This is a genomic window from Enterobacter sp. Taxon_8 (genome assembly GCF_058354585.1).
In genome coordinates, this window is sequence record NZ_CM177989.1 from 1,372,150 (window position 1) to 1,429,820 (window position 57,671).

Annotated in this window: 45 protein-coding genes and 1 tRNA gene (2 of these 46 only partly in view); 19 read left to right on the forward strand and 27 right to left on the reverse strand. The window is 55.8% G+C overall.

The genetic code is table 11. From position 1 onward, the window contains the following. The 3 genes in view from glpC to glpA are tightly spaced (each overlapping or abutting the next) and all read right to left on the reverse strand, a layout consistent with a single transcriptional unit that may run on beyond the window. On the reverse strand, positions 1-1,125 hold the 5' portion of the coding sequence (gene glpC / locus AC4IBF_RS06540) for an anaerobic glycerol-3-phosphate dehydrogenase subunit GlpC (RefSeq protein ID WP_288461834.1). The gene continues 66 nt to the left of window position 1, outside the view; 1,125 of the gene's 1,191 nt are visible here — the first part of the coding sequence; the start codon lies at positions 1,123-1,125; the stop codon falls past the left edge of the window. Then, entirely contained in the window at positions 1,122-2,339 is a 1,218-nt protein-coding gene (gene glpB, locus AC4IBF_RS06545) for a glycerol-3-phosphate dehydrogenase subunit GlpB (RefSeq protein WP_248174745.1), read from the reverse strand. The genes glpC and glpB overlap by 4 nt, the downstream gene beginning before the upstream one ends. After that, a complete protein-coding gene (gene glpA, locus AC4IBF_RS06550; protein WP_252093261.1) occupies positions 2,329-3,957 on the reverse strand; it encodes an anaerobic glycerol-3-phosphate dehydrogenase subunit A in 1,629 nt (542 codons plus the stop codon). Before glpA ends, glpB begins: the two co-directional genes overlap by 11 nt. A gap of 251 nt (positions 3,958-4,208) precedes the next feature. Here glpA and glpT point away from each other — a divergent pair, with 251 nt between their 5' ends. Next, complete coding sequence (gene glpT, locus AC4IBF_RS06555) at positions 4,209-5,561, forward strand: glycerol-3-phosphate transporter (protein WP_045354273.1); 1,353 nt, start codon at positions 4,209-4,211, stop codon at positions 5,559-5,561. Positions 5,562-5,572: 11 nt separating this feature from the next. Then, complete coding sequence (glpQ, locus tag AC4IBF_RS06560) at positions 5,573-6,625, forward strand: glycerophosphodiester phosphodiesterase (RefSeq protein ID WP_248174743.1); 1,053 nt, start codon at positions 5,573-5,575, stop codon at positions 6,623-6,625. A 24-nt stretch (positions 6,626-6,649) separates the two neighbouring features. Here glpQ and yfaE read toward each other — a convergent pair whose 3' ends face one another. The 4 genes from yfaE to ubiG all read right to left on the reverse strand — a co-directional run bounded on the left by yfaE (position 6,650) and on the right by ubiG (position 11,445). Further along, complete coding sequence (gene yfaE, locus AC4IBF_RS06565; protein ID WP_008500234.1) at positions 6,650-6,904, reverse strand: class I ribonucleotide reductase maintenance protein YfaE; 255 nt, start codon at positions 6,902-6,904, stop codon at positions 6,650-6,652. Further along, on the reverse strand, positions 6,904-8,034 hold the full coding sequence (gene nrdB / locus AC4IBF_RS06570) for a class Ia ribonucleoside-diphosphate reductase subunit beta (protein ID WP_047074992.1): 1,131 nt from the start codon (positions 8,032-8,034) through the stop codon (positions 6,904-6,906). Before nrdB ends, yfaE begins: the two co-directional genes overlap by 1 nt. Before the next feature lie 49 nt (positions 8,035-8,083). Continuing rightward, positions 8,084-10,369, reverse strand: a complete 2,286-nt coding sequence (gene nrdA / locus AC4IBF_RS06575) for a class 1a ribonucleoside-diphosphate reductase subunit alpha (RefSeq protein ID WP_045908710.1) — start codon at positions 10,367-10,369, stop codon at positions 8,084-8,086. 347 nt (positions 10,370-10,716) lie between these two features. Next, the gene (ubiG, locus tag AC4IBF_RS06580) at positions 10,717-11,445 is read right to left on the reverse strand and encodes a bifunctional 2-polyprenyl-6-hydroxyphenol methylase/3-demethylubiquinol 3-O-methyltransferase UbiG (protein ID WP_133294841.1); all 729 of its coding nucleotides are present in this window, start codon (positions 11,443-11,445) and stop codon (positions 10,717-10,719) included. A 146-nt stretch (positions 11,446-11,591) separates the two neighbouring features. Here ubiG and gyrA point away from each other — a divergent pair, with 146 nt between their 5' ends. Together gyrA and rcsC are read left to right on the forward strand one after the other, a co-directional pair. Continuing rightward, a complete protein-coding gene (gene gyrA, locus AC4IBF_RS06585) occupies positions 11,592-14,228 on the forward strand; it encodes a DNA topoisomerase (ATP-hydrolyzing) subunit A (RefSeq protein ID WP_111965289.1) in 2,637 nt (878 codons plus the stop codon). 135 nt (positions 14,229-14,363) lie between these two features. Beyond that, positions 14,364-17,210, forward strand: a complete 2,847-nt coding sequence (gene rcsC / locus AC4IBF_RS06590) for a two-component system sensor histidine kinase RcsC (RefSeq protein ID WP_127731758.1) — start codon at positions 14,364-14,366, stop codon at positions 17,208-17,210. Positions 17,211-17,299: 89 nt separating this feature from the next. On the opposite strand, the gene rcsB is transcribed toward rcsC, so the two are convergent. Both rcsB and rcsD read right to left on the reverse strand, forming a co-directional pair. Continuing rightward, positions 17,300-17,950, reverse strand: a complete 651-nt coding sequence (gene rcsB, locus AC4IBF_RS06595) for a response regulator transcription factor RcsB (protein WP_003859405.1) — start codon at positions 17,948-17,950, stop codon at positions 17,300-17,302. Positions 17,951-17,966: 16 nt separating this feature from the next. Then, entirely contained in the window at positions 17,967-20,639 is a 2,673-nt protein-coding gene (gene rcsD, locus AC4IBF_RS06600) for a phosphotransferase RcsD (RefSeq protein ID WP_111965291.1), read from the reverse strand. Positions 20,640-21,381: 742 nt separating this feature from the next. On the opposite strand from rcsD, the gene AC4IBF_RS06605 reads away from it, so the two are divergent. The 6 genes from AC4IBF_RS06605 (at position 21,382) to mgtE (ending at position 28,749) form a co-directional block, all read left to right on the forward strand. Next, positions 21,382-22,494 carry a porin OmpC gene (locus AC4IBF_RS06605; RefSeq protein ID WP_033146057.1) on the forward strand — a complete coding sequence of 371 codons (1,113 nt, stop codon included), beginning with the start codon at positions 21,382-21,384 and terminating at the stop codon, positions 22,492-22,494. A 114-nt stretch (positions 22,495-22,608) separates the two neighbouring features. Then, positions 22,609-23,664 carry an FAD:protein FMN transferase ApbE gene (gene apbE, locus AC4IBF_RS06610; protein WP_133294839.1) on the forward strand — a complete coding sequence of 352 codons (1,056 nt, stop codon included), beginning with the start codon at positions 22,609-22,611 and terminating at the stop codon, positions 23,662-23,664. 72 nt (positions 23,665-23,736) lie between these two features. Further along, positions 23,737-24,795: a bifunctional DNA-binding transcriptional regulator/O6-methylguanine-DNA methyltransferase Ada gene (ada, locus tag AC4IBF_RS06615; RefSeq protein WP_491463213.1), complete on the forward strand. Its 1,059-nt coding sequence runs from the start codon at positions 23,737-23,739 to the stop codon at positions 24,793-24,795. Then, positions 24,795-25,451, forward strand: coding sequence for a DNA oxidative demethylase AlkB (gene alkB / locus AC4IBF_RS06620; protein WP_133294837.1), 657 nt, complete (start codon positions 24,795-24,797; stop codon positions 25,449-25,451). Before ada ends, alkB begins: the two co-directional genes overlap by 1 nt. Before the next feature lie 69 nt (positions 25,452-25,520). Further along, positions 25,521-27,164: a multidrug ABC transporter permease/ATP-binding protein gene (locus tag AC4IBF_RS06625; RefSeq protein WP_248174735.1), complete on the forward strand. Its 1,644-nt coding sequence runs from the start codon at positions 25,521-25,523 to the stop codon at positions 27,162-27,164. A gap of 148 nt (positions 27,165-27,312) precedes the next feature. Next, the gene (gene mgtE, locus AC4IBF_RS06630) at positions 27,313-28,749 is read left to right on the forward strand and encodes a magnesium transporter (RefSeq protein WP_069303099.1); all 1,437 of its coding nucleotides are present in this window, start codon (positions 27,313-27,315) and stop codon (positions 28,747-28,749) included. Here mgtE and AC4IBF_RS06635 read toward each other — a convergent pair. Then, the gene (locus AC4IBF_RS06635) at positions 28,712-30,001 is read right to left on the reverse strand and encodes a SulP family inorganic anion transporter (protein ID WP_133294835.1); all 1,290 of its coding nucleotides are present in this window, start codon (positions 29,999-30,001) and stop codon (positions 28,712-28,714) included. The two genes, mgtE and AC4IBF_RS06635, sit on opposite strands and share 38 nt — an antisense overlap. Before the next feature lie 187 nt (positions 30,002-30,188). Here AC4IBF_RS06635 and mqo point away from each other — a divergent pair, with 187 nt between their 5' ends. Then, positions 30,189-31,838, forward strand: a complete 1,650-nt coding sequence (gene mqo, locus AC4IBF_RS06640) for a malate dehydrogenase (quinone) (RefSeq protein ID WP_047652540.1) — start codon at positions 30,189-30,191, stop codon at positions 31,836-31,838. A gap of 93 nt (positions 31,839-31,931) precedes the next feature. Here mqo and eco read toward each other — a convergent pair whose 3' ends face one another. Next, positions 31,932-32,435, reverse strand: a complete 504-nt coding sequence (gene eco / locus AC4IBF_RS06645; protein ID WP_045351839.1) for a serine protease inhibitor ecotin — start codon at positions 32,433-32,435, stop codon at positions 31,932-31,934. Positions 32,436-32,644: 209 nt separating this feature from the next. Between eco and AC4IBF_RS06650 the strand changes: the two genes are divergently transcribed. Further along, entirely contained in the window at positions 32,645-32,905 is a 261-nt protein-coding gene (locus AC4IBF_RS06650; protein WP_010433451.1) for a DUF2534 family protein, read from the forward strand. A 125-nt stretch (positions 32,906-33,030) separates the two neighbouring features. Then, positions 33,031-34,218, forward strand: a complete 1,188-nt coding sequence (locus tag AC4IBF_RS06655) for an MFS transporter (protein ID WP_223580011.1) — start codon at positions 33,031-33,033, stop codon at positions 34,216-34,218. 36 nt (positions 34,219-34,254) lie between these two features. Here AC4IBF_RS06655 and AC4IBF_RS06660 read toward each other — a convergent pair. From AC4IBF_RS06660 to AC4IBF_RS06670, 3 genes are all read right to left on the reverse strand, one after another. Next, positions 34,255-34,331: transfer RNA gene (locus AC4IBF_RS06660), tRNA-Pro, on the reverse strand. A 72-nt stretch (positions 34,332-34,403) separates the two neighbouring features. Next, positions 34,404-36,164: an LPS biosynthesis-modulating metalloenzyme YejM gene (yejM, locus tag AC4IBF_RS06665; RefSeq protein ID WP_115875868.1), complete on the reverse strand. Its 1,761-nt coding sequence runs from the start codon at positions 36,162-36,164 to the stop codon at positions 34,404-34,406. A gap of 19 nt (positions 36,165-36,183) precedes the next feature. Next, entirely contained in the window at positions 36,184-36,411 is a 228-nt protein-coding gene (locus tag AC4IBF_RS06670) for a YejL family protein (protein WP_008500958.1), read from the reverse strand. Between the two features lie 134 nt (positions 36,412-36,545). On the opposite strand from AC4IBF_RS06670, the gene yejK reads away from it, so the two are divergent. Further along, positions 36,546-37,553, forward strand: a complete 1,008-nt coding sequence (gene yejK / locus AC4IBF_RS06675; RefSeq protein WP_109845346.1) for a nucleoid-associated protein YejK — start codon at positions 36,546-36,548, stop codon at positions 37,551-37,553. 50 nt (positions 37,554-37,603) lie between these two features. Here yejK and rplY read toward each other — a convergent pair whose 3' ends face one another. Together rplY and radD are read right to left on the reverse strand one after the other, a co-directional pair. Next, positions 37,604-37,888 carry a 50S ribosomal protein L25 gene (gene rplY, locus AC4IBF_RS06680; RefSeq protein ID WP_008500956.1) on the reverse strand — a complete coding sequence of 95 codons (285 nt, stop codon included), beginning with the start codon at positions 37,886-37,888 and terminating at the stop codon, positions 37,604-37,606. A gap of 125 nt (positions 37,889-38,013) precedes the next feature. Next, positions 38,014-39,774, reverse strand: coding sequence for a DNA repair helicase RadD (gene radD, locus AC4IBF_RS06685; protein ID WP_136195444.1), 1,761 nt, complete (start codon positions 39,772-39,774; stop codon positions 38,014-38,016). 152 nt (positions 39,775-39,926) lie between these two features. Between radD and rsuA the strand changes: the two genes are divergently transcribed. The 3 genes from rsuA (at position 39,927) to AC4IBF_RS06700 (ending at position 42,470) form a co-directional block, all read left to right on the forward strand. After that, positions 39,927-40,634, forward strand: a complete 708-nt coding sequence (gene rsuA, locus AC4IBF_RS06690; protein WP_133294833.1) for a 16S rRNA pseudouridine(516) synthase RsuA — start codon at positions 39,927-39,929, stop codon at positions 40,632-40,634. A 15-nt stretch (positions 40,635-40,649) separates the two neighbouring features. Then, the gene (locus AC4IBF_RS06695) at positions 40,650-41,846 is read left to right on the forward strand and encodes a Bcr/CflA family multidrug efflux MFS transporter (protein ID WP_133294832.1); all 1,197 of its coding nucleotides are present in this window, start codon (positions 40,650-40,652) and stop codon (positions 41,844-41,846) included. Between the two features lie 279 nt (positions 41,847-42,125). Further along, on the forward strand, positions 42,126-42,470 hold the full coding sequence (locus tag AC4IBF_RS06700; RefSeq protein ID WP_008500952.1) for a YejG family protein: 345 nt from the start codon (positions 42,126-42,128) through the stop codon (positions 42,468-42,470). A 3-nt stretch (positions 42,471-42,473) separates the two neighbouring features. Here the strand turns inward: AC4IBF_RS06700 and yejF are convergent, their stop codons facing one another. The 9 genes from yejF to AC4IBF_RS06745 form a co-directional block, all read right to left on the reverse strand. Further along, positions 42,474-44,063 (reverse strand): microcin C ABC transporter ATP-binding protein YejF, encoded by a 1,590-nt coding sequence (gene yejF, locus AC4IBF_RS06705; protein ID WP_133294831.1) that lies wholly within the window; start codon positions 44,061-44,063, stop codon positions 42,474-42,476. Position 44,064: 1 nt separating this feature from the next. After that, a complete protein-coding gene (locus AC4IBF_RS06710; protein ID WP_491463214.1) occupies positions 44,065-45,090 on the reverse strand; it encodes an ABC transporter permease in 1,026 nt (341 codons plus the stop codon). Continuing rightward, complete coding sequence (locus AC4IBF_RS06715) at positions 45,090-46,184, reverse strand: microcin C ABC transporter permease YejB (RefSeq protein WP_288462949.1); 1,095 nt, start codon at positions 46,182-46,184, stop codon at positions 45,090-45,092. The genes AC4IBF_RS06710 and AC4IBF_RS06715 overlap by 1 nt, the downstream gene beginning before the upstream one ends. Before the next feature lie 9 nt (positions 46,185-46,193). Beyond that, on the reverse strand, positions 46,194-47,999 hold the full coding sequence (locus tag AC4IBF_RS06720; protein ID WP_136195441.1) for an extracellular solute-binding protein: 1,806 nt from the start codon (positions 47,997-47,999) through the stop codon (positions 46,194-46,196). A gap of 73 nt (positions 48,000-48,072) precedes the next feature. Continuing rightward, positions 48,073-49,629, reverse strand: coding sequence for a cyclic di-GMP phosphodiesterase (locus tag AC4IBF_RS06725; protein ID WP_111965304.1), 1,557 nt, complete (start codon positions 49,627-49,629; stop codon positions 48,073-48,075). A 127-nt stretch (positions 49,630-49,756) separates the two neighbouring features. Beyond that, positions 49,757-50,326 (reverse strand): bifunctional murein DD-endopeptidase/murein LD-carboxypeptidase, encoded by a 570-nt coding sequence (gene mepS / locus AC4IBF_RS06730; RefSeq protein WP_008500946.1) that lies wholly within the window; start codon positions 50,324-50,326, stop codon positions 49,757-49,759. Positions 50,327-50,741: 415 nt separating this feature from the next. Beyond that, positions 50,742-51,455: a phosphatase PAP2 family protein gene (locus AC4IBF_RS06735; RefSeq protein ID WP_172621918.1), complete on the reverse strand. Its 714-nt coding sequence runs from the start codon at positions 51,453-51,455 to the stop codon at positions 50,742-50,744. 33 nt (positions 51,456-51,488) lie between these two features. Continuing rightward, a complete protein-coding gene (locus AC4IBF_RS06740; protein ID WP_115875861.1) occupies positions 51,489-52,475 on the reverse strand; it encodes a CobW family GTP-binding protein in 987 nt (328 codons plus the stop codon). Positions 52,476-52,599: 124 nt separating this feature from the next. Then, on the reverse strand, positions 52,600-54,066 hold the full coding sequence (locus tag AC4IBF_RS06745) for a mannitol dehydrogenase family protein (RefSeq protein WP_252093256.1): 1,467 nt from the start codon (positions 54,064-54,066) through the stop codon (positions 52,600-52,602). Positions 54,067-54,271: 205 nt separating this feature from the next. On the opposite strand from AC4IBF_RS06745, the gene uxuA reads away from it, so the two are divergent. After that, the gene (gene uxuA / locus AC4IBF_RS06750; protein WP_252093255.1) at positions 54,272-55,462 is read left to right on the forward strand and encodes a mannonate dehydratase; all 1,191 of its coding nucleotides are present in this window, start codon (positions 54,272-54,274) and stop codon (positions 55,460-55,462) included. A 99-nt stretch (positions 55,463-55,561) separates the two neighbouring features. Here the strand turns inward: uxuA and yeiP are convergent, their stop codons facing one another. Further along, positions 55,562-56,134 carry an elongation factor P-like protein YeiP gene (yeiP, locus tag AC4IBF_RS06755; protein ID WP_008500940.1) on the reverse strand — a complete coding sequence of 191 codons (573 nt, stop codon included), beginning with the start codon at positions 56,132-56,134 and terminating at the stop codon, positions 55,562-55,564. Between the two features lie 164 nt (positions 56,135-56,298). Between yeiP and AC4IBF_RS06760 the strand changes: the two genes are divergently transcribed. After that, positions 56,299-56,553, forward strand: a complete 255-nt coding sequence (locus tag AC4IBF_RS06760; RefSeq protein ID WP_252093317.1) for a YkgJ family cysteine cluster protein — start codon at positions 56,299-56,301, stop codon at positions 56,551-56,553. On the opposite strand, the gene setB is transcribed toward AC4IBF_RS06760, so the two are convergent. Beyond that, positions 56,550-57,671 carry the 3' portion of a sugar efflux transporter SetB gene (gene setB, locus AC4IBF_RS06765; RefSeq protein ID WP_136195438.1) on the reverse strand. It continues 60 nt past the right edge of the window, so only the last 1,122 of its 1,182 coding nucleotides appear in the window; the start codon falls outside the window, past its right edge; it ends in the stop codon at positions 56,550-56,552. The genes AC4IBF_RS06760 and setB overlap by 4 nt on opposite strands.

A 57,671-nucleotide genomic window follows, 5' to 3' on the forward strand; every position in this document is an offset into this window, starting at 1 on the left:
CTGCCATTTGCAGGTTTCGCAGTCCGTCACCACAATATCCGCGCCGCTCTCCTCAATCTGACAAAACAGCGGGGCGCCAATCGCCTGCGACGTTTCGTAGTTTTCACGCTTAAAGCCGTAGGTTCCCGCAATCCCGCAGCAGCGCGAGTCCAGCACCGTCAGCTCCAGCCCCGGGATTAACCGCAGCAGCTCCAGCGTATAGAGCGACCAGCCCATCTTCTCCATATGACAAGGTGTGTGATACACCACCTTCAGGGGTAATTCCCTCAGCGGCAACGTCTGCCCGCTGTCCAGCTTGCGCCACAGGAAACGTGTCGCCAGCTCGATGTGCTCGCGTAGTCCGGTGTTGTCCACGTCCAGCAGATGCGGGTACTCATCGCGCAGGGTAAAGGTACAGGTGGAAGAGGTCGCCAGCACCGGAATACCTTTATCGACAATCGCTTCGCGCAGGGAGGTGACATTGCTCTGAGCCTGCCTGCGCGCTTTATCGGTGAACCCGTTGGCGATCAGCGGTACGCCGCAGCACTTCTCTTTATTCAGTAGCTGAACGCCCGTTCCCATGGCGTTCAGCACCTTCAGCAGGTCTTTACCCAGCTGCGGGTGGTTGTAATTCACGTAGCAGCCGTGGAAAAAGGCCACCTGCTCGGCGTACTGCGCCTGTTTCGCCGCGACGGATTTATACCAGCGGCGGAACGTACCGTGAGAATATTTCGGCAGGCTGCGGTGATGGTCTATCTTCAGCGTGGCATCCAGCAGCTGGCGCACCGGTTTGAGGGAGGTCGCGGCATTCACCAGCGGGGCAAACGGCGTAGAGACGCAGCCCATCAGATCGGTATGGCTCAGGATCGCGTCACGCAGCGACGGCTTTTGCGCGCTGTAGCGTGCCCGGGCGCGCTGGATAATGTCGCCAATTTTCACATCAGACGGGCAGGCGACTTCGCAGCGTTTGCAGTTGATGCAGTATTTTAGCGCCTCGTCGTACAGCTTGCCGTCCTTCAGCCGCAGACGCTCGCCGTCCGGTCCGGCCTGCTTTGGTCCGGGATAGCGTGGGTTCACGCCGCTGACCGGGCAGACGGTGGTACACACCGTGCATTTGATGCAGCTTTCAAAACGGGTATCGTTCATTGTTCAGCCTCCGTGCGCTGGCTAATCTGCTCTGCCACATACAGCGCCGTGACGGCGCAGACTCCGCCACCGCACCCCTGAGCAATAGGATCGTACCCGCCCAGCAGCGAGCCGATGGCAAAGAGATTACTGACGGGTCTACCGGCAAGCTGCGGGTGTAACCGGTTATCGACAATCACGCCGAACTGCTGCCAGGGCTGCGGCGAGAAGAAATCACTTTGATACCAGTCCGCGCGGGAGGCATGCTGGCGAACATCCAGTCCCATAATAGCTTCCCGGATACCCTCCCGGCTGCTCAGCAGCCCGTTGCTGAAGAAGCTGCCGCTTGCCAGCACCGTATAGCGCGCACGAAGCGGAATATCGTCGTGGTTGCGCGTCCAGATTTCGCTCACCGCGCCGTCGGTCAGGGTGATTTTTTTCACCTCATCACCCGCCATCCACACGCCGCCCTGTGCGACAAACTGGCGCTGGAGCTGGGTATGCAGACGAATGCCGGGTACGGACGGAGGCAGCGTTGGCAGCAGGCCGAGCGAGCAGGGCAGACGATCCGATAGCCAGCGCCAGAGCCGGTTGTCGCGTAAGCCAAAGCATGCGGGCATCAGCAGGGCGTCACAGCTGTCGCTGAGGGGCCTGAGCGCGTCATACAGCAGCGGCCATTTGTCCTCGTTATCCAGAAATCGGGCGATATTCACCGCGCGAAACTCGCTCGGGTTATCGCGCAGGACATCAAGCTCAGGTAGTTCTATCTCTGCCGTTTCGGCATTGATCCCCTGGCGGCAAAGCGACGCCGCCGCGAGATGGGGCTGAAAATCCAAAAAACCGCTAATACCCACGACCCGGACGCGCGCGGCATTGAAGGGCGCAACGGGCACCTCCTCCGGGCTGAGCCAGGCAGAGCGTAAGGTACCGAGCGGCGTGACGCGCTGGTGATTGAGCCGGGCGCTCCCCTTCAGACGCGCGCCGCAGTCCGCCAGCAGCGCTTCGGTTTCCAGCGCAAAGCGGTCAACGTTGTGCGCGCCAATCAGGTGATAGGGGTGCTCCGGCGGCAGCTTATCGCGGTACGTTTCGTCCACCAGATCCAGCGAGCCCGACGAGAAGTGCAGGGCGCTCTGGCCCCGTGTGATAATGGCGCAGCGCAGCCCCTGCCTGGTGAGCCTGATGCCGCAGAGCAGGCCTGCCAGCCCGCCGCCGACGATTACGGTATCAAATTTCATCGCGTTGCTCCTTCTCAAGACCGCAAAGCCCCTGGTAGACCCAGCGGGTAAATTCGCTTTCGCGCAGGGCATCGCCCCAGGCGACAGGCTGGATGCCTTTCCAGCGCTCGTTTAAAAACGCGCTGAGCTGATCGAGCGACTGGGTAGCGGTGGTGGTATGAAAGCGCTGCAGCAGTCCGGCGGCACGACAGGCGCACAGCTCGCCCTGACAGGTACCCATTCCGACGCGGGTGCGGCGGCGAAGATCGAGCAGGCTGTTAACCGTCAGATTTTCCACCGCGTACTGCACCTCACCGGCGGTGACGGCTTCGCACTCGCACACCAGGCTGCGGCTCAGGCGCCCTTCACCGAGCCACTGCGGCGTTCTGTCGCCGTGGCGGTAAATAGCGGATCCGCGCAGCGGCGCGGGCAGGGAGATGATTTTTTGCAGCGTTTTTTCGGTGGACTGACGCGAGCCGGGCAGGGGTTGTTCTGCCGTCACGCACCGTTCGGTATTGCCCAGCTTGCGGCAGACGGCATCGGTCGCCCACTCGGCCATCAGGCGGTAGGTCATCAGCTTGCCGCCGGTGATGGTGATAAACCCGTCCAGGCCGTCACGCCCGGCGTGATCGAGCAGCACAATGCCCCGGCTGACGTTACGCCCGCTCGGATCGTTATCGCTGGCGACCAGCGGACGCACGCCTGCGTAGGCGCGCAGAATACGCGTCTGCGCCATCACCGGGGCCAGTTTTTCCCCTTCGCGCATCAGGATGTCGACCTCTTCGGCGGTTACGCGGTTGTAGTCAATCTCGCTATAGTCCACGTGGGTTGAGGTCGTACCGATTAATGAGATGGTGTCACCCGGCACCAGAATATCGGCATCTGACGGTTTGCGGCAGCGGTTAATTACGTGGTTATTGATGCGGTGGTCGAGGATCAGCAGCGAGCCTTTCGCCGGGAACATGCGCACCGACAGGTCCGCGTATTCCGCGATGCGCTGCCCCCAGATCCCCGCCGCGTTGACCACTACGGCGGCATACAGTTCGCTGTGTTCGTTATATTGCGTATCAACAATCCGTACGCCGCAGATGCGGTTTCCCTCGCGGATAAGCCCGGTCACTTCGTGTCCGGTCAGGATGTGAGCGCCATGTTCGCGGGCGTCCAGCATGTTGGCGGCAGTCAGGCGGAAGGGGTCAACGGTGCCGTCAGGCACTTTAACCGCGCCGATAAGCGCCGGGTTAACCGACGGTTCCAGCCGCCGCGCCAGAACCGGATCCATGGCCTCAGCCTGAATGCCCGCTGCACAGCAGGCGGTAATAAAGGTGTCCTGGAAGGTAAGGTCATCTTCGGGAAGAGTGATAAACAGGCCGTCAGTCGGCTCAATGCAGTGGCGGGCGATACGCTTGAGGATCTGGTTTTCAGCAATACATTCGCGCGCGGATTCAGCGTCGGTGACCGCATACCGGGCGCCGCTGTGCAGCAGGCCGTGGTTACGCCCGGTTGCGCCCGTGGCGATATCATGGCGTTCCAGAAGCGTGACGCTTAAGCCGCGAAGGGCGCAGTCGCGCGCGATCCCGGCGCCGGTTGCGCCACCACCAATGATTATCACATCACTATAACGAGGATCGTGACTGGTCATTGTTTACCCTCTATGTTCGTTTTTTATCATTTAGCCATATCAATTGTGTGGTTTGTTTGATTTCGAACATAAACGCGCGGAATTCGAAAGTGAAACGTGATTTCATGCGCTTTTTTGCGCATTCTGTCATATTTCTGTAACAATCTGTGCGTTGATTCACAGTAACAATCACCGTGATTTCTTAACATCCCCGCCTCTGGAATTCAGGTGCGAGCCACCTGCTCATTCATTTCAAGGCCACGGAGGCTGTTATGCTCAGTATCTTCAAACCTGCGCCGCACAGGGCGCGTCTGCCAGAGGCAGAAATAGATCCGCTCTATCGCCGTCTGCGTTGGCAAATCTTCCTGGGGATCTTCTTCGGGTACGCGGCGTACTACCTTGTACGTAAAAACTTCGCGCTCGCCATGCCGTATCTGGTGGAGCAGGGCTTTTCCCGTGGCGATCTGGGGTTCGCGCTGTCGGGGATCTCCATCGCCTACGGTTTTTCCAAATTCATCATGGGTTCCGTGTCGGATCGCTCGAATCCGCGCGTGTTCCTGCCCGCCGGTCTGATCCTGGCGGCCGCGGTCATGCTGTTCATGGGCTTTGTGCCGTGGGCTACCTCCAGCATTGCCATCATGTTCGTGCTGCTGTTCCTCTGCGGCTGGTTCCAGGGGATGGGGTGGCCGCCGTGCGGGCGTACCATGGTGCACTGGTGGTCGCAGAAAGAGCGCGGAGGCATCGTGTCGGTGTGGAACTGCGCCCATAACGTGGGCGGCGGTATTCCGCCTCTGCTGTTCCTGCTGGGGATGGCCTGGTTCAACGACTGGCATGCGGCGCTCTATATGCCTGCCTTTGGCGCCATTCTGGTGGCGATTATTGCCTTCGCCCTGATGCGCGACACGCCGCAGTCCTGCGGCCTGCCGCCGATTGAAGAGTACAAAAACGACTATCCGGATGATTACAGCAAGGAGCACGAAGAAGAACTGACCGCGAAACAGATCTTCATGAAGTACGTGCTGCCGAACAAGCTGCTGTGGTACATCGCGGTCGCGAACGTGTTCGTTTACCTGCTGCGCTACGGCATCCTCGACTGGTCGCCAACCTACCTGAAAGAGGTGAAGCACTTCGCGCTGGATAAATCCTCCTGGGCCTATTTCCTGTATGAATATGCCGGGATCCCGGGCACGCTGCTTTGCGGCTGGATGTCGGACAAGGTGTTTAAAGGCAACCGCGGCGCGACGGGCGTCTTCTTTATGACGCTGGTGACCATTGCTACCGTGGTGTACTGGCTCAACCCGCCGGGCAACCCATCAGTAGATATGGCCTGCATGATCGTCATCGGCTTCCTGATTTACGGTCCGGTGATGCTGATCGGTCTGCATGCCCTGGAGCTGGCGCCGAAAAAAGCGGCGGGCACGGCGGCGGGCTTTACCGGCCTGTTCGGCTACCTGGGCGGTTCGGTCGCGGCGAGCGCCATCGTGGGCTACACCGTTGACTTCTTCGGCTGGGACGGCGGCTTTATGGTGATGATCGGCGGCAGCGTGCTGGCGGTACTGCTGCTGATTGTTGTGATGATCGGTGAGAAACGTCACCACGCGGAAGTGCTGGCGCGTCGTCAATAAGGAGCTTAGCGATGAAATTTACCCAACTTGCAACCGGCCTGCTGCTGGCGGGCCTGATGACAGGCTCCGCGCTGGCGGCGGATAAAATTGTTATTGCCCACCGCGGCGCCAGCGGCTATCTGCCGGAGCATACGCTGCCGGCGAAGGCGATGGCCTATGCGCAGGGTGCGGATTACCTGGAGCAGGATCTGGTGATGACGAAGGACGACCAGCTGGTCGTCCTGCATGACCACTATCTTGACCGCGTGACGGACGTGGCGGATCGTTTCCCGGACCGCGCGCGCAAAGATGGCCGCTTCTATGCCATCGACTTCACGCTGGCGGAGATCCGTTCCCTGAAGTTTACCGAGGGCTTCGAGATCGAAAACGGCAAGAAGGTGCAGGTCTATCCGGGACGTTTCCCGATGGGCAAATCTGACTTCCGCATTCATACCTTCCAGGAAGAGATTGAGTTTGTTCAGGGGCTGAACCACTCAACCGGTAAAAACATCGGCATCTATCCGGAAATCAAAGCGCCGTGGTTCCACCATCAGGAAGGAAAAGATATTGCCGCGAAGACGCTCGAGGTGCTGAAGCAGTACGGCTACACCGGCAAGAAGGACAAAGTTTACCTGCAGTGTTTTGATGCCGCCGAGCTGAAGCGCATCAAAACCGAGCTGGAGCCGAAGATGGGGATGGATCTCAATCTGGTGCAGCTGATTGCCTATACCGACTGGAATGAAACCCAGGAGAAGCAGCCGGACGGAACGTGGGTGAACTACAATTACGACTGGATGTTTAAGCCGGGCGCGATGAAGCAGATTGCGCAGTACGCCGACGGCATCGGGCCGGATTACCACATGCTGGTGGCGGAAGGTTCAACGCCTGGTCACGTGAAGCTGACTGCGATGGTGAAAGAGGCGCACGCCAGCAGGATGCAGGTGCACCCGTATACCGTGCGTGCAGACCAGCTGCCGCCATATGCCACGGACGTGAATCAGCTTTATGAAGTGTTGTATAAGCAGGCGGGCGTGGACGGACTGTTTACGGATTTCCCGGATAAAGCGGTGACGTTCTTAAAATAGAAAAAAGGGCCGTAAGGCCCTTTTTTACATCTCGATCTCTATATCGCCTTTTGCCCGGCAGCAGCAGGGCAAAATTTCCCCTTCGTTGATAAAGGCCAGCGGCTCGGTCAGCCAGTCCACCTGGCCGGCGACCAGACGGCAACGGCAGGAGCCGCAGTAGCCGGAACGACACTGGTACTCTACTTCTACCTGATGCGCCTCAAGCGCCACCAGCAGAGAAGGGTGCTCCTCCCGACACAGTACCTCAGTGCCGGAAAGACTTAACGTGACGCGTGACATCAGAGCTGGAAGTTGCTCAGGTCGTCGGTGTTGACTTCAGAATCAATCTGACCGACCAGATAAGAGCTGACTTCCACTTCCTGCGGCGCAACCTGCACGTTATCGGACACCAGCCAGGTGTTGATCCACGGAATCGGGTTAGAGCGCGTCTGGAACGGAAGGTCGAGACCAACAGCCTGCATGCGGATGTTGGTGATGTACTCAACGTACTGGCACAGGATGTCTTTGTTCAGGCCAATCATGGAGCCGTCGCGGAACAGGTAGTCTGCCCACTCTTTCTCCTGCTGAGCGGCCAGCACGAACAGGTCGTAGCACTCCTGCTTGCACTCTTCAGCGATTTCCGCCATCTCCGGATCGTCCGTACCGCTGCGCAGCAGGTTCAGCATGTGCTGGGTGCCGGTCAGGTGCAGGGCTTCATCACGGGCAATCAGACGGATGATTTTGGCGTTGCCTTCCATCAGCTTGCGCTCGGCAAAGGCGAAGGAGCAGGCGAAGCTGACATAGAAGCGGATCGCTTCCAGCGCGTTGACGCTCATCAGGCACAGGTACAGCTGCTTTTTCAGTGCGCGCAGGTTCACGGTGATGGTTTTACCGTTCACGTGGTGGGTGCCTTCGCCCAGCAGGTGCCAGTAGCTGGTCATCTCGATCAGCTCGTCGTAGTAGTGAGCAATGCCTTCCGCGCGCTTCTGGATCTGCTCGTTGGTGACGATATCGTCAAACACAACCGCCGGATCGTTCACGATGTTGCGGATAATGTGCGTGTAAGAGCGGGAGTGAATGGTCTCGGAGAATGCCCAGGTTTCCACCCAGGTCTCCAGCTCAGGAATCGAGATCAGCGGCAGCAGCGCCACGTTAGGGCTACGTCCCTGAATGGAGTCCAGCAGCGTCTGGTACTTCAGGTTACTGATGAAGATATGTTTTTCGTGATCCGGCAGCGACTGGTAGTCAATACGGTCGCGGGATACGTCCACTTCTTCCGGACGCCAGAAGAAGGAGAGTTGCTTTTCAATCAGCTTTTCGAAGATGTCATATTTTTGCTGATCGTAGCGTGCCACGTTGACCGGCTGGCCGAAGAACATCGGCTCTTTGAGCTGGTCGTTTTTCGTCTGTGAAAAGGTGGTATATGCCATGAGTGTGTCCTGTCTTACGAAATAAAGGCGGGGATATCCCCGCCCTTCATTAGATCTTACATGCGCCGCTTTCGCAGCCATCGTCCTGAATTGACGGCACCAGGTCGTCCTGCGCGTCTTCCGCACCATCACGGGTGTTGTGATAGTACAGGGTTTTCACGCCAAATTTGTAGGCGGTGAGCAGGTCTTTCAGCAGCTGCTGCATCGGGACCTTGCCTGACGGGAAGCGCGTCGGGTCATAGTTTGTATTGGCAGAGATCGACTGGTCGATAAACTTCTGCATGATACCCACCAGCTGCAGGTAGCCGTCGTTGTTTGGCATTTCCCACAGCAGCTCGTAGTTGTCACCCAGCGTCTCGTAATCCGGTACCACCTGACGCAGCACGCCGTCTTTCGACGCTTTAATGCTGACGTGGCCGCGCGGTGGCTCAATACCGTTGGTGGCGTTAGAGATCTGCGAAGAGGTCTCAGACGGCATCAGGGCAGAGAGCGTGGAGTTACGCAGGCCGTGAGTCTTGATGGACTCGCGCAGGCCTTCCCAGTCGAGGTGCAGCGGCTCGCTGACAATCGCATCCAGGTCTTTCTTGTAGGTGTCGATTGGCAGAATGCCTTTCGCGTAGGTGGTTTCGTTGAACCACGGGCACGCGCCTTGCTCTTTCGCCAGCTCGTTGGACGCTTTCATCAGGTAGTACTGAATCGCTTCGAACGTCTGGTGCGTCAGGTTGTTGGCGCTGCCGTCAGAGTAACGCTTGCCGTTTTTCGCCAGCCAGTAGGCGAAGTTGATCACGCCGATACCCAGGGTACGGCGGCCCATCGCACCGCGTTTAGCGGCCGGGATTGGGTAATCCTGGTAGTCCAGAAGGGCGTCGAGCGCACGAACCGCCAGCACGGCCAGCTCTTCCAGCTCGTCCAGGCTCTTAATCGCGCCCAGGTTGAACGCGGACAGCGTACACAGCGCGATTTCGCCGTTTTCGTCGTTCACGTCTTCCAGCGGTTTGGTCGGCAGGGCGATCTCCAGGCACAGGTTAGACTGGCGCACTGGCGCAACCACCGGATCGAACGGGCTGTGGGTGTTGCAGTGGTCAACGTTCTGGATGTAGATACGGCCGGTAGAGGCACGTTCCTGCATCATCAGGGAGAACAGGTCTACCGCCTTCACGCGCTGCTTACGGATGCTGTCGTCTTTTTCGTATTTGGTGTACAGACGCTCGAACTCGTCCTGATCGGCAAAGAACGCGTCATACAGGCCCGGGACGTCGGACGGGCTGAACAGGGTGATGTCTTCGCCTTTCAGCAGACGGGTGTACATCAGCTTGTTGATCTGCACGCCGTAGTCCATGTGACGCACGCGGTTGCCTTCCACGCCACGGTTGTTTTTCAGAACCAGCAGGCTTTCCACTTCCAGGTGCCACATCGGATAGAACAGGGTCGCAGCACCGCCGCGCACGCCGCCCTGAGAGCAGGATTTTACGGCCGTCTGGAAGTGTTTATAGAACGGGATACAGCCGGTGTGGAACGCTTCACCGCCGCGAATCGGGCTGCCCAGCGCACGGATGCGACCGGCGTTGATGCCGATACCGGCACGCTGGGAGACGTATTTCACGATGGCGCTGGAGGTGGCGTTGATGGAATCCAGGCTGTCACCACACTCGATCAGTACGCAGGAGCTGAACTGACGGGTTGGGGTACGCACGCCAGACATGATCGGCGTCGGCAGAGAAATCTTGAACGTGGAGACCGCATCGTAGAAACGCTTCACGTAATCCAGACGGGTATCACGCGGGTAGTTAGAGAACAGACAGGCAGCCACCAGAATGTAGAGGAACTGGGCGCTTTCGTAGATCTCACCGGTTACACGGTTCTGAACCAGGTATTTGCCTTCGAGCTGCTTCACCGCCGCGTAGGAGAAGTTCATGTCGCGCCAGTGATCGATAAACCCGTTCATCTGCTCGAACTCTTCTTCCGTATAGTCTTCCAGCAGATGCGTGTCGTATTTGCCCAGCTCAACCATTTTCACCACGTGATCGTAAAGCTTCGGCGGCTCAAACTGACCGTAGGCTTTTTTACGAAGGTGGAAAATCGCCAGACGTGCAGCGAGGTACTGATAATCCGGTGCTTCGCGGGAGATGAGGTCTGCCGCTGCTTTAATGATCGTTTCGTGAATATCAGACGTTTTGATGCCGTCGTAGAACTGAATGTGGGAGCGCAGTTCAACCTGGGAGATAGATACGTTGTTCAGTCCTTCTGCTGCCCAGTCGAGAACTCGATGGATTTTGTCCAGATTGATACGCTCGGTAGTACCGTCGCGCTTTGTCACCAGCAGACTCTGATTCATGTGGGTTTTACCTGTCCGTGAAATAAAAAATATCCCCCGTTTATCCACAGATCCGTCTTGTGACTAACTCTGTGGATAAATACTACATGTAGGGGGTTTGCGATAAGAAAAACGCTATATGGTGAGTATTCTAGTATCGAATCTTTTCAGCACAAGGGTTGATTTTGGCGTTAAATTGAGGTTGTGAAAGGGTAAAAAAGGCTAAGTCCTCGTACCGTAAGGCCTGGAAGACATGTCAATAATTAAGAAAAAAAATTCAAAATTTGATCGAGTGCTGATTTCTTCAACGGGAGGTCAGAATTGCGCAACATGATGTCGCGCAATCTTTATAAGAATAACGAATGACGTTAGTCGTTTTTGGCGGTTGTGTGCAACATATAGTTAACATCAACGCCCGGTGCGAGTTTGAATTTATTGGTTAGCGGATTGTAGTGCAGGCCGGTGATGTGCTGCTCTTTGAGCCACGTCTGGTCAACCCAGCTTAACAGCTCCGCAGGCTTGATGAATTTCTTCACGTCGTGCGTCCCTTTCGGCACCATGCGCAGTACATACTCCGCGCCAACGACGGCCATCAGCCACGCTTTACCGTTACGGTTGATGGTTGAGAAGAAGACCTGGCCGCCCGGCTTCACCAGTTTTGCACAGGCATGTACCACCGACTGCGGATCAGGTACGTGCTCCAGCATCTCCATGCAGGTCACCACATCGTACTGATGGGCGTGTTTTGCCGCGTGTTCTTCCACGGTTTCCTGCACGTAGTCTACCTGTATGCCAGACTCCAGCGCATGAAGACGGGCAACCTGCAGAGGTTCAAAGCCCATATCCAGGCCCGTGACGTTCGCCCCTTCGCGCGCCATGCTTTCCGCGAGGATGCCGCCGCCGCAGCCGACGTCGAGCACTTTCTTACCGAACAGGCCGCCGGAACGCTCCGCGATATAGCCCAGACGCAGCGGATTAATGCGATGCAGCGGTTTGAACTCACCTTCGAGATCCCACCAGCGGGACGCCACCGCTTCAAATTTGGCAATCTCTTCGTGGTCAACGTTGTGAGCCATCGGGGATTTTTCGGCATTCATGGGCGCTTTTACTCCTTATTTAGCAAGACAAAGGAGTATATCAGGCAATCCCCGTGAATAAAGCGTATAGGTTTACCTCAATCACCTCGGCTGTGTTATAATTTGCGACCTTTGAATCCGGGATACAGTAGAGGGATAGCGGTTAGATGAGCGACCTTGCGAGAGAAATTACACCGGTTAACATCGAGGAAGAGCTGAAGAGCTCCTATCTGGACTATGCGATGTCGGTCATTGTTGGCCGTGCGCTGCCGGACGTCCGCGATGGCCTGAAGCCGGTACACCGTCGCGTACTATACGCCATGAACGTATTGGGCAATGACTGGAATAAAGCCTATAAAAAATCTGCCCGCGTCGTCGGTGACGTCATCGGTAAATATCACCCGCATGGTGATACCGCCGTTTATGACACCATCGTTCGTATGGCGCAGCCATTCTCCTTGCGCTACATGCTGGTAGATGGTCAGGGTAACTTTGGTTCAGTCGACGGCGACTCCGCTGCTGCGATGCGTTATACGGAAATCCGTATGTCGAAAATCGCTCATGAGCTGATGGCCGACCTGGAAAAAGAGACCGTTGATTTCGTCGATAACTACGACGGCACCGAGCGCATCCCAGATGTGATGCCAACCAAGATCCCGAACCTGTTGGTTAACGGTTCTTCCGGTATCGCGGTCGGTATGGCAACCAACATTCCGCCGCACAACATCACGGAAGTGATCAACGGCTGTCTGGCCTATATCGACGATGAAGACATCAGCATTGAAGGGCTGATGACACACATTCCGGGCCCGGACTTCCCGACGGCGGCGATCATCAACGGTCGTCGCGGCATTGAAGAAGCGTACCGTACCGGCCGCGGCAAGATTTACATCCGTGCCCGCGCCGAAGTGGAAGCGGATGCTAAAACCGGCCGTGAAACCATTATTGTTCACGAGATCCCGTATCAGGTGAACAAAGCGCGTTTGATTGAAAAAATCGCCGAGCTGGTAAAAGAAAAACGTGTTGAAGGCATCAGCGCGCTGCGTGACGAGTCTGACAAAGACGGTATGCGCATCGTGATTGAGATCAAACGCGACGCGGTGGGTGAGGTTGTCCTGAACAACCTGTACTCCCAGACTCAGCTTCAGGTCTCCTTCGGTATCAACATGGTTGCGCTGCACCATGGTCAGCCGAAGATCATGAACCTGAAAGAGATCCTGAGCGCGTTCGTCCGTCACCGCCGTGAAGTGGTGACCCGTCGTACCATCTTCGAACTGCGCAAAGCGCGCGATCGTGCGCACATCCTTGAAGCGCTGGCGGTTGCGCTGGCCAACATCGACCCGATCATCGAACTGATCCGTCGTGCGCCAACCCCGGCAGAAGCGAAAACTGCGCTGATTTCCCGTCCGTGGGATCTGGGCAACGTCGCCGCGATGCTGGAACGTGCGGGCGATGACGCAGCGCGTCCTGAGTGGCTGGAACCTGAATTCGGCGTACGTGACGGTCAGTACTACCTGACGGAACAGCAGGCCCAGGCGATTCTGGATCTGCGTCTGCAGAAACTGACCGGCCTTGAGCATGAAAAACTGCTCGACGAATACAAAGAGCTGCTGGAACAGATTGCTGAGCTGCTGCACATTCTGGGCAGCGCAGAGCGCCTGATGGAAGTGATCCGCGAAGAGCTGGAGCTGGTCCGCGATCAGTTCGGCGACGAGCGCCGCACCGAAATCACCGCCAACAGCGCGGACATCAACATCGAAGACCTGATCAACCAGGAAGACGTTGTTGTGACCCTGTCTCACCAGGGCTACGTGAAGTATCAGCCGTTAACGGACTACGAAGCACAGCGTCGTGGCGGTAAAGGTAAATCTGCAGCACGTATTAAAGAAGAAGACTTTATTGACCGCCTGCTGGTGGCGAACACCCACGACACGATCCTCTGCTTCTCCAGCCGCGGTCGTCTGTACTGGATGAAAGTCTATCAGCTGCCGGAAGCAAGCCGCGGCGCGCGTGGTCGTCCAATCGTTAACCTGCTGCCGCTGGAAGCGAACGAACGTATCACCGCTATTCTACCGGTACGCGAGTACGAAGAGGGCGTGAACGTCTTTATGGCGACCGCCAGCGGTACCGTGAAGAAAACCGCGCTGACCGAATTCAGCCGTCCGCGTTCTGCCGGTATTATCGCCGTGAACCTGAACGAAGGTGACGAGCTGATTGGCGTGGATCTGACCTCGGGATCTGATGAAGTCATGCTGTTCTCTGCGGCCGGTAAAGTGGTGCGCTTCAAAGAAGACGCCGTCCGTGCAATGGGCCGTACCGCGACGGGAGTTCGTGGTATCAAGCTGGCTGGCGAAGACAGCGTTGTTTCTCTGATTATTCCGCGCGGTGAAGGGGCTATCCTGACCGTGACGCAGAATGGTTACGGTAAACGTACGGCGGAAGGGGAATACCCAACCAAGTCTCGCGGTACGCAGGGCGTTATCTCCATCAAGGTGACCGAGCGCAACGGTTCCGTTGTCGGCGCGGTGCAGGTGGACGATGCGGATCAGATCATGATGATCACCGATGCCGGTACGCTGGTGCGTACCCGCGTGTCTGAGATCAGCGTGGTGGGTCGTAACACCCAGGGCGTGATCCTCATCCGTACAGCGGAAGATGAAAACGTAGTGGGTCTGCAGCGCGTTGCCGAGCCGGTGGATGACGAAGAGCTCGACTCCATCGACGGCAGCGTTGCGGAAGGCGATGATGATATCGCGCCGGAAGCCGACACCGACGATGACGTAGCGGATGACGCTGACGAGTAATGTCTCCTGATGCAAAAAAGGGCCGGATTCCGGCCCTTTTCTTTTGCATTAGCAGATAAGTCAACGTTGCGACCTGGCGCGTTTACCGCTACCTTAACCACATTCTTTTGACCCCGACGGCGGAGCCTCGCCCCCTTGAAATACCTCGTCTCCTTTCGTACTACGCTGAAAGTCTCTCGCTATCTGTTTCGGGCGCTGGCGCTCCTGCTTTGGCTGCTGGTGGCCCTGTTCTCGGTGTTTTACATCGTTAACGCCCTGCACCAGAAAGAAGCGGAGATCCGCCAGGAGTTTAACTTAAGCTCCGACCAGGCCCAGCGCTACATTCAGCGAACGTCTGACGTCATGAAGGAGCTGAAGTATATTGCCGAAAATCGTCTGACGGCGGAAAACGGCATCCTTGCGCTTCGCGGGCGTGATGACAAAACCGAGGTCCCGGACTTCCAGCCGCTGTTCCCGGATTCCGATTGCTCCACCATGAGCAATACCTGGCGCGGGTCGCTGGAATCCCTTGCCTGGTTTATGCGCTACTGGCGCGACAATTTCTCCGCCGCCTATGACCTGAACCGCGTCTTCCTGATTGGCAGCGAGAATCTTTGCATGGCTGACTTTGGCCTGCGCGATGTGCCCGTTGAGCGTGATGATGCGCTGAAAAGCCTGCATGAACGTATTGTGAAATACCGCAATGCGCCGCAGGACGAGCGCGGGAATAACATCTTCTGGGTGAGCCAGGGCCCGCGCCCGGGCGTGGGGTATTTTTACGCCCTGACGCCGGTCTATCTGGGCAATCGCCTGCAGGCGCTGATGGGGATTGAGCAGACCATTCGCATGGAGAACTTCTTCACCCCGGGCAGCCTGCCAATGGGGGTGACCATTCTGGATGAAAATGGTCATCAACTGATCTCGCTTGCCGGGCCCGATAACCGTCTAAACGTCGAACCACACTGGATGCAGGAGCGGTCGTGGTTTGGCTATACCTCGGGTTTCCGCGAGCTGGTCCTGAAGAAGAGCCTGCCGCCTTCGTCGCTGAGTATCGTCTATTCGCTGCCGGTGGATATGGTGCTTGAGCGGATACGCATTCTTATCATGAATGCGATTCTGCTGAACCTGCTGGCGGGGGGCGCGCTGTTCACGCTGGCGCGCATGTATGAGCGGAAAATCTTTATTCCCGCAGAAAGCGACGCCCAGCGGCTCGAGGAACACGAGCAGTTTAACCGCAAGATTGTCGCCTCGGCGCCGGTGGGGATCTGTATTCTGCGTACCCAGGACGGAACCAATATCCTGAGTAATGAACTGGCGCATAACTACCTGAACATGCTGACGCATGAAGACCGGCAGAGGCTGACGCAAATTATCTGCGGCCAGCAGGTTAACTTCGTCGACGTGTTGACCAGTACGCACACCAATCTGCAGATCAGCTTCGTGCACTCCCGCTATCGCAATGAAAACGTGGCGATTTGCGTGCTGGTGGATGTTTCCGCACGCGTGAAAATGGAAGAGTCGTTACAGGAGATGGCGCAGGCCGCAGAGCAGGCGAGTCAGTCGAAATCCATGTTCCTTGCGACCGTAAGCCACGAACTGCGTACGCCGCTGTACGGGATTATCGGTAACCTCGATCTGCTGCAGACGAAGGAATTGCCGAAAGGAGTCGACAGACTGGTGACGGCGATGAACAACTCCTCCAGCCTGCTGCTGAAAATCATTAGCGATATTCTCGACTTCTCTAAAATTGAGTCTGAGCAGCTGAAAATTGAGCCGCGGGAATTCTCACCGCGCGAGGTGATGAACCACATCAGCGCCAACTATCTGCCGCTGGTCGTGCGTAAACAGCTGGGGCTCTACTGCTTTATCGAACCGGACGTGCCGCTGACGCTGCACGGCGATCCGATGCGCCTGCAGCAGGTCATCTCTAACCTGCTCAGCAACGCCATCAAATTCACCGATACCGGCTGTATTGTGTTGCACGTCTGCCGGGCGGGGGATTACCTGAGCATTCGCGTGCGCGACACGGGGGTCGGCATCCCGGCGAAGGAGGTGGTTCGTCTGTTCGACCCGTTCTTCCAGGTCGGTACCGGTGTGCAGCGTAACTTCCAGGGAACCGGACTGGGGCTGGCGATTTGTGAGAAGCTCGTCAGCATGATGGACGGCGATATCTCCGTGGATACCGAGCCCGGCATGGGCAGCCAGTTCACCATTCGCATTCCGCTTTATTCGGCGCAATATCCGGCTAAAGCGACGGTAGACGGGCTGAGCGACAAGCGCTGCTGGCTGGCGGTGCATAACGCCTCGCTGAATGACTATCTGACGGCGCTGCTTACCCACAGCGGAGTGAGAGTGTGCCGCTATGAAGGTCAAACGCCGGACGTGGACGATGTGCTGATCGCCGACGAGATGCTGGAGCTGCCGTGGCAGGGGAGAGGGTCAGTGCTCTTCTGCCGTCGCCACATCGGTATCCCGGTTGAGCGTGCGCCAGGAGAATGGGTACACAGTGTCGCAACCCCGCACGAGCTGTTGAGCCTGCTGGCGCGCATCTACAAAGTGGAACTGGAAGAGAGCGACGGCGCGGGCGGATTGCCGTCACCGGAGTCTCTGGCGTCGGTGAATGACGATATGATGATTCTGGTGGTGGATGACCATCCAATTAACCGTCGCCTGCTGGCTGACCAGCTTGGATCGCTGGGCTATCAGTGCAAAACCGCCAATGACGGCGTGGATGCGCTGAACGTGCTGAGTAAGAATCATATTGATATCGTGCTGAGTGACGTCAACATGCCTAACATGGACGGCTACCGTCTGACGCAGCGCATCCGGCAGCTTGGCCTGACGTTGCCGGTGGTGGGCGTAACGGCGAACGCGCTGGCGGAAGAGAAGCAGCGCTGTCTGGAGTCAGGGATGGACAGCTGTCTGTCCAAACCGGTGACGCTGGACGTGCTGAAGCAGACCTTGTCGATTTACGCGGAGCGCGTGAGAAAAACCAGAATATAAAAAAGGCCCGCAAGGGCCTTTTATGTTTTTCCCCTTCTCCCGGTGGGAGAGGGATGGGGTGAGGGCATCAGGCCGCACACCCGTCGGGATCAATCCTTGTCCGTTGCGCTCAGCGTGACGGAGGAGAGATAGTTCAGCAGTGCAATATCGTTGTCCACGCCCAGCTTCATCATCGCTGATTTCTTCTGGCTGCTGATGGTTTTAATACTGCGGTTCAGCTTCTTGGCAATCTCGGTCACCAGGAAACCTTCTGCGAACAGGCGCAGAACTTCACTCTCTTTCGGAGACAGACGTTTGTCACCGTATCCACCCGCGCTGATTTTTTCCAGCAGACGAGAAACGCTTTCAGGCGTGAACTTCTTGCCTTTCTGCAGCGCTGCGAGCGCTTTTGGCAGATCGGTCGGAGCGCCCTGTTTCAGCACAATCCCTTCGATGTCCAGATCCAGTACCGCGCTCAGGATCGCCGGGTTGTTGTTCATGGTCAGAACAATGATCGAGATATCCGGGAAGTGGCGTTTAATATATTTGATGAGCGTGATCCCATCACCGTATTTGTCTCCAGGCATGGAGAGGTCGGTAATGAGCACGTGCGCATCAAGCTTTGGGAGGTTATTGATCAGTGCTGTAGAGTCTTCAAATTCACCGACTACATTCACCCACTCGATCTGTTCAAGTGATTTGCGAATACCGAACAGTACAATCGGATGGTCATCGGCAATAATTACGTTCATATTGTTCATGTATAAGGCTACCTTGCTACAGCAAGCTTTTGACGTAGGCGTCAATGTCGCTGATGTATTTTTCAATGCCAGAGGCATCTTTCTCACGAATTAGATGTTCCAGCGTTTCACATAACTGCTTGCCGGGAACCAGATTAAGCATGGCAAACACCCCTTTAAGCCGGTGTGCTGTCTGTGCCAGCGCTGCAAAATCATTCGCAGCGGACTCAGTATACAACCGCTTAACATCATCTGGTACTGTATCAACAAAGAGTGAATAGTATCCGCTGGCGTGAAGCTCGGCATTTTCATTACCGCCAAGCGGGGATTCCGCTATCTCTTCCTGCGCCAGCTGCTCTTCTATTAGTTGTAGTACAGCTTCCTGCATCGCATTGCTTATATTAAAGTTGACGCGCAGCTGGCCAGGGCCGATTTTCCGCACGCCTGACTCATCATCGCTTAAAAGCAAGCCGGAGGCAGTAAGATTAGACGGATTATCAGTTAAAAACAGATCAAATTCTTGACTTGCAAGTCTTTCATCCGGCGTGATGCAGGCCGCCCCCCAGTTTTCTAACTGGCGAACGACAATATTGCGGATCTCGTTCGACGTTACATCGACCATCACCACGACATCATCCAGCAGACGTTCTTCATCTTCTTCCTGCGGATTGGCGGCCATTTTCACGTGCAGAGAATAGCGGGTGCCGAGAGATTCGCGGGCCTTGATATTGAGATGGCCGCCGAGCTTACGCGCCAGCTGATCGCATAGCCAGAAGGTAAGGGCATTTGCCTTGCCGTAGCGATCGCTTTGCGTGTCATTCAGGAACGGGAAGTGCAGATTATCAATTTCACTCGTGGTGACGCCTTCCCCGGTGTCCAGGATGCGGAACGTCAGGCGGTCTTCTGCCGACTCTTCCGTACTGACTTCAAGGGTGATCTTGCCAATCTGCGTGGTGGTCACCGCGTACTGAATAATCATCAACAGTATGCGGCGCAGCGCTTCACGATCGCCGTGGCGTTCGTCATTTGCCGGGAGATTGTTATTGATCAGCAGCTGCAGCCCTTTGCGCTTAATCACGGGCAGGACTTCCGGAACCACTTCATCAATCAGAGCCTGAATAGAGAAAAGGCTTGGCGTTCCCTTCCAGAAATCATTCTCCAGCATGTTCGCCAGCTGGATCTCATCAACCATTCTGACCAGCGAGTCGGCCTGACAGGCAAGCTGGTGGCTTTCTGACGTATTTAACGCCGCCGCCTGGGTCGCCAGCGTTTTTAACGGCTGCTTGAAGGCATCGCCAATGTTCTGCATAAATGCGGCGCGCCCCTGCTGGTTTTTCTCATACAGCCTTTGAGCCTGCTTGAGCTTTTTATTCACCAGCACTTCGCGATCCTGATCGCGGATGATGAAGATTTGCGTGCGTGGAGCCACCTGGCTGCGGAACTGGCGGATCTCGTACAGTTCATTGTTGATGGTGGCCTGAATCACCCCCTGGTGCTGATCCGCCATGGTGGTGATATTCTGCAGGTTAAGATGCGGCAGCAAATGGTCGGCAATTTTGTTGCTCATCACCGTACGATTCGCTTCCTGGTCGTGAACTAAGACCCCAAGCGGCAGCACGGAAACAATCTCTTCATTCAGCGCGCGTAATACGCGCAGCTCATTGCTGGTGCCGGCAGGAACCGCAGAGGCGTCGCTTTGACGCCCCGACTGGAAACGGAAGGTGCTGTACCCAAACAGGGCCAGCGCCAGCAGACCGATATTCAGCAATAGAGGCAGCAGGATATTTTGCAGGGTATCCAGCAGCAGCGTGCCAAACGGCACCTGCCACACCAGACGCATACCGGTCGAGTTCAGGGATGAGGCAATTTCGATTTTCGAGCCGTTAAAGGAGATCGATACGCTCTCTGCGGCCTCTTTGTCAGATGCCGCACGCATGTTTTGAGTGCTGCTGTCGGGCTCCAGACGGAAACTATCGAGCGGCATGTCCGGTGGGATTAAATCATTTATCGGTAAATCGAAGGCGACCACCGTCGCCAGATGTCCTGGCTGGTTGAACGTGGTGCGCAGAGTAAAATAATGACCGTTTTGCCATGCCAGACGGCGCAGAGAAGAGAAGCTCTCACGTTCATCAAGCGCATTCGCCTGTTGCAGCATCTCTGCCCGGCGAGAATCGACGATGCTGCCCACGGTGGTCTCTTTAAAACCGGAAGAGAGATCTTTTAACGGCAGCGTAGAGATCAGGATCATGCTGTTGTCCTGACCATTCAGATAATACATCGACCATGGCACCGTTTCGGCACCCCAGAGGGTATCCAGATAGGTCGAAATACGCTGCGTCATCTCAAGCGTCGCGCTGTCATGAGAGCCAAAAATAAGCGCCTCGGTTTTACGCTGCGGTTTTTCGAGGTAATAGACATCCTGCTTAAGCCGCGTCTCCTGAAGTCCATCTCCGGACGAGGAGGCAGGTGCGGCCGCGATATTGTCGTAAATCTGCCATGTGGCGTAGCGCCAGGTATCTATGCGCTTATGGACGGCGTGGGTGATATCGACGACCTGATAGCTCTTATCCTTCAGCCATGCATTAACCGCGCTTTGTACCATCACCCCCATGGTCACTAACAGCACAACGATCAAAAGAAGAAAGAAACGGGTGATGCTCCCGGGAAGGAGGGAGAATTTGCTCGGGGCGGTGGTTTCAGTCTGACTCATTGATATCTTTAACCCGTTGTGGTCGTGCTCTGTGGCGATAGGGCAGTATAAAGGGTAATAACTGAATTTCCAGCGCCACTGTCCGGGAAGAGGCGACTTTTTCACTGGACAATATCGGCGGTGGATGGAGCAATAAACGTGTACAAACTCGCCGTGCGCGTACAAATAATAAGTGCGCTAAGCCAGCAAATAGCACGAATTAACAAGAAATTAAGCGCTATATCATTTGCGTGCCAGAGAAGGATAGCCGGTGAGAAATTAGTTAATAGTCGTTACAATTTCGGATCGGTAGCACAAAAAATGAGAAGTTACGTAAAGAAAGGTAAAAAAAACCGAATGCGAAGCATTCGGCTCAATTAGGGATAAACAGACATTCAAAATTGAATGACGGTAATAAATAAAGTTAATGATGATAGCGAGAGTTATTTTAGAGATTAGGTGCGATCTTGTTTTGTCATTCAGTGCTGTAACGGATTTTATTGTAAACTATTGATTTATATGCGTTGTATTTTTCGTTTGATTATAAGTGCTAATTTTCTAAGCTATTTGTGCTTTGTAAAAGTTCCTTGATATTTACATTTTGAAACATGTTGATAGATAAATGAAACATCTTCAAAGTTTTCGTATCATATTCGCAATGGATTATTCTGTAATTTTGCGGAGAATGAAATTGCCGACTGGTTAATGAGGGTTAACCAGTAAGCAGTGGCAATTATAAGGCATATAACAGAGGGTTAATAAAATGAAAGTTAAAGTACTGTCCCTCCTGGTACCAGCACTCCTGGTGGCAGGCGCAGCAAATGCGGCCGAAATTTATAACAAAGATGGCAACAAATTAGATCTGTACGGTAAAGTCGATGGTCTGCACTATTTCTCTGACGACAAGGGTGCCGACGGCGACCAGACCTACATGCGTCTCGGCTTCAAGGGCGAAACTCAGGTTAACGATCAGCTGACCGGCTACGGCCAGTGGGAATACCAGATCCAGGGCAACACCTCCGAAAGCGAAAATGATGCCTGGACGCGTGTGGCGTTCGCGGGTCTGAAATTCGGTGACGCGGGTTCTTTCGATTACGGTCGTAACTACGGCGTAATCTACGACGTAACCTCCTGGACTGACGTTCTGCCAGAATTTGGTGGCGATACCTACGGCGCAGACAACTTCCTGCAGTCCCGTGCAAACGGCGTTGCGACCTATCGTAACCAGGACTTCTTTGGTCTGGTGGATGGTCTGAACTTTGCTCTGCAGTATCAGGGTAAAAACGGCAGCGTAAGCGGTGAAAACGTGGGTGGACGCAGCCTGCTGAAACAGAACGGCGACGGCTACGGTGCTTCCGTGACCTATAACCTGGGCGAAGGCTTCAGCGTAGGTGGCGCAATGTCCTCCTCCAAACGTACTGCCGATCAGAACGGTGCAAGCGTTTACGGTCATGGCGATAACGCAGAAGTCTATTCTGGTGGCCTGAAATACGATGCCAACAACATCTATCTGGCAGCGCAGTACTCCCAGACCTACAACGCAACCCGTTTCGGTACCTCTAATGGCGACAGCCCGACTACCGCTTACGGTTTTGCTAACAAAGCGCAGAACTTCGAAGTGGTTGCTCAGTACCAGTTCGACTTCGGTCTGCGTCCATCCGTGGCCTACCTGCAGTCTAAAGGCAAAGACATCGAAGGTTACGGCGATCAGGATCTGCTGAAATATGTTGACGTTGGTGCGACTTACTACTTCAACAAAAACATGTCCACCTATGTGGATTACAAAATCAACCTGGTTGATGAAAATGAATTCACCCGTCAGGCGGGTATCGGTACTGACGATATCGTAGCGCTGGGCCTGGTTTACCAGTTCTAATCGCTTTATCGTGTGACGTAAGGGGCCTGATGGCCCCTTTTTTGTGCTTCCCCGATTCTCACTACTCACCCGTTTTGGTGTACTCTTGCCGCCCTGGCATGAGGATAATAATGAATGGACATGACTTTTTTACGCGCCAGCTTTCTGGCTATGCTTTTTTTCCTGACCGCGTGTGACGATCCCGCGCCCGTGGCGAAAACCGATGCACCCGCCGCGACGGTGCTCGAAGGCAAAACGATGGGAACCTTCTGGCGCGTAAGCGTGATGAACCTCGATAAAACTCGCACGGATGAGCTTCGCGGCAAAATTCAGGCGCAGCTGGACGCCGACGATCAGCTGCTCTCAACCTATAAAAATGACTCGGCGCTGATGCGCTTTAATCTCTCCACCAGTACCTCTCTGTGGCCGGTGAGCGAGGCGATGGCCGATATCGTGACTGAATCCATACGCGTGGGTTACAAAACTAACGGGGCGATGGATGTGACCGTCGGCCCTCTGGTGAACCTCTGGGGATTTGGCCCGAATAAACAGCCGGTGAAGACGCCTGAACAGGCGGCCATTGATGACGCCCGCGCCCGAACGGGGCTGCAGCATCTGACGGTGATCAACCAGTACGGGCAGCAGTACCTGCAAAAAGATATCCCCGATCTGTTTGTCGACCTGTCGACGGTCGGGGAAGGCTATGCCGCGGATCATCTTGCTGCACTGATGGCGCAGGAAGGGATTTCCCGTTATCTGGTCTCGGTTGGCGGCGCGTTGGTCAGTCGGGGCATGAACGCCAGCGATAAGCCGTGGCGCGTAGCGATTCAAAAACCAACCGATCGGCAAAATGCCGTGCAGGCGATAGTGGATATCAACGGACATGGCATCAGTACATCCGGAAGCTATCGTAACTATTACGAGCTTGACGGGAAGCGTATTTCACATGTTATCGATCCGCAGACCGGGCGCCCCATCACGCATAATCTGGTCTCAGTGACGGTCATTGCCCCCACCGCGCTGGAAGCGGATGCCTGGGATACCGGGTTAATGGTTCTCGGCCCGGAAAAAGCTAAAGAGGTGGTCCGTCAGGAAGGGCTGGCGGTTTATATGATTGTTAAAGAGGGCGACGGGTTTAAAACCTGGAGCTCGCCGCAGTTCAACAGTTTCCTGGTCAGCGACAAAAATTAAAAAGCAAGGTTGCGGGTTTTTTATCGGTGGCGCTCAGGCACGCTCTATGTATGCTTATACGAGGAGCCGATCATGAAAAACCCAACCTTAATTACCGATGAGGATCGCTGGCAGGCCGTACTGGCCCGCGATCCGCTCGCTGACGATCAGTTTGTCTTCGCCGTGCAGACAACGGGTATTTTCTGCCGTCCGTCATGTCGCGCCCGCCACGCGCTGCGTAAAAATGTCCGTTTTTATCCTGATGCCCATAATGCCGCTCAGGCAGGGTTTCGCCCGTGCAAGCGCTGCATGCCGGACAAACGCGATCCGCAGGCGCAGAAGCTGGCAAAAGTGGAACATGCCTGCCGGCTTCTGGAGCAGGATCCTGCGTTAACCCTGGAGAAGCTGGCGGAGCAGGTTGCCATGAGTCCTTTCCATTTCCACCGCCTGTTTAAGTCGGTGACGGGCATGACGCCAAAAGCCTGGCAGCTGGCGGTGCGGGGTCAGCGTTTGCGCACCGCGCTTGCGCAGGGAGACAAAATTACCGACGCCGTGCTGGCGGCGGGATTTCCCGACAGCAGCAGCTATTATCGTAAAGCCAACGATGCATTAGGCATGACGGCGAAGCAGTACCGTAAAGGAGAGGTGGCCGTGCGGTACGCCATCGATGACTGTTCGTTGGGACGCTGTCTGGTCGCCGAAAGCGAGCGGGGGATCTGCGCGATTCTGCTGGGTGACACCGATGCTGAAGTAACCGCAGAGCTTGCCACGCAATTTCCAAAAGCTACGCACGCGCCGCTGGATGACGCCTTTGTGCAGCGGATCCACCAGGTCATTGCCAGTATTGATAATCGCGATGTACCGCTTGCGCTGCCGCTGGATATTCGTGGAACCGCTTTCCAGCAGCGCGTCTGGCAGGCACTTCGCAACATTCCCTGCGGCGAAACGGCAAGTTACCAGCAGGTGGCGCAGGCGATTGGCCAGCCCAGGGCGGTACGCGCCGTTGCCGGAGCCTGTGCGGCAAACACGCTGGCAATTGTGATCCCCTGTCATCGCGTGGTTCGCAACGACGGCGTGCTGTCGGGCTACCGCTGGGGAACGGCGCGAAAAGCGCTATTACTGAAACGTGAGGCGAAACGTCAGGAGGGATAATGCTCGATCTTTTTGCGGATGCTGAACCCTGGCAGGAGCCGCTTGCGCCGGGGGCGGTTATCCTGCGTCGCTTTGCTCTCTCCCGTGCGGAGGCGTTGCTTGCCGGAATTGAAGAGGTCACAGCGGTTTCACCGTTTCGCCATATGGTGACGCCGGGCGGCTACACCATGTCGGTGGCCATGGCCAACTGCGGCGAACTGGGCTGGGCGACGAACGAGCGGGGCTATCTGTATGCCCCGAACGATCCTGCGACCGGCCAGCCCTGGCCTCCGATGCCTGCGGTTTTTCAGGCGCTTTGCCATGAGGCCGCCGGGGCAGCCGAGTATCCTGACTTTCGGCCCGATGCCTGCCTGATTAACCGCTATGCCGTTGGCGCAAAGCTCTCGCTGCATCAGGATAAGGATGAACCCGATCTGCGCGCGCCTATCGTCTCGGTATCGTTAGGTCTGCCCGCCGTCTTCCAGTTTGGGGGATTACGCCGCAACGATCCGCTCAAACGCATCATGCTGGAACATGGCGATGTGGTGGTGTGGGGCAGGGAATCGCGGCTTTATTATCACGGCATTCAGCCGTTGAAACCCGGCGTCCACCCCCTCACGGGTGAGTACCGCTTTAATCTGACCTTCCGTCAGGCGGGGATGAATAAACTAAAATAAGAATTATTCTTGATGTCCGCGCAGGGCAGTTTACACTGCTGGCTGATTTTTATTGTCCGGATTGCCTGCATGCAACTACTTCTCCTCGTCTGGCGTCAGTATCGCTGGCCCTTCATCGCCGTTATGGCGTTAAGCCTTGCCAGCGCCGCGCTGGGTATTGGCCTGATCGCATTTATTAACGTGCGGTTGATAGAAATGGTCGACACCTCGCTCTCCGTATTGCCGGAGTTTCTTGGCCTTTTGCTGCTGTTGATGGCGGTTACGCTCGGCTCACAGCTGGCGCTGACCGCGCTCGGCCACCATTTCGTTTTTCGTTTGCGCAGTGAGTTTATCAAGCGGATCCTGGACACCCAAATAGAGCGCGTTGAGCAGCTCGGCAGCGCCTCCCTGCTGGCGGGGCTGACCAGCGACGTGCGCGCCATTACCATCGCGTTCGTTCGTCTGCCGGAGCTGGTGCAGGGGATCATTCTGACCTTTGGCTCGGCGGCCTATCTCGCCTGGCTCTCCACCAAAATGCTGGCGGTGACTGCACTGTGGATCGCCATCACCATCTGGGGCGGTTTTATGCTGGTGTCGCGCGTCTATAAACATATGGCGGTGCTACGCGAAACCGAAGATAAGCTCTATAACGATTACCAGACGGTACTGGAAGGGCGTAAAGAACTCACCCTGAACCGCGAGCGCGCCGAGTATATCTTTAACAATCTCTATATTCCGGACGCGCGCGAATACCGGCATCACATTATTCGCGCCGATACCTTCCACCTGAGCGCGGTGAACTGGTCAAACATTATGATGCTGGGTGCCATTGGCCTGGTATTCTGGATGGCGAACAGCCTGGGCTGGTCGGACACTAACGTAGCGGCAACATACTCACTGACGCTGCTGTTTTTGCGCACGCCGCTGCTCTCGGCGGTCGGCGCGTTGCCCACCTTACTGAGTGCGCAGGTGGCCTTTAATAAGCTCAAAAAATTCGATCTCGCGCCGTTCCAGGCAGAATTTCCGCGCCCGCAGGCCTTCCCGAACTGGCAGACGCTCGAGCTACGTAACGTCACGTTCCGCTATCAGGACAGCGCCTTCTCCGTGGGGCCGATCAACCTGACGATCCGCCGCGGCGAGCTGTTGTTCCTGATTGGCGGCAACGGCAGCGGTAAATCGACGCTGGCTATGCTGCTCACCGGGCTTTATCAGCCGCAGTCGGGCGAGATTTTGCTTGACGGCAGGGCGCTGAGCGCGGAGAAACCCGAAGATTACCGCAAGCTTTTCTCGGCGGTATTCACCGACGTCTGGCTGTTCGATCGGCTGCTGGGGCCGGATGGGCAGCAGGCTAATCCGGCGCTGGTGGAAAAATGGCTGGCGCAGCTGCAGATGTCGCACAAGCTGGAGTTACAGGACGGGAAGATCCTCAACCTGAAGCTTTCCAAAGGGCAGAAAAAGCGCGTGGCGCTGCTGCTGGCGCTGGCGGAAGAGCGTGACATCATCCTGCTCGACGAGTGGGCAGCGGATCAGGACCCGCATTTCCGCCGCGAATTTTATCAGGTGCTGCTGCCGCTGATGCAGGAGATGGGCAAAACCATTTTCGCCATCAGCCACGACGATCACTACTTCATTCATGCTGACCGCCTGCTGGAGATGCGCGACGGCAGGCTGAGCGAGCTGACCGGTGAAGAGCGCGATGCGGCATCGCGTGACGCGGTGGCGCGTACGGCCTGATGCCCTCACCCAAACCCTCTCCCACAGGGAGAGGGGAGAGATCATGGCCGTAATGCCGCTTTTTTCTCCATCCCGGCCCGTTGTTTATTCTTATTTACATATCCCCGCGCTATGCTTAACCCCAACTCATTTAATGGATTTATGATTGATGTCGGTATTAAAGAAAAACAGCGCCAGACAGCGTGACCAGGAGCGCGCGCGACTCATCTGGCTCCTCACGACCGATAAAGCGGTCACTTCTACGCTATTAGGCAAACTCACCCTGGCTGAGCAATATGATGTCGGCACTCTGGCCGACGATATTGCTGAGGTAGGTGCGCTGGTTGCTCACTTACCCCCGCCGGATCTGGCGGACACCCTTGAAGCGCTTCCCTCGGAAGAACGTCACGCCCTCTGGCGTCTGGTACAGGATCACGAGCGCGGACAGGTGCTGCTTGAGGCCTCCGAAAACGTCTGGGACGACCTGATTGACGAGATGAGCGACCGGGATATTCTTGACGCTCTGCAAACGCTGGATATCGACGAGCAGATTTACCTCGTTCAGCACCTGCCGCGAAACCTGACCGGTCGCCTGCTGGCGTCACTGCCTGCGGAGGAGCGGGCGCGCGTGCGTCAGGTGATGCACTACGAGAAAAACAGCGTCGGCGCGATCATGGAGTTCGGCGTTATCACGGTGCGACCGGACGTGACGCTCGGTACCGTGCAGCGCTATCTGCGTCGCCTGGGCAAAATGCCGGACAACACCGATAAACTGTTTGTCACCTCCCGGGACAAAACCCTGCTCGGCGAGCTGGAGCTGAAAACCATCCTGCTCAACAGCACCCAGCGGAAGGTGAGCGAGGTGATGGAAAACGAGCCGATGGTCTTCTCCCCGGAAGACGATGCGGAGAAAGCGGCGCGAACCTTCGAACGTGACGACCTCGTGAGTGCTGCCGTCGTGGATTCCGTCGGCAAACTGATGGGGCGTCTGACCATCGACGAGATCGTTGACGTGGTCTACGAAGAAACCGATAACGATCTGCGTGCGCTCGGAGGGATCAGCGCGGAAGATGACGTCCATGCCTCCGTCGGCAAGGCGGTGAAAACGCGCTGGGCGTGGCTGGCCATTAACCTGTGTACCGCGTTTATCGCCTCCCGCGTGATTGACGGCTTTGAACACACTATTTCGCAGCTGGTGGCGCTGGCCTCGCTGATGCCGATTGTGGCCGGGATTGGCGGCAACACCGGAAACCAGACCATCACCATGATCGTCCGCGCGCTGGCGCTGGAAAATATTCAGCCCGGCAACTTCGCCTTTCTGATTTTCAGAGAGATGGGCGTGGCGCTGATCAACGGCCTGGTGTGGGGCGGCATTATGGGCGGCATCACCTGGTGGCTGTATGACGATATGGCGTTAGGCGGAGTGATGATGCTGGCGATGGTGCTGAATTTGCTGGTGGCATCGATGATGGGCGTCATTATCCCGTTGACCATGACCAAACTGGGGCGCGACCCCGCGGTGGGGTCGAGCGTGATGATCACCGCCATCACCGATACCGGCGGTTTCTTTATTTTCCTTGGACTGGCGACGATTTTTCTTCTTTAAGCCGACGCTTAATGCGGGCGGGGAGGAGTGCCATGACGATAATCCCGCCCAGTACGCCAATTGCCAGATTGCTGGTTGATACCGTGGCGGCAACGGTGACCAGCATGACGACCGTTTCCGCTATCGGGGCCGTTTTCAGCGCGGCGGGCTGAAGGCTGTGCCAGCTGAAGGTTTTGACGGCGACGATCGCCATAATGCCCGCCAGCACCGCCATCGGGATGTTGGCCATCACCTCGCTGAGCGCCGTCACCAGGATCAGCAGCACGATGCCCGCAGCGAAGGTTGAAATGCGGCTTCGGCCTTTCCCCATCTCCACGTTAACGATGGTTTGTCCTATCATCGCGCAGCCTGCAATACCACCGTAAAATCCGGCCAGAATATTGCCGACGCCTAATCCAATGCTTTCGCGGCGTTTACTTGACGGTGTCGCGGTCAGTTCATCCACCAGCTTTGCCGTGAGCAGGGACTCCAGCAGGCCGACAAAGGCGATGCTCAACGCGCACGGCCAGATAATGCTCAGCGTCTGTAAATTGAGGGGGACCAGAAGTTCACTAAGTCCCGGCAAACTGCCGCTCATTGAGCCTTCATCGCCCACGGTCGGCAGGCTTTGCCCGGTTGAAACGGTAAACAAGGTTAACAGCAAAATCGCAATCAGCGGGGAAGGGATGCTTTTGATATATCGCGGCACCCAGAGCACGATCAGCAGCGTCAGCACGAACAGGCCCACAATCAGCGGGCTTCGGCTCCAGAAATGCGGCACCTGAGCTAAGAAGATCAAAATGCCCAGGGCGTTAACAAACCCGGTCATGACCGACTGGGGAATAAAGCGCATCAGCCTTGCCATGCCCAGCACGCCAAACAGAATCTGAATCACGCCAGCCATGAGCACGGCGGGAAGAATGTACTGCACGCCGTGCTGATGCACCATCGGGCCAATGACCAGCGCCACGGAACCGGCCGCTGCCGTGACCATAGCCGGACGACCACCGAGTACGGACAGGGCGAGACACAGCACTACGGAAGCGATCAGGCTGACCTTCGGGTCAACGCCCGCGACCACCGAAAACGAGATGACTTCGGGGATCAGAGCCAGGGCGGTAATCACGCCTGCCAGCGTTTCGCGCGTCAGCTTCTTAGGGGAACGCAGCACGTTGGCTACGCGCTCTTCGGGGGATACAGCAGAATGGGGTAAGGACATAACAGTTCGCTGGTTAGGGCAGGCTTCCGTGCGCGCGATCACAAAACGCAACATACTAGCCAGTAAAACCGCGCTTTACCAGACGCATCGCTAATTCCTCACAAACAATCCATCATTAAATTTCACAATTACAATAATTTCGTAACCTTTAAACAATATTTAAAAGTTGTTACCGTGCCCCCGCAGCTTTTTTCACCTGCAATTTCCACGCATCAAGCACTTTTACACTAAGGCATAAATTATGAAAAAAATGACTGCCATGCTCTTTTCTCTGGCCGTGGGGCTTAACACCGTCTCCATGGCGGCGAAAGCTGACGCACCAAAAGAGCAGGAAACGGACGTCCTTTTAATCGGTGGCGGGATCATGAGCGCCACGCTGGGAACCTATCTGCAAGAACTGCAGCCGGACTGGTCTATGACCATGGTCGAGCGCCTTGATGGCGTGGCGCAGGAGAGTTCGAACGGCTGGAATAACGCCGGTACCGGCCATTCGGCACTCATGGAACTGAACTATACGCCGCAGAAAAAGGACGGTTCCATTAGTATCGAGAAGGCAGTAGAAATCAACGAAGCGTTCCAGGTTTCTCGCCAGTTCTGGTCTCATCAGGTCAACAGCGGCGTGCTGCACGACCCGCACTCCTTCATCAACACCGTGCCGCACATGAGCTTTGTGTGGGGCGAGCAGAACGTCAACTTCCTGCGCGCGCGCTACGCCGCTCTGCAGCAGAGCACGCTGTTCCGCGGGATGAAATACTCTGAAGACCACGCGCAGATTAAAGAGTGGGCTCCGCTGGTCATGGAAGGTCGTGACCCGAACCAGAAAGTGGCGGCGACCCGTACCGAAATTGGTACTGACGTTAACTACGGCGAAATTACCCGTCAGCTGGTGACGTCTCTGAAGAAAAAAGAGAACTTCAATCTGCAGCTCAGCACCGAAGTGCGCGGTTTCAAGCGCAACGCGGATAATAGCTGGAGCGTGACCGTTGCCGATCTGAAAAACAATGAAGCTGAACACGTCATCAAGGCGAAGTTTGTCTTCATCGGTGCGGGCGGTGCGGCGCTGAAGCTGCTGCAGGAGTCCGGTATTCCGGAAGCTGACGACTACGCGGGCTTCCCGGTCGGCGGTCAGTTCCTGGTGTCCGATAACCCGGAAGTGGTGAATCGTCATCTGGCAAAAGTGTACGGTCAGGCTTCCGTGGGCGCGCCGCCAATGTCCGTTCCACACATCGATACCCGTATGCTTGACGGCAAACGCGTGGTGCTGTTTGGACCGTTCGCGACCTTCTCCACTAAATTCCTGAAAAACGGCTCCCTGTGGGATCTGCTGAGCGCAACCACCACCTCTAACGTCAAGCCGATGATGGACGTGGGTCTGGATAACTTCGATCTGGTGAAATACCTGATTAGCCAGGTGATGCTCTCTGACGACGATCGTTTCGAAGCGCTGAAAGAGTACTATCCTCAGGCTAAGAAAGAAGACTGGCGTCTGTGGCAGGCGGGTCAGCGCGTGCAGATTATCAAGCGCGATCCGAAAGAGGGCGGCGTGCTGCGTCTGGGTACCGAAGTGGTGAGCGATAAGGATGGCACAATCGCCGCGCTGCTGGGCGCGTCACCGGGTGCGTCTACCGCTGCGCCAATCATGCTGCACCTGATGGAAAAAGTGTTTAAAGATAAAGTCGCCAGTCCGGAATGGCAGGCGAAGCTGAAAACCATTATTCCATCCTACGGCACGAAGCTGAACGGTAACGTGGACGCGACGGAGCAGGAGCTGGAATACACCAGCCGCGTACTGCAGCTGCAGTACATCAAACCGCAGGCTGCGGATGCTGCGCCGAAAGCGGAGCTGAAGCCTCAGCCGGAAAACAAACCGGTTGCGGATATCGCGCTGTAAGGTAAAAAAGCCGGGTGGCGCTGACGCCCACCCGGCCTATGTTCGGTGTTGTTTTGTAGGTCGGGTAAGGCGAAGCCGCCACCCGACTTAATTTCAACGTACGACAGCCTGCTCAATCTTCTCTTCAGCCTTCCACACGCGATACTTCACTTCCACGTTTTCAGGCGTATAAACCACGATCGGCAACTTGCTGTTGTAGCGCAGCAGGCTATTGTCGCCCAGATACGCTGTCACAAATTTCTTCTCTTTCTTGCCGTCCGGGCAGGCCATCATGGTGGAGACCGGAGAGGTCACTTTATCAAAGACGTAGTAGTCATAACCCCAGCCTTCCAGCGTTTTGCTTTCCAGCTGACCGCCCAGACGATGCTGGTTGCAATCCACTTCCAGCGTCTTGCCAATCAACAGCTCCACTTTGAAATTCGCTTCATCCTGCTGTGCCGGTAGCTGGATCACCTGACGCTTCATCCCTTTATCCGCTTTCGGGTACGGGGCGACTTTTTCCAGCGGCTGCTCTTTAGGTGTTTCGCTGGCGAAAGCACTGGTGCTGACACATGCGGCGGCGATGAGTGCGATGGCAAATTTAGGTGCGTTTTTCATTGTCATTCCTTTATGTCAAAACGATCCTGCACAGGTTAACATATCAATTATGAATGGTTGGTGTTATTTACTTACATTTTCAATATTAATAGCGCAATAAACCACATATTTGCCACTTAAGTAGAGATTTGTACTGGCGTGGAGTCCGGCAGGCGTTTGTGTTATTTTAGACCCTCTATAATGTTATTCATCTGTAAAAGGGAAGAGAGATGGTTCGTGCAAAACTGAAAACGCCTGAAGGCCGCAAGTTCCTCCTGGCGCTGCTGGTTGTGTTTATGATTGCTGCCGCGTGCGTGGGGCGGGCCACCATTGTTGGCGTCATCGAACAGTACAACATTCCTCTCTCTGCCTGGACAACCAGCATGTATGTCCTGCAATCGGCGATGATCTTTGTCTACAGCCTGGTGTTCACCGTTCTGCTGGCCATCCCGCTGGGCATTTTCTTCCTGGGCGGACGTGATAAACACTAGACGCCGATTTGCGATATCGAAGCCATCCTGCGGGGTGGCTTTTTTTATGTCTAATAATTTTTATTCGCATTTCCAGGATATTCTGTTTCGGACAAGACAGTGCAACATGAAGCAGGAGATGCGCAATGTTATCCCGGTTTGCAACGCTCAGCCGGATCCCGAAAGGAGTCTGGGTGGTGGGCGGCGTCAGTATGTTAATGGATATCTCCTCGGAGATTATCCACAGCCTGCTGCCGCTGTTTATGGTGACGACGCTGGGCGCCAGCGTTATTTTCATTGGTTTGATTGAAGGTCTGGCTGAAGCTACGGCGCTGTTTATCAAGGTGTTTTCCGGCGCCATCAGTGACTATCTGGGCAAGCGTAAAGGACTGGCGGTTCTGGGCTACGGTCTTGGCGCATTGAGTAAACCGTTGTTCGCTATCGCCTCTTCTTCCGGCATGATCCTTGGGGCGCGCTTAATCGACCGGGTCGGGAAGGGGATACGGGGAGCGCCGCGCGATGCGCTGGTTGCTGATGTTACGCCGCCGGAACTTCGCGGCGCGGCCTTTGGGCTGCGTCAGTCGATGGACACCGTCGGCGCATTTCTCGGGCCGCTGCTGGCCGTAGGATTAATGCTGCTGTGGAACGATGACTTCCGCACGATTTTCTGGATCGCGGTGATCCCCGGCGTGCTCGCCGTGGCGCTGCTTTTCTTCGGCCTGCATGAGCCGAAAACGCCCGTCGAACATAAACGCACGAACCCCATCAAAAAAGAGAACCTCAGGCGTCTCGGGAAAGGCTGCTGGTGGGTCATTGGCCTGGGAGCCATCTTCACGCTCGCACGTTTCAGTGAAGCATTTCTTGTGCTGCGCGCACAGCAGTCGGGGGTGCCGCTGGCGCTGATCCCGCTGGTGATGGTGGCCATGAATCTGCTCTATTTCCTCTCTGCCTATCCGTTTGGCAAGTTATCGGACGGGATGAGCCACACCCGATTACTGCAGTGGGGTCTGGTGATGCTGATTGGGGCAGATGTTGTGCTGGCGCTGAGCACCCACTGGGCTGGAATGCTTCTGGGCGTCGCGTTTTGGGGAGTACATATGGGTATGACCCAGGGATTACTGGCGGCAATGATCGCTAAAACCGCACCGCCCGATCTGCGCGGCACTGCTTTCGGTATTTTTAGTCTGGTCAGCGGCGTGGGATTATTAATCGCCAGCGTGGGAGCCGGCGCGATATGGGAAACGTTTGGCGCGGAATATACGTTTTATGCCGGAGCGGTGATTTGTCTGGCTACGCTGGTGTATCTGCGCAAAACCCCGGACGAGGCGAAATAAAAAAACCAGCCATCAGGCTGGTTTTCAGTATATTTTTGGTCGGCACGAGAGGATTTGAACCTCCGACCCCCGACACCCCATGACGGTGCGCTACCAGGCTGCGCTACGTGCCGACGCATAAAAAGAATACTACTCGATTCCGTTTTGAATGCAAGGGAATCTGTCGCTAACTGGTTTATTATTAATCAGTTAGCGATGAAGCGCTTCTCATCCGTCAGGACCTGCAGCAGCAGGCTCAGCTGCGGTTTCTGGTCTTTCAACCGTTCACCCTGCAGATTATACGTCTGATAATTCCCGTTACTGTTCAGCACCAGCGTCAGCTTCGGTGTGGTCACCACCAGCGTGTCATTCCCGGCAGCCGTGACCCAGTTATGGCGGCGCGCAGCGCTGAAGAGATCCTGTCCCTGCGAATACTCGTTCGCTGGCGTGCTGACATGCAGCAGGCGTTGCATCAGGGTAGTCATCACATCTTTATGCTCGGTAAGCATATTGATGCGCTGTGCCGGGGTGCCAGGCCAGTGGATCACCAGCGGAACCTGCAGGTTCGGGCGTGACCAGCTCATGCTCTTCGTCTCGTCACCTAACGGGACGCCATGGCCTGCGGTCACGATCACCACGGTGTTATCCAGCTTGCCGGACTCACGTAGCGCGTCAAGCACGCGGCCAATCTGCGCATCAACATCACCCGCCGCGCGGCCGTAGCGGCGCGCGAAATCACTCTTATTGCTGTTAGCAAGCGTTGTGCCGTTAAAGGCAACCCATGAGAACCAGCGGTTATCTTCCTGCGCGTAGCGCTGAAGCCAGTTTATCCATTGGCCGGCGGTCTGCGCATCGGACTGATTTTGTGCCGCTGGCAGTGAGAAATCGGACAGCAGCGCCTGGCGGTAGAGCGGGCTGTTAAAGCCATCGGATGAGAACAACCCTAACTGATAGCCCTGCTGATTCAGCCCGGTGATCAGCGCCGCAGGCGTGCGGGTAGAGAGTACGCCGTCCATGTATCCGGCTGAAATGCCATAGAAGAGGCCAAAGATGCCCGCGTCGGTTGTGTTACCGGAGCTCATATGCTGAGTAAACGAGACGTTTTGACTCGCGAAATCGGCCAGCACAGGCATCTGCTTCTCGTAACGGGAATAGTTCAGGCCATCAACGGTGATCAGCAGGACGTTTTGCCCGCGCCCCATATCGCGATAGCGTAGATCGCTCAGAGGATACTGCACGCTGACGGCTTCCGGATTACCCTGCTCGATAAGACGGCGCTGGTACTCCTGAGCGTCAAGCAGGCCGTGTTTCTCGAGGAAACGACGGGCCGTCATCGGGTACGAGAGCGGCAGGTTCGCACGCTGCATGGTAATAGGGCGATAGAAGTTCGCATCCGCCCAGATATACATGATGTGCGAACTGATAAAGGAGACGAAAAAGAGCGCGGCGACGGGCTTCGCGTAATGGCGTCGCCGGGTCAGGCTGCGGAGCTTTTGCCAGCTCCACGTCGCAAACAGCATCTCAATCAACAGGATCACCGGGACGCTGATAAACATCAGCTGCCAGTCACGGGCCGTTTCGTTCTGGTCGGGGTTAATCACCAGTTCCCAGACGATGGGGTTAAGATGCAGGTGGAAGCGGGTGAACACTTCACTGTCGATAAGCAGCAGCGTCATCCCCACCGTCGCGAGGATGGCGGATAAGAACCGCATCAGACGCTGCGACATGACGATAAACGTCAGGGGGAACAGGATCAGCAGATAGGTGGCGAAAACCAAAAAGCTAAAGTGACCGACAACGCTTATCCAGGAGTAGACACGCCCGGTTAGCGTTGTTGGCCAGTCTGCGACAAACAGATAACGACAGCCAATGACCGTCGCCAACAGAATGTTGAACAGGGCAAACCAGTGCCCCCAGCTGACCATCTGGGAGACTTTTTCACGGTAGCGCTGACGATTCGTCACCATAAAATGTTGTTCGTATCCCTTAATGGGCCGGGTCGTTGCTGACGGACGACTGTAAAGCCTGGGCGAAAGATTTTGCGATCGCCTGACGCTGAGCCGGAGCAACGCTGGTGTTAATCAGGTTGGTGACCATATTTCCCAAAACCATCAGGGAGAGATCGGTCGGCGTTTTATGTTTTTCCAGTACGTTGACCAGCTCACTGAGCAGTTGTTCAACGTGTTCATCACTGTAGCGGGAATGTTGTGGCATAAATCAAAATCAGTTTGTTGATGAAAGGGCAACATATTACCGTAGCAACAGCTTTTTTTCCCCTTTTTTATCTGTTGTTGCACACATGTCCTGGTGGTGGTTGAATACCGCCCGGTCTAAAAGGAGAGTTTATCATGAGTCTGGAAATCAACCAGATTGCCTTGCACCAGCTTATCAAGCGTGATGAGCAAACCCTTGAAGTGGTGCTGCGCGATTCGTTACTGGAACCCACGGCGACCGTGGTGGAGATGATGGCAGAGCTGCATCGCGTCTACAGCGCCAAAAATAAAGCCTATGGTCTTTTCAGCGAAGACAGCGAACTGGCCGATAGCCTGCGCCTGCAGCGCCAGGGTGAAGAGGATTTCCTGGCGTTTAGCCGTGCGGCAACCGGGCGTCTGCGCGACGAGCTGGCTAAATATCCGTTCGCCGACGGCGGGATTGTCTTGTTCTGCCACTACCGCTATCTGGCGGTCGAGTATCTGCTGGTTACCGTGCTGAATAACTTAAGCAGCATGCGCGTGAACGAGCAGCTGGATATCAGCTCGACGCATTATCTGGACATTAACCATGCGGATATCGTGGCGCGTATTGATTTGACCGAGTGGGAAACCAACCCGGAGTCGACCCGCTACCTGACTTTCCTGAAGGGACGCGTGGGCCGCAAAGTGGCGGATTTCTTTATGGACTTCCTCGGTGCCAGTGAAGGGCTTAACGCCAAAGCGCAGAACAAAGGGCTGCTCCAGGCGGTTGACGATTTCACAGCAGAAGCGCAGCTCGATAAATCTGAGCGCCAGACGGTGCGTCAGCAGGTTTACAGCTACTGCAACGAACAGCTGCAGGCAGGGGAAGAGATTGAGCTGGAGTCGCTGTCAAAAGAGCTGGCGGGCGTCAGCGAAGTCAGCTTCCAGGAATTTACCGCAGAAAAGGGCTATGAGCTTGAAGAGAGCTTCCCGGCGGATCGCAGCACGCTGCGTCAGTTAACCAAGTTTGCCGGCAGCGGCGGTGGGTTAACCATTAACTTTGATGCGATGCTGCTGGGTGAACGTATCTTCTGGGATCCGGCCACCGATACGCTGACCATTAAGGGCACGCCGCCGAATCTGCGCGATCAGCTTCAGCGCCGCACCTCGGGCGGTAAATAGCAGGCACAAAAAACCCCGCAGAAGCGGGGTTTTTTTCGACAGGTTTGCGATTACGCGCGAACGAAGTCGATGTGAGTCAGTTTTGGCTTGAACGCGTGACGCTGAACAGCCTGAACTTTCACTTTTTCTTCTTTACCGCCAACAACGATGGTCAGAACTTCGCTGTAGAATTCAGCTTTGGTCTGCAGGTTCCACAGTTTGTCGTGATCCAGTTCGATTGCAACTGGAGCAGCTTCGCCACCGTAAACGATAGCCGGGAACTTGTTAGCGGTACGCAGGCGGCGGCTCGCACCCTTACCCTGCACGTTACGTACTTCTGCTTCGATAGTAAACATTGATTTCTCTCTGTATTTAAAACCCTACTACAGGCGACCCAGCAGCAGGTGAGTGTTCTGCCTCACGGATGTGAAGCGGGCGGCATTTTATACTCAAATGCCCCCCACATCAATGAAAAGTCCCGCTAACCGCGCAATTCATTGGCACGACGGAAGCGACCTTCGTAGTCAAAGAGTTTCTCGCGCACCTGCCAGAACTGGCCTTTCTTGCGGGCGACCACAAAATCCGGATGGCGTAATAACACCTGCTGGTGCACGATATCCGCCACGGTGATCCAGCGCAGTGGCACCCCCGGGGTGCGGGTGTGCGGGCGAATAAACAGCTGTTCGAAGGCCGTTCGCTGGGCAGGCGTCTGGAGCCGGAAGCGCTCGCTGACGTCCGCCCCGTCTTCATCGTAATAGGTGATTTTCAACCATTCACCTTTTTCATCGGCGCCGGGCTGCAACGCCATGCCGGAACAGCGCAGTACCAGCGCATCTTTCAGCTTTAATGCTGCTTTGAGCATGTCGTCCGGGTCAACCAGCACCGTGTCGCATTCCCGACAGCGGCGAGCGGCAATGTCGTTTTCGGCGTTGCACTGCGGGCAGTTTTTAAACCGGAAGCGGAAATCGCACTGCTCGCGATGCCCTTCATCATCTTCAAACCAGCCCTGACAGCGGCGGCCAAAATGCTCGATCAGCGTGCCGTCGGCGGTGGTTTTGCCCCAGAATGTGTTGGCAAACCCGCAGGCAGGGCAAAAGACCTGCACGGGCACGTTGTCGCTTTTCCCTTTTGGCGCGCCGACCTCAGGCGTATAGAGATCGTGCGGGTTACCGGCATAATCCAGAATCAGGCAGTCGGTTTTCCCCGGCGCCAGACGCAGGCCGCGGCCAACAATTTGCTGATACAGACTGACCGATTCGGTCGGACGCAAAATAGCGATCAGGTCGACGTGCGGGGCGTCAAAGCCGGTGGTCAATACCGATACGTTAACCAGATAGCGGAACTGCTGGGCTTTAAAGGCCTCAATCAGGCGGTCGCGCTCGGGGCCGGGCGTCTCGCCGGTGATGAGCGCCGCGTCGCCGGGGGGCAGTAACCCGGTGATTTCTCGCGCGTGCTCAACGGTGGCGGCAAAGATCATCACCCCTTTGCGCGTCGCGGCGAACTCCTCTATCTGGCTGATGATATGCGGCGTAATGCGCTTTTGCTTTTTCAGCTCCTGGTTAAGATCCGCTTCGCTGAATAACCCGTTGCTCTGCGCCTGCAGGCGGCTGAAATCGTACTGCACCACCGGCATATCCAGCCGCTCAGGTGGCGTCAGGTAGCCATGTTTAATCATGTAGCGCAGCGGAAGCTCGTAGATGCAGTCGCTAAACAGGGCCTTGTCATCGCCGCGCACCATGCCGTGATAATGGTAGCGATAGATCCAGCCTTTCCCCAGACGAAACGGGGTCGCCGTCAGGCCCAACAGGCGCAGGTGAGGATTCACCTCTTTCAGGTGGGACAGGATTTGCTGATACTGGCTGTCGTCGTCATCGCTGATGCGGTGACATTCGTCGACAATCAGCAGCGAAAATTCGCTGCGAAACAGGTCCAGATTGCGGGCCACCGACTGCACGCTGCCAAATACCACTTTGCCGTGGCTCTCTTTACGCTTCAGCCCGGCAGCGAAAATATCGGCTTCCAGCCCAAGTGCACAATATTTGGCATGGTTTTGCGCGACGAGCTCTTTAACGTGCGCCAGCACCAGCACGCGGCCGCGGGCCAGACGCGCCAGTTCGGCAATGACCAGGCTTTTGCCTGCACCGGTCGGGAGCACAATCGCCGCCGGCTCGCGATGTTTACGGAACCAGGCGAGGGTGGCGTCAACGGCTTCCTGCTGATAGGGACGAAGTGTAAAAGTCATGGGGTCTCGGTTTCGTTATTCCGCACATAGTATGCCACGAAACTTTTTCCCTTGAGTGGCGCAACCAGACCATTATACTGAACCGTTCCAGACTGCTTCTTTTTTCGGACCTGTTGTCCGACTTCCTGCACCATTAAGGCTAAAAAGATTTCATGCGACTTGATAAGTTTATCGCTCAGCAACTCGGCGTAAGCCGCGCTATTGCCGGGCGCGAAATTCGCGCCAGCCGCGTTACCGTGGATGGCGACATTGTGAGAGACAGCGCGTTCAAACTGCAACCTGACCATCAGGTGGAGTATGACGGCAATCCGCTGGCCCAGCAGCACGGTCCGCGCTACTTCATGCTCAATAAGCCGGAAGGCTACGTCTGCTCAACGGACGATCCGGATCACCCGACGGTGCTCTATTTCCTCGACGAGCCGGTGGCGCACAAGCTGCACGCCGCAGGCCGACTTGATATCGACACCACCGGGCTGGTGCTGATGACCGACGACGGTCAGTGGTCGCACCGCATCACCTCTCCACGCCACCACTGCGAGAAAACCTATCTCGTGACGCTGGAGTCACCGGTGTCGGATGACACGGCAGAGCACTTCGCGAAAGGTGTTCAGCTGCATAATGAAAAAGATCTGACCAAACCGGCGGTGCTCGAAGTCATCACCCCGACGGAGGTCCGCCTGACCATCAGCGAAGGGCGCTACCATCAGGTGAAACGTATGTTTGCCGCGGTGGGGAACCACGTTGTTGGCCTGCATCGCGAACGGATTGGTGCGATTGAACTCGATCCCGACCTGGCGCCTGGCGAATATCGCCCGTTAACGGAAGAAGAGATCGCCAGCGTCGGTCTGCCTTCGCACTAATTTCAGGAGAACTCTGTGACCACCAGGCCACACTCGTCGTTCAAAATCGTCTTCATTCTTGGCCTGCTGGCCATGCTGATGCCGCTGTCTATCGATATGTACCTGCCCGCGCTGCCGGTCATTTCCGCGCAGTTTGGCGTTCCGGCGGGCAGCGCGCAGATGACGCTCAGCACCTATATTCTCGGCTTTGCCCTCGGCCAGCTGTTTTATGGCCCGATGGCCGACAGCCTTGGACGCAAGCCGGTCATTCTGGGCGGGACGCTGGTGTTTGCGGCCGCTGCGGTTGCCTGCGCGCTGGCGCAGACTATCGATCATCTGATTGTCATGCGTTTCTTCCATGGTCTGGCGGCGGCAGCGGCAAGCGTGGTGATTAACGCCCTGATGCGCGATATCTACCCCAAAGAAGAGTTCTCCCGCATGATGTCGTTTGTCATGCTGGTGACGACGATTGCGCCGCTGGTGGCCCCAATGGCCGGTGGTGCGGTGCTGGTGTGGTTCAGCTGGCATGTGATTTTCTGGATCCTGGCCCTGGCCGCGCTGCTGGCCTCCGCGATGATCTTCTTCTTTATTGATGAAACGCTTCCCGTCGAGCGCCGCCAGAAGTTTCACATCCGTACCACCATCGGCAACTTTGCCTCGCTGTTTCGCCACAAGCGCGTGCTCAGCTATATGCTGGCGAGCGGGTTCAGCTTCGCCGGAATGTTCTCCTTCCTGAGCGCCGGGCCGTTTGTCTATATCGAGCTGAACCACGTTTCGCCGCAGCACTTCGGCTATTACTTTGCGCTTAACATCGTCTTCCTGTTCATCATGACCATCATCAACAGCCGCTTTGTCCGGCGGGTGGGGGCGCTGAACATGTTCCGCGCCGGGCTGTGGATCCAGTTTGTGATGGCGATCTGGCTGGTGGTGAGCGCGTTTCTGGGCGTGGGCTTCTGGGCGCTGGTGGTCGGCGTGGCGGCCTTTGTTGGCTGCGTGTCGATGGTGTCGTCCAATGCGATGGCGGTGATCCTGGATGAGTTTCCGCACATGGCAGGAACCGCATCATCTCTGGCAGGGACGTTCCGCTTCGGCATCGGCGCTATCGTCGGAGCGATGCTTTCGATGGCCGCCTTTACGACGGCGTGGCCGATGCTGTGGGCGATGGCTTTTTGCGCAACCAGCTCGATACTCTTCTATCTTTACGCCAGTCGACCGCGAAAAGCGGCCCACTAAAACGCAGAGAAGGCCCGAAAGGGCCTTTTTTGTTGATGCATATCAACCAAACCCCCGTTCGTTTATTCCGTGTTTGTTTATTTTATGTAAAATCTATTTGTGTAAAAAGTCACATCATTGTATTCAAAAAGGTTGAGTTAGATCGCAGAAACGGGTACATATAGCGCCGACGCGAGCCTGAATACCGATAAAAAAGTGCTGAATAGTGCAGGCTGGCGATGATGTGTTACTATAAATGTAAATAAATTGTGAAGTAAATTTTGCTTCCGGGGAACGAACGTGAATACATTACAACTTTCTATTGTCCATCGCTTGCCCCAGAGCTATCGCTGGTCGGCGGGTTTTGCTGGTTCGAAAGTTGAACCGATTCCGCAAAACGTCGCGGGCTGTGAAAACTGCCTGGTGGCGCTCAAGCTGCTGAGCCCGAGCGACGAAAATGCCTGGCGGGTGATGGAGCGTCTCAGTCAGGCCCTGACGGATATCGAAGTGGACAGCTCCGTACTGGAGTGCGAAGGTGAGCCGTGCCTGTTTGTGAAAAGCCAGGACGAGTTTGCTGCTACCTGCCGCCTGAAAAATTTTGGCGTTGCTATTGCAGAGCCTTTCTCCGGCCAGTATCCATTCTGAGCGCTAGTCTGACGACACCAGCTGGCGCGTGTAGCGCTGCGTTGGCGCGCTAAATACGCGCTGGCAATCACCCTGCTCGACCACCTCTCCCTGACGCAACACAATCACCTGATGGCATAGCGCCCGCACCACCTGTAAATCATGGCTGATAAAGATATAGGCCAGCCGGTGCTTTTCCTGTAACCCTTTCAGCAGCGCCAGGATCTGCGCCTGTACGGTCCTGTCCAGCGATGACGTCGGTTCATCCAGAATAATCAGCTCCGGTTTCAGGATCAGCGCGCGGGCAATGGCGATACGCTGGCGCTGCCCACCGGAAAATTCCGCAGGGTAGCGGTGGCGCGTCTCGGGATCTAGACCCACTTCGGTCATGACCCGCATGACCTCCTGCTCGCGTTGCTGCGCGCTCAGGCCGGGCTGATGGACGCGCAGACCCTCTTCGATAATCTGTAACACGCTGAGCCGTGGGTTAAGCGAGGAGTTGGGATCCTGAAACACCACCTGCATGCGGGGACGCACGGGCAGCATCTGGCGGCGGTTCCAGCGGTGCAGCGGCATATCGTCAAAGAGGATTTCCCCCTGCGAGGCGATTAAGCGCAGCAGCGCCAGACCGGTGGTGCTTTTACCCGAGCCGGATTCGCCCACCAGCCCCAGTGATTCACCCGGGCGCAGCGAGAAGCGGAGGTTTTTCAGCACCGGGTTGCGATCGACAATGCGGCGCAGAATACCTTTACGGATCGGGAACGAGACGGACAGATCCTCAACGCGCAGCAGCGGCGTGCTGTCCGCATCGAGAGGAACCGGGTCGCCGGAGGGTTCGCTGTCGAGCAGGCGCTGCGTATAGGGGTGCTGTGGGGCACTCAGCAGCGCGGACGCCGTATTCTGTTCAACACAGCGTCCGTTTTGCATCACCGCGACGCTGTCGGCCAGCTTTCTCACAATGCTCAGGTTGTGCGTGATAAACAGCAGGCTCATGTTCAGCTCGTCACGCAGATCCCGCAGCAGCGTCAATATTTGCGCCTGTACCGTCACGTCCAGGGCCGTTGTGGGCTCGTCGGCAATCAACAGTTCGGGGCGCGTCAGCAGGGCCATGGCGATCATCACGCGCTGGCGTTCGCCGCCGGAGAGCTGATGCGGAAAATCATTCAGCCGTTTGGGCGCATTGCGTATGCCTGTGCGTTCAAGACAATCCAGAATTTCTCCCCGCGCGGCCTCTTTGCGCATCCCTCGGTGCAGGGAGAGCACTTCATAAAGCTGTTTTTCGAGGCTGTGCAGAGGGTTAAGTGAAACCATCGGCTCCTGGAAGATCATCGCGATTTTGTTGCCGCGAATGCCGCGCAGGGTATGTTCGTCGGCATGCAGCAGCGAACGGCCGTGAAAAAGAATGTCCCCTTGCGGATAGCTCACCGGCGGAGAAGGCAGCAGCCGCAGGATGGAGAGCGCCGAAACGCTCTTGCCTGAACCCGACTCACCCACCAGGGCCAGCGTTTCCCCGGGCTGGATCTGCAGCGATAAATCGTTGACCACGGTGTGCGTCTCACCCTGCTTTGAAAAAGCAATCGACAGGTTATCAATACTCAGAAGAGGCTGGGTCATCTTATACCGCCTTGTTCGGATCAAAGGCATCGCGCACGGCTTCGCCAATAAAAATCAGCAGCGACAGCAGCACGGCCACGGAAAGAAAGGCGGCGATGCCTAACCACGGCGCCTGGAGGTTGTTCTTACCCTGCAGCAGCAGTTCGCCTAGCGACGGGGAACCCAGCGGTAGCCCGAAACCGAGAAAATCCAGCGAGGTGAGGGTGGTGATGGAGCTGCACAGAATAAACGGCAGGAAGGTGAGCGTTGCCACTACGGCGTTAGGCAGCATATGGCGGAAGATGATACTCCGGTCGCTAACGCCAAGCGCCTGCGCGGCGCGGATATAGTCGAAATTGCGGGTGCGCAGAAACTCCGCCCGCACTACGCCGACCAGCGCCATCCAGCCGAACAGGACGGTGATGCCTAATAGCCACCAGAAGTTGGGCTGTACGACGCTGGAAAGCAGGATGATCAGAAACAGCGTTGGCATACCAGACCAGACTTCGATGATACGCTGGCCCCACAGGTCAATTTTCCCGCCGTAGTAACCCTGAACGGCGCCCGCCACAACACCCATCACGCTGGAGAAGAGCGTCAGCATCAGCCCAAAGAGAAGCGATATTCGCGTGCCGTACAGGATGCGTGCCAGCACGTCGCCGCCGTTAGCATCCGTTCCCAGCAAGTTTTGCGCGGAGGGCGGGGAAGGGAAGGGGGCCGTGGTAGCGAAGTTTATACTGTTTGCGCCAAAGCGCACCGGCGCCCAGAGCGCCCAGCCGTGCTGCTCAATCTGCTGGCGAAGCCACGGATCCTGATATTCCGCCCGTGTCGCGAACGGGCCGCCAAAGTCGCTTTCGCTGTAGCTGGCGATGACCGGCACGTACCAGCGATCGTTAAAATGCACCAGCAGCGGCTTGTCGTTGGCGATCAGCTCCGAACACATGCTCAAGGCAAACAGCACGGCAAAAATCCACAGCGACCAGTAGCCGCGGCGGTTGTGGCGAAAACGGGCCCAGCGGGCCTGATTGACGGGGCTTAAACGCGGCATCAGCGGCCCTCAAAATCGATTCGGGGATCGACCAGCGTATAGCTGATATCACTGATGATATTCAGCAGCAGGCCAATCAGGGTGAAAATATAGAGTGTGCCAAACATCACCGGATAATCGCGCGATACGGTAGCCTCATAGCCCAGCAGCCCCACACCGTTGAGCGAGAACATGACCTCTATCAGCAGCGAGCCGGTAAAAAACATGCCGATGAACGTGGCCGGAAACCCGGCGATTACCAGCAGCATGGCGTTGCGGAACACGTGTTTCCACATGATCTGCTTCTCGCTCACGCCCTTGGCGCGGGCAGTAACAACGTACTGCTTACGAATTTCATCGAGAAAGGCGTTTTTGGTCAACATGGTCAGGGCCGCAAACCCGCCAATGACCGTGGCCAGAACCGGCAGTGTGATATGCCAGAGGTAGTCGGTGATTTTCTGATACCACGGCAGGGAACTGAAATCGGCGGAGACCAGCCCCCGCAGCGGGAAGAGGTCAAAATAACTTCCCCCGGCAAAAAAGACGATCAGCAGGACGGCAAACAGAAACGCCGGGATGGCATAGCCGATGATAATGAACGTGCTGCTCCAGATATCGAAGCGGCTACCGTTATACACCGCTTTGCGGATCCCAAGCGGTATAGAGACCAGATAAATAATCAGCGTTCCCCACAGCCCCAGCGTGATCGAAACCGGCAGGCTTTGCTTGATCAGCGTTAACACTGACGCACTGCGAAACAGGCTATCGCCAAAATCAAAGCGGATGTAATCCCAGAGCATTTTGAAATAGCGCTCGTGAATCGGTTTGTCAAAGCCGTAGCGGTGGGTGATCTCGGCGATCACTTCCGGATCCAGCCCGCGTCCGCCGCGATAATGGCTTTCACTGATATTCCCTACGCCGGTTCGCGCATGGCTTGCGCCCATGCCTTCACCGCCGCCGCCGGGCATGCCGCCGCTGTTGCCAAATTCAATGGCGGCAATCGCCTGATCGACCGGGCCGCCGGGAGCAATTTGCACGATAAAAAAGTTAATCGTGATGATGGCCCACAGGGTGGGGATGACCAGCAGGAGACGACGGATAAGATAGGCACCCATGATGATTCCTTATCGCCGCTCAGCGGGAAGTCTGGCGGCTTTGTTAACGTCATACCACCAGGTATCAAAGCCCAGGGAGTAGACAGGGCGCACGGCAGGCACGGAGAACTTATCCCAGCGCGCAAGGCGATCTTCGCCCATATACCACATCGGCAGCATGTAGTAGTTCCAGGTTAAGACCCTGTCGAGGGCGCGCCCGAGCGGCAGGAGCTTTTCTTTATCCCCCTGCGCCGCCACGATTTTCGCAATCAGCGCGTCAATCGCCGGGCTTTTTACCCCCGGCGCATTGTACGAGGAGTCGATGTAGCTGGAGGCCCAGGAGATTTGCAGGTCCGAGCTGGGCCATGGTTGGGCGGGCCACAGGCGCTGCATCATGTCGTAATCACGGCTGCGCATGCGGCTGGTGATCTGCGCGTTATCCACCTGGCGAATGTTCATGGTCACGCCCAGCCGCTCAAGATTGTGCTTAAACGGCAGCACCCACTGGTCGTTGCCCCCGGACGAGAGCAGCAGCTCAAAGCTGAGTGGCTTGCCCGTTTTGGCATCAACACGTTTTTGATTCTTCAGATGCCAGCCCGCGTCATCCAGCAGCTTGCTGGCTTTGAGCAGGTTGTCGCGGTCGTAACCGTCACCGTTTGAAGCCGGCGGCTGAAACACCGTTGTAAACACCTCTGGCGGTACCTCTGCTTTAAGGGGTGCCAGCAGAATCAGCTCGTCGGCTTTCGGGTAATCGCGCGCGGCATATTCCGTGTTCTGGAAATAGCTGTTGGCGCGGCTGTAAGCCCCGTAAAACAGCGCTTTGTTCATCCACTCAAAATCAAAGGCCAGGGAGATGGCTTCCCGCACCCGGCGGTCATTAAATACCGGACGCTGAATATTAAACGCCAGCCATCGCGTGTCTTGCGCAGACTCATTTTTATGCTCGTCTTTGACGATATAGCCTTTGGCGAAATTTTTGCCGATATAGCGGGTCGCCCAGTTTTTGGCGCTGCTCTCGACCCGTAAATCGAAGGCCCCCGCTTTGAACGCTTCAAACGCCACGTTATCGTCAAGGTAGTAATCATAGCGAAGGGTGTCGAAGTTCCAGCGTCCGCGGTTTACCGGCAGATTGGCTGCCCAGTAGTCTTTGACGCGGGAATAGACGACATATTGCCCCATGCGCCAGTCGGTGATGCGGTAGGGGCCGCCAGCCAGAGGAGGCGTGGAAAGCGGGTCGCTCAGCTTGTGGTTTTTCCAGAACGATTCCGGCATCACCGGCAGCGAGAACAGGCTGAGCATGTTCTCTTTATTTGGTTCGCTCAGCTCGATGCGCACGGTAAGCGGCGCAATGGCTCTGACCGACGCGCCTTTATACACGATGCGGAACTGGGGAACGCCTTCGGTCATAAATTTATGAAAGGTGAACGCAACGTCGCTGGCCTTAACCGGCGTACCGTCATGAAAACGAGCTCGAGGGTTAAGGGAGATCTCCGCCCAGGCGAAGTTATCGGCGTAACGCACGTTCTCGGCAATAAGCGGATAGTAGCTGCCGGGCTCGTCATCAGAGGTGACAAAGAGCGTATCGTAAAGCGATTCCGTCCGCGCGGCCGCCACGCCGCGCAGGGCGAAGCGGTTGAAGTTGTCGAAGGTTCCCGTGGCGGAAAGCGTGACCTTTCCGCCCTTCGGCGCGGCAGGGTTGACGTAATCGAAGTGCGTAAAATTGACCGCGTATTTCGGCTCGCCAATCACCGCGAAGGCGATATTTTCTTTGATGGCTTGCGCCTGGCTGGACAGGCTCGTGAATGCCAACATCAGCAACATAAAGCGCATAAGCATCTCGCGGCAGCTCCCTCTTTACAGACCGGCTCGGTTAAGCTGAATAATAAGTGACGTCACGGGCAATGTGAAATTAATCACCCTCGGCCGAAATATCAGGCCGCCATTCGCGGAACTGCGCCAGCGGCATCGGGCGGCTAATCCAGTATCCCTGCAGGAAATTAACGCCGTGTTCGCGCAGCCAGGCGGCCTGTTCCGGTGTCTCTACCCCTTCGGCGACGGTCGACATATTCAGTCGTCTTGCCAGCGTCAGAACGGCATCCAGCACCGGCGACGTTACCGTCTCAGTCCCTATCGCATTAACAAATCCGCGGTCTATCTTGAGGTAGTCCATGGTGAAATGCTCAAGGTAAATCAGCGCGCTGTGGCCGGTACCAAAATCATCAATGGCGATTTCAAACCCTTCGTTATGCAGCCATTCGAAGAGGCTGTTGGCTTCCCGATGGTTAAGCATATCGCGCTCGGTAATTTCCAGCACGATCTGGAAGTAATCTGGCGGCAGTAACGCTTTGAAGGTGCGCATATCGTCCTTGAAGCTTTCCGCATGCAGATGCCCCGGCGCGATGTTGATGCCCACCTTTGCGCCCGGAGGTAACAGCGTTTGTAACACGGGAGCATCGTGAATGATAAGGTCAAAAAGATGCAGCGTCAGCGGGACAATGAGCTTCTGCGCTTCGGCAAAATTGATAAACGCGTCGGGCGGAATTTCCCCCATTGTTGGGTGTTTCCAGCGCATCAGTACTTCCAGCCCGGTCATCTGGAGCGATTTAGCATCGACGACGGGCTGATAGACTACATAAAACTGGCCGCGCTTAATCGCGCTCAAAATCTCTTTACCCGGGTTGAGGCGAATGCTGAGGATATAGTAGTTGAGCGAGCCGGCACAAATGCCGCATACCAGCCCGAAGAACAGGGCGTAAAGAATTTCATCGCTGGTCCAGGCGTCCGCATACAGATTTATGGTCAGGGGAACGTCTTTCAGCGTTGCGGTACGGGCCGGCGTTTCATGAAGATCGTGCGCGTTGACCAGCATGCTGGACCGCGTTGACAGCGCATGATCGCCAATGATGATGGCGATGCCGGCAAATTCGTCCTGGCGAGCCGTGTAGAGCAGGTAAGGCGTCAGGTTGAGATTCACTGAGGTAAATACGCCGCCGTCCTTCACTAGCGGGTTACGGTACCAGATTGCAATGGCGGGCTTGTTGGGCAACATCGGAGTGCCGGGAAGCAACGCCATATCAATCTGTTTGTCGATGTGCAGCTCAGGTATCAGCTCCTCCATTGGGGAATTCATCGGACCCGTAGCAGAAGAGCAGAACGCCATTTTGTCTCTGACCAGCAGGAATGCGCGAACGTTAACGCTAAAGGCAGCGCGCGAAGTGAGTTCCTGATTTACGTCGTGGCAATTGTTTAACGTGAGCGGCTGGAGCACATCGATAGAATTTTTTAACTCATCGAAATAGCTCTCCATATAGATGCTCACATCGTGGATCAGGGTGTCGAATTTGACTTCCCGCTTGTGGTAGCTCCAGAAAAATTGCAACGAACCCAGGAGCAGGGCGGCGATCAGGCCTGTGATGATGCTGAGGATCAGTATCTTGCGATTGCTGGAGAAATAGCGGGTGAACATAGACGTCGTAATTCCTGAAATGCCGCTGGATGTATTCAGTGTAACGGGCAAAAAAAAACACTGCCGAAGCAGTGCTTTTTTTCATCATATCGCCAGCCAAGGGATAACCAACGATACGATAGTCATATTAACTGCGGGTCAGTACGCGGCGTGCTTCGTTGTAGCGCTTCTTCCAGTACGGTTCATTCATGCTGGAAATGGTGACACCGCTGCTGGTGGAGGCATGTACGAACTGGTCATTACCAATGTAGATGCCAACATGTCGACCTGTAGAACCGGCACGGAACAGGACTAGATCACCGGTGCGCAGTTTGGTACGTGAAATCGACTTGCCCATCTCCTGCTGTTCATAGGTTGAACGCGGAAGATCTAACCCAAATTGCTCGCGGAATGTACGCTGTACAAAACCGGAACAATCAATACCTGTTTTTGTGCTGCCGCCAAGACGATAACGCACGCCTTTCCAGTCAGCATACTGGTCCATAATGCGGGACTTCACGTCCAGATTACGTACCATATTTTCAAATTCATCCTGAGAGGCTTGCAGTGACGAGGAATCTTCCATTCCCACAACACGCGTCTCAGGATGCATATTCTTTGCGGTGTTCGATGTACTACATGCAGACAACAGTACCGCGACTGCTATCGCCGGGATCCCCCGTAAGATATATCTCAGAAACGGTTGAGATTTGACCATTTTGTTTATTTTCCCTTGAAGTCCTTAACGACAAATATCGTTATAAAAATGCCAAACGTGACGAGACTAATTATCTGTTCACATTGAGACAATTCTTTCTGGTCACATTTGTGGTACAGCGCACAAAATTATTCGCCAGCGAAATAATTATCTCTATGGGGCAAAACGAGTTCGAGATTAACCGATTGCCTGGGGTATTGCGAGAAAAAAAAGCCTTTTTTTTATAAGAAAATGTGATACAGAAAGTAAAAATCCGTAATTGCTTAAAATGCGGACAGATCCGAGGCTTTATCGCGCAATTGCTTCATTTTTATCATGAATGTGATGACAAGAATATGACGCTGGGAAAAGATCGTGGCGGAAAGGCTATCGGGGATCATGTCGATCCCTGATAGCTCACGTTAATTTAGGTTAGTTATTTGTTTAATTGTTGTTGCGCTCTGCCGGGAAGATAGCGATCGAACAGCGCTATTATCCTGTCGCTCAGTGGGGTCATCAAACACCACGGCAGCGCAATCAGCGCAACGGAGAGCGAACCGACGGCAATATCGGTGAACCAGTGAGCGCCAATCATTACGCGCGGGAAGGCAAAAACCACAAAAATAATCAGGGCTATGGCAAACGCTTTTCTGCCGAAATAGCGAAGCATAATTGCGGAAAAAATAAGCAGCATCATGCCGTGATCGCCAGGGAAACTGTCCTTCGACGCATCTTTTGTTGGAATATGCAGCAGTTCGCTGACGCGATAAATATCGGTGAAAAAGAGCGTTGGGCTGGAACGCTTAACCGGAATAATCGCGGTGGCCAGCTGGTTAATGACGACAGCAAACAGCAGCATCACCAGACCGATAATCAGAATACGCCGACGCCCGGCTTTGTCCTCTTTCAGCCAGAAAGAGAGCATCAGGCAGCCCATCGCCAGCAGCGAGAAGCCGTCAAAGGCGCGGTTGTTGGTAATTGCCACCAGCCACAGGAACGCGTTGCTCTTCACCAGCTCCTGATTGAAGAAGTGAAAAATGGCAGAATCCAGCGGGAACCAGAAACCATGATCTGCCGGGATATACCAGGAGAGGAAAAGCGCCAGACCGGCGACATTAAGCAGTAATATCAGGGGAAATCGAGTTGTCATAACGTTCTGCATAGAGTGAAAACTGGGGCAACGTTAGCCGCCCGAACTTAAACGAATCCTCAACAGACTGGACTGGAGGGCATTCCAGTCGGCGTTAACCGCACTAATTAACTCTATACGGCTGTCAGGCGGCGCCACGTTTTGCGTTTCAATAAAGAAATCGTCGCCCTGGCGGTTGATCCGCACCAGTCCGTCCGGGGTGCGCATGATCCCTTTCACGCGATCGACGGGCGCAAGACGGGCCCACTCCAGGATCCCGATGGTGTCAAAAACGGTTTCAGCATCAAAAATCCATCCGCAGGCCTGATATCCCTGGCCGCTATTCAGATTACGACGCCAGCGCTGGTGTTCCGGCAGACTCAGGGCTGCCAGACCCTGCTTAACCGGATGACTGTGCGAATGCTCCGCGCTGGCGGGCAGCTCGGTGCGGTTCAGACGAGGCAGGTCAAGCAGGGCGCTATCAATATTCCCTTGGGTGGTCTGCACCCGCGTGCGATTGCCGCCAAAATGTTGCCACCACGCATCCAGCGCGGCCTGGCTTTCAGCCGTGGCGCGATCTGCTTTATTCGCGACAATAACGTCAGCGGAGGCGAGCTGATCGCGGAAGTTCTCATTTGCCACCGCCTTGTCATCCAGAAGCTGACGCGGATCGAGCAGGCACAGGGTGGCGCGCAAATCGATCCACGGCTCGTAAACCGGGGCGGTTAGTAAATCGAGGATTTGCTTAGGGTGACCCAGCCCGGTAGGTTCAATCAGCAGGCGGTCAGGTTTGCCCTGACGCAGCAGGGTATTTAGGCCGACCTGCATAGGTAGGCCATTGACGCAGCACATGCACCCGCCGGGGATCTCTTTAATCATCGCGCCGCTGGATGACAGCAACGCGCCGTCAATGCCCACCTCGCCAAATTCATTGACCAGCACGGCCCACTTCTCGGCCGGATCTTTATTCGCCAGCAGGTGGAGAATTGAGGTGGTTTTACCGCTGCCGAGAAAACCGGTGATGAGGTTGGTTTTGGTCACGTGCGCTCCAGATCAGAATTGTGATGCTATAACACTATTCTCTCTATCCTGGCGAAAAACGTGACCTGTGAGAAGGGGAAGGGCGAACGGAGGCCTCATCCGTTCGCGTTAAGCGCAATAATCGTTAAATATTTAACGTTTCGATAACAGCCTGACGTGCGCCGTTGCGGATAATGCGCTGGTATGCCTGGCGGACAGTCTCCACAAAGACGCTGTTTTGTGCGAGATCGTGACCAAAGACCTCACTCAGCCCCAGCAGCGCGTTAACGCGGTCGGCGTCGCTGCTGGCGTTGACGATGGCGCGGATTTTATCGCTGAGGGGATCGCGAACGTCAATCGCATTGCCACGGTCGTCGATACCGCTGACGTAGCGTATCCAGCCGGCCACGCCCAGAGCCAGCAGCGGCCACGGCGTATTTCGCTCAAGATGAACGCGGGTCCCGTCAAGCATTCTCTGGGGCAGCTTCTGGCTACCGTCCATCGCGATTTGCCAGGTCCGATGCTGGAGGGCCGGGTTGGCAAAGCGTTCAATTAGGCTATCGGCGTAGGCGGTGAAATCGACATCCTTAATCCGTAACGTGGGGGCCTGCTCGTTCAGCATCAGCCGACGGGCGGCTTCACGGAACGCCGCGTCCTCCATGCATTCATTAATATGCGCGTAGCCCGCGAGGTACCCCAGATACGCCAGGAAAGAGTGGCTGCCGTTGAGCATGCGTAATTTCATCTGCTCCCACGGCAGAACATCCTGCACCATCTGGACACCCGCCACTTCCCACTCGGGACGGCCTGCGACAAAATTATCTTCCACCACCCACTGAATAAACGGTTCGCAGCTGATGGCGCACGGATCTTCAACGCCGAGCGCGTCGGTGATTTCCGCAAGCGATGCTTCCGTCGCGGCGGGAACAATTCTGTCAACCATCGTTCCCGGGAAGCTCACGTGGCTATCAATCCATTCAGACAGCGCCGCGGAACGCTTTTGCGCCATGCCCAGCACCGCGTTTTTGACCACGTGCCCGTTATCCGGGATGTTGTCGCAGGAGAGCACGGTAAACGCAGGCAAACCGCGCTCGCGGCGGCGGTGGAGCGCTTCGACCAGGATCCCTGGGGCAGAATGTGGCTCTGAGGGGTTTTCAAGGTCGTGGACGATCCGGGGGTTATTCAGATCGAGTTTTCCGGTCGCGGGATCGATGCAATAGCCTTTTTCCGTGATGGTGAGCGATACAATCGCGACCTGAGGCTCGCAAAATTTCTCAATAATGGCGGGCAGGGAGTCCAGCTTTGCGTTCAGGCACTCATGGACGGCGCCGACGATAATCGCCTCATTTCCTTCAGCCCCTTTCTCCAGCACGGTGAACAGATGCTCCTGCGCGCGCAGCTGGCTCATCAGCGCGTCGCCGCTGAACAGGCTAATCTCACAAATCCCCCAGTCGCCGCCTTTTTCATTCAGCACCCTATTTGTTAACAAGGCCTGGTGCGCACGGTGAAACGCGCCAAAGCCAAAGTGAACGATGCGGGAGCGTAATGACTGGCGATCGTAGCGAGGTTGCTGAACCCCGGCAGGAAGGACGGTAGAGGCAATTGTCTTCATGAGATACACACCTGATTAACCATTAATTAACAATGCCAGTGTAAAGTTATATGACAGCAAATAAAATTGGTGAGCCGTAAATATCCCCGTTATGTGAGTTTGATCAATCAATGTGTGGCGGTGTATTGACCCTTTACGGCAAACATGTATGGTAGTCGTCATTGCAGTAACGCATATTGGTATAACAACTTAAGAGGGTGAGGCAATGGAACAAACCTGGCGTTGGTACGGGCCGAACGATCCGGTTTCTCTTGATGATGTGCGTCAGGCTGGCGCAACGGGTGTCGTCACGGCGCTGCATCATATTCCTAACGGTCAGGTCTGGCCGGTAGAGGAAATACAGACGCGTCAGGCGCTGCTGGCGGAGAAGGGATTAACCTGGTCTGTGGTGGAAAGCATTCCTGTTCATGAAGATATCAAAACCCATTCCGGGGAGTATCAGACCTGGATTGCTAACTATCAGCAGAGCATTCGTAACCTCGCGGCCTGCGGTATTGATACGGTTTGCTATAACTTCATGCCCATCCTCGACTGGACGCGAACCGACCTCGAATATCAGATGCCGGACGGCTCAAAAGCGCTGCGTTTCGATCAGATTGCCTTTGCAGCGTTCGAGTTGCACATCCTGAAACGGCCTGGCGCTGAAGCGGATTACACCGCGGAAGAGCAGCAGCAGGCACTCGAATGGTTCAATGCAGCCAGCGACGCGGACATCGAAAAGCTGACCCGTAATATTATTGCGGGCCTGCCGGGTGCCGAAGAGGGGTATACGCTGGATCAGTTCCGCGCCCGCCTGGCGGAATACGGCAATATTGATAAGCACCAGCTGCGTGAAAACATGGCGTATTTCCTGCGCGCTATCGTGCCGGTTGCGGAAGAGGTAGGGGTTCGCCTGGCCGTGCACCCGGACGATCCACCGCGTCCCATTCTCGGCCTGCCGCGCATTGTTTCCACAATTGAAGATATGCAGTGGCTGAAAGAGACGGTCGACAGCATCTATAACGGCTTCACCATGTGTACCGGCTCCTACGGCGTGCGGGCAGATAACGATCTGGTGCGGATGATTGAAACCTTCGGCGACCGCATTCATTTTACGCATCTGCGCGCGACCTGCCGTGAAGAGAACCCAAAAACCTTCCACGAGGCGGCTCACCTGGGCGGCGATGTGAATATGGTGGCGGTGGTAGACGCCATTCTGGCCGAAGAGGCGCGTCGCAAGCAGATTGGCGATGTGCGTCCTATTCCGTTCCGTCCTGACCACGGCCACCAGATGCTGGACGATCTGCGTAAGAAAACCAACCCAGGCTATTCTGCGATTGGCCGTCTTAAAGGGATGGCGGAAGTGCGTGGCGTTGAGCTGGCGCTGAAGATGACGAAGTATCCGGAGCTTCTGTAAGCGCCACCGGACCAACAATAAAAAAAACCGGCCTGAGAGCCGGTTTTTGTGTTTTTGCAGGTCGGGTAAGGCGAAGCCGCTACCCGACAAATGCCGCAATCAGTCAGCGCGGCCCATATAGCGTTTTTCTTCGATATGGATGCGGATCTTCTCGCCAGCGGAGAGGTATTCCGGCACCTGCACAACCAGGCCGGTCGTCAGGGTAGCCGGTTTGTTGCGGGCACTGGCGGATGCGCCTTTGATGCCGGGTGCCGTTTCAACGATTTCCAGATCGACGGTCTGAGGCAGTTCCAGCGCCAGCAGCACGCCGTCCCAGGTCAGAACCTGCATGTCAGGCATACCGCCTTCAGGAATGAACAGCAGCTCTTCTTCAATCTGATCTTTGGTGAAGATGTACGGGGTGTAATCTTCTTTGTCCATGAACACGTATTCGTTGCCGTCGATGTAGGAGAAATCAACATAGCGACGGGTCAGGGTCACGGTATCGACAATATCGTCACCTTTGAAGCGTTCTTCCACTTTGAGGCCGGTACGCACATCGGCGAAACGCATTTTGTACAGCGTTGCTGCACCACGGGCGCTTGGTGCCTGAATGTCGATATCTTTCACAATCAGCAGTTTGCCGTTGTAATTCAGCACCATACCTTTCTTAATTTCGTTCGCTCTTGGCATTGCAGTAATCCTGTTTACGGGAGGTAAAAAATATCGCGCCAAATTACTCGCGCGCGGCCTTTCAGGCAAGTGGAATTCGTGGCTTTTGCTATCAATACGCAAAAGGTGTTACTGTGCGCGCGATGCCCGACTACGCGGGCCATCGTCAGCGAAAGAGAGCATTTATGGATTGCCGTCCCGATTGTGGCGCGTGCTGTACTGCACCGTCCATTTCAAGCCCCATTCCTGGAATGCCGGACGGCAAGCCTGCCAATACCCGCTGCGTTCAGCTCTCGGAAAATAATCTTTGCAAGATCTTTGGCTCACCGTTGCGACCGAAAGTTTGCTCCGGTCTTCAGCCCACGGCCGAAATGTGCGGCAGCACGCGCGAGCAGGCGATGACGTACCTTCTTGAGCTTGAGGCGCTCACCGCACCTTAAACGTCTTTAATCCTCGCCAGACAGCCAATCGTCAGCGTACACATCACCAGCGCAATCCAGAATACCGTGTGATAGTTCCAGATTTCTGCCACGACACCGGCCATTGAGCCGGCGATAATCCACCCCACGCGGGTGGTATTAGTATAAAGGGTGGTGGCAGAGCCTGCCTGGCCCGGCATCAAATCCTGGAAATAGAGCATGCCTATCCCCGCGAGAATGCCAATATAGATGGCGTTCAGCAGCTGTAACGCCAGCAATAGCCCCGGCGTATGTACCGTCAGCATACCGACATAGAACAGCAGACCGGCGAAGGCGGCAATGCGCATTAAAAAACGCTTTCCGAAGCGCTTTGCGTAATAGCCCGCAATGAGCATGGTCGGGATCTCAAGCCCGGCCGCGGTGCCCATCATGATTCCCGCCAGCTTTTCCGACAGGTGCAGTTCATCAATAATAAACAGCGGCATATTGATGATATACAGGCTATTGGTGCCCCACATCAGCGTGCAGACAACAAACAGGAGCAGGGCATCGCGGCGGTTACGGCGCGGCGCTTCCAGCACGCCCGTTGCCACTTTGGGCTCTTTGCGCATGGACGGCAGGAAGAACCACACCAGCGCGCCGCATACCACAAACGCGACAGCGGCACTCAGGTACATTACCGTAAAGCCAAAACCCATCGCCAGCGCGTAGGCCAGCGGCGGGCCAATCACCCATGCCAGCGACACCTGAGCACGCAGGACAGAGCTGAACATCACCGCTTCACGTCCGGTATGGTCCGCGTGTTCGCGAGCAAGGGCGAACAGCTGGGGGTTCGCCGTTGAGCCAAAGCTGCTCAGGAATACCCCGATGAAGAGCAGAATGAAGTAGTTGCGGTTCCAGGCAAACAGAACGCAGGCCATGACCCCCAGCAGGCAGCAGAAAACGATCAGGCTTTTACGATCGCCTTTTCTGTCGGAGCGTCGCGCCAGAAACTGGCTGACCAGGATGCCGATGATGGCGCTTCCGGTAAAAAAGAAGCCAACCAGCGCCGGACGAACATGAACCTCATTTGTCAGAAATAGGCTCAGCGTCGGCGTCTGTAACGCACCGGCAATGCCCGTGAAGAAGGCAACAATCAG

What these genes read in the sequence shown, in the direction of transcription:
- glpB (WP_248174745.1), bottom strand. Translation starts at nt 2,339, where the DNA reads ATGAAATTTGATACCGTAATCGTCGGCGGCGGGCTGGCAGGCCTGCTC.
- glpA (WP_252093261.1), bottom strand. Translation starts at nt 3,957, where the DNA reads ATGACCAGTCACGATCCTCGTTATAGTGATGTGATAATCATTGGTGGT.
- glpT (WP_045354273.1), top strand. Translation starts at nt 4,209, where the DNA reads ATGCTCAGTATCTTCAAACCTGCGCCGCACAGGGCGCGTCTGCCAGAG.
- glpQ (WP_248174743.1), top strand. Translation starts at nt 5,573, where the DNA reads ATGAAATTTACCCAACTTGCAACCGGCCTGCTGCTGGCGGGCCTGATG.
- yfaE (WP_008500234.1), bottom strand. Translation starts at nt 6,904, where the DNA reads ATGTCACGCGTCACGTTAAGTCTTTCCGGCACTGAGGTACTGTGTCGG.
- nrdB (WP_047074992.1), bottom strand. Translation starts at nt 8,034, where the DNA reads ATGGCATATACCACCTTTTCACAGACGAAAAACGACCAGCTCAAAGAG.
- nrdA (WP_045908710.1), bottom strand. Translation starts at nt 10,369, where the DNA reads ATGAATCAGAGTCTGCTGGTGACAAAGCGCGACGGTACTACCGAGCGT.
- ubiG (WP_133294841.1), bottom strand. Translation starts at nt 11,445, where the DNA reads ATGAATGCCGAAAAATCCCCGATGGCTCACAACGTTGACCACGAAGAG.
- gyrA (WP_111965289.1), top strand. Translation starts at nt 11,592, where the DNA reads ATGAGCGACCTTGCGAGAGAAATTACACCGGTTAACATCGAGGAAGAG.
- rcsB (WP_003859405.1), bottom strand. Translation starts at nt 17,950, where the DNA reads ATGAACAATATGAACGTAATTATTGCCGATGACCATCCGATTGTACTG.
- rcsD (WP_111965291.1), bottom strand. Translation starts at nt 20,639, where the DNA reads ATGAGTCAGACTGAAACCACCGCCCCGAGCAAATTCTCCCTCCTTCCC.
- AC4IBF_RS06605 (WP_033146057.1), top strand. Translation starts at nt 21,382, where the DNA reads ATGAAAGTTAAAGTACTGTCCCTCCTGGTACCAGCACTCCTGGTGGCA.
- apbE (WP_133294839.1), top strand. Translation starts at nt 22,609, where the DNA reads ATGGACATGACTTTTTTACGCGCCAGCTTTCTGGCTATGCTTTTTTTC.
- ada (WP_491463213.1), top strand. Translation starts at nt 23,737, where the DNA reads ATGAAAAACCCAACCTTAATTACCGATGAGGATCGCTGGCAGGCCGTA.
- alkB (WP_133294837.1), top strand. Translation starts at nt 24,795, where the DNA reads ATGCTCGATCTTTTTGCGGATGCTGAACCCTGGCAGGAGCCGCTTGCG.
- AC4IBF_RS06625 (WP_248174735.1), top strand. Translation starts at nt 25,521, where the DNA reads ATGCAACTACTTCTCCTCGTCTGGCGTCAGTATCGCTGGCCCTTCATC.
- mgtE (WP_069303099.1), top strand. Translation starts at nt 27,313, where the DNA reads ATGTCGGTATTAAAGAAAAACAGCGCCAGACAGCGTGACCAGGAGCGC.
- AC4IBF_RS06635 (WP_133294835.1), bottom strand. Translation starts at nt 30,001, where the DNA reads ATGTTGCGTTTTGTGATCGCGCGCACGGAAGCCTGCCCTAACCAGCGA.
- mqo (WP_047652540.1), top strand. Translation starts at nt 30,189, where the DNA reads ATGAAAAAAATGACTGCCATGCTCTTTTCTCTGGCCGTGGGGCTTAAC.
- eco (WP_045351839.1), bottom strand. Translation starts at nt 32,435, where the DNA reads ATGAAAAACGCACCTAAATTTGCCATCGCACTCATCGCCGCCGCATGT.
- AC4IBF_RS06650 (WP_010433451.1), top strand. Translation starts at nt 32,645, where the DNA reads ATGGTTCGTGCAAAACTGAAAACGCCTGAAGGCCGCAAGTTCCTCCTG.
- AC4IBF_RS06655 (WP_223580011.1), top strand. Translation starts at nt 33,031, where the DNA reads ATGTTATCCCGGTTTGCAACGCTCAGCCGGATCCCGAAAGGAGTCTGG.
- yejM (WP_115875868.1), bottom strand. Translation starts at nt 36,164, where the DNA reads ATGGTGACGAATCGTCAGCGCTACCGTGAAAAAGTCTCCCAGATGGTC.
- AC4IBF_RS06670 (WP_008500958.1), bottom strand. Translation starts at nt 36,411, where the DNA reads ATGCCACAACATTCCCGCTACAGTGATGAACACGTTGAACAACTGCTC.
- yejK (WP_109845346.1), top strand. Translation starts at nt 36,546, where the DNA reads ATGAGTCTGGAAATCAACCAGATTGCCTTGCACCAGCTTATCAAGCGT.
- rplY (WP_008500956.1), bottom strand. Translation starts at nt 37,888, where the DNA reads ATGTTTACTATCGAAGCAGAAGTACGTAACGTGCAGGGTAAGGGTGCG.
- radD (WP_136195444.1), bottom strand. Translation starts at nt 39,774, where the DNA reads ATGACTTTTACACTTCGTCCCTATCAGCAGGAAGCCGTTGACGCCACC.
- rsuA (WP_133294833.1), top strand. Translation starts at nt 39,927, where the DNA reads ATGCGACTTGATAAGTTTATCGCTCAGCAACTCGGCGTAAGCCGCGCT.
- yejF (WP_133294831.1), bottom strand. Translation starts at nt 44,063, where the DNA reads ATGACCCAGCCTCTTCTGAGTATTGATAACCTGTCGATTGCTTTTTCA.
- AC4IBF_RS06710 (WP_491463214.1), bottom strand. Translation starts at nt 45,090, where the DNA reads ATGCCGCGTTTAAGCCCCGTCAATCAGGCCCGCTGGGCCCGTTTTCGC.
- AC4IBF_RS06715 (WP_288462949.1), bottom strand. Translation starts at nt 46,184, where the DNA reads ATGGGTGCCTATCTTATCCGTCGTCTCCTGCTGGTCATCCCCACCCTG.
- AC4IBF_RS06720 (WP_136195441.1), bottom strand. Translation starts at nt 47,999, where the DNA reads ATGCTTATGCGCTTTATGTTGCTGATGTTGGCATTCACGAGCCTGTCC.
- AC4IBF_RS06725 (WP_111965304.1), bottom strand. Translation starts at nt 49,629, where the DNA reads ATGTTCACCCGCTATTTCTCCAGCAATCGCAAGATACTGATCCTCAGC.
- mepS (WP_008500946.1), bottom strand. Translation starts at nt 50,326, where the DNA reads ATGGTCAAATCTCAACCGTTTCTGAGATATATCTTACGGGGGATCCCG.
- AC4IBF_RS06735 (WP_172621918.1), bottom strand. Translation starts at nt 51,455, where the DNA reads ATGACAACTCGATTTCCCCTGATATTACTGCTTAATGTCGCCGGTCTG.
- AC4IBF_RS06745 (WP_252093256.1), bottom strand. Translation starts at nt 54,066, where the DNA reads ATGAAGACAATTGCCTCTACCGTCCTTCCTGCCGGGGTTCAGCAACCT.
- uxuA (WP_252093255.1), top strand. Translation starts at nt 54,272, where the DNA reads ATGGAACAAACCTGGCGTTGGTACGGGCCGAACGATCCGGTTTCTCTT.
- yeiP (WP_008500940.1), bottom strand. Translation starts at nt 56,134, where the DNA reads ATGCCAAGAGCGAACGAAATTAAGAAAGGTATGGTGCTGAATTACAAC.
- AC4IBF_RS06760 (WP_252093317.1), top strand. Translation starts at nt 56,299, where the DNA reads ATGGATTGCCGTCCCGATTGTGGCGCGTGCTGTACTGCACCGTCCATT.